Source organism: Aurantimonas sp. E1-2-R+4 (assembly GCF_036549515.1).
Taxonomy (GTDB): Bacteria; Pseudomonadota; Alphaproteobacteria; order Rhizobiales; family Rhizobiaceae; genus Aurantimonas; species Aurantimonas coralicida_A.
In genome coordinates this window covers 1-57671 of the sequence record NZ_JAZHLK010000002.1, presented here as the reverse complement: position 1 = coordinate 57671, position 57671 = coordinate 1, and the positions used below count along the sequence as shown (strand labels likewise).

The 57671-nt window shown below is 63.7% G+C and carries 52 protein-coding genes and 1 tRNA gene (1 of these 53 running past the window's edge); 32 read left to right on the top strand and 21 right to left on the bottom strand.

The window, feature by feature from the left end:
• From VQ045_RS01675 to VQ045_RS01635, 9 genes are all read right to left on the bottom strand, one after another.
• Positions 1–170, bottom strand: partial view of a hypothetical protein gene (locus VQ045_RS01675; protein ID WP_331828947.1) — the beginning only. 970 nt of this gene lie to the left of the window's left edge; the window shows 170 of its 1140 coding nt (coding positions 1–170); it begins with the start codon at positions 168–170; its stop codon lies beyond the left edge, outside the window.
• Positions 161–517 (bottom strand): NADH-quinone oxidoreductase subunit A, encoded by a 357-nt coding sequence (locus VQ045_RS01670; RefSeq protein WP_327622867.1) that lies wholly within the window; start codon positions 515–517, stop codon positions 161–163. Before VQ045_RS01670 ends, VQ045_RS01675 begins: the two co-directional genes overlap by 10 nt.
• A 95-nt stretch (positions 518–612) precedes the next feature.
• Complete coding sequence (locus tag VQ045_RS01665) at positions 613–741, bottom strand: hypothetical protein (protein ID WP_327622866.1); 129 nt, start codon at positions 739–741, stop codon at positions 613–615.
• Positions 738–1964 carry a formate dehydrogenase subunit gamma gene (locus VQ045_RS01660; RefSeq protein ID WP_331828946.1) on the bottom strand — a complete coding sequence of 409 codons (1227 nt, stop codon included), beginning with the start codon at positions 1962–1964 and terminating at the stop codon, positions 738–740. Before VQ045_RS01660 ends, VQ045_RS01665 begins: the two co-directional genes overlap by 4 nt.
• A gap of 21 nt (positions 1965–1985) precedes the next feature.
• The gene (gene fdh3B / locus VQ045_RS01655) at positions 1986–2582 is read right to left on the bottom strand and encodes a formate dehydrogenase FDH3 subunit beta (RefSeq protein WP_327645742.1); all 597 of its coding nucleotides are present in this window, start codon (positions 2580–2582) and stop codon (positions 1986–1988) included.
• Positions 2583–2592: 10 nt separating this feature from the next.
• Entirely contained in the window at positions 2593–5730 is a 3138-nt protein-coding gene (locus VQ045_RS01650) for a formate dehydrogenase subunit alpha (protein WP_442879817.1), read from the bottom strand.
• A gap of 24 nt (positions 5731–5754) precedes the next feature.
• Positions 5755–5970, bottom strand: coding sequence for a hypothetical protein (locus VQ045_RS01645; protein WP_331828945.1), 216 nt, complete (start codon positions 5968–5970; stop codon positions 5755–5757).
• A 234-nt stretch (positions 5971–6204) separates the two neighbouring features.
• Positions 6205–6279, bottom strand: a tRNA-Val gene (locus VQ045_RS01640).
• Positions 6280–6371: 92 nt separating this feature from the next.
• Positions 6372–7058: an HAD-IA family hydrolase gene (locus VQ045_RS01635; protein WP_331828944.1), complete on the bottom strand. Its 687-nt coding sequence runs from the start codon at positions 7056–7058 to the stop codon at positions 6372–6374.
• 170 nt (positions 7059–7228) lie between these two features.
• On the opposite strand from VQ045_RS01635, the gene rpiA reads away from it, so the two are divergent.
• The 8 genes from rpiA to VQ045_RS01595 all read left to right on the top strand — a co-directional run bounded on the left by rpiA (position 7229) and on the right by VQ045_RS01595 (position 14388).
• Entirely contained in the window at positions 7229–7924 is a 696-nt protein-coding gene (gene rpiA, locus VQ045_RS01630; RefSeq protein WP_331828943.1) for a ribose-5-phosphate isomerase RpiA, read from the top strand.
• Between the two features lie 120 nt (positions 7925–8044).
• Positions 8045–8599, top strand: coding sequence for a DUF2059 domain-containing protein (locus VQ045_RS01625; RefSeq protein ID WP_331828942.1), 555 nt, complete (start codon positions 8045–8047; stop codon positions 8597–8599).
• A gap of 186 nt (positions 8600–8785) precedes the next feature.
• Positions 8786–10186: a glutathione-disulfide reductase gene (gor, locus tag VQ045_RS01620; RefSeq protein ID WP_327645731.1), complete on the top strand. Its 1401-nt coding sequence runs from the start codon at positions 8786–8788 to the stop codon at positions 10184–10186.
• Between the two features lie 31 nt (positions 10187–10217).
• Positions 10218–10853 (top strand): gamma-glutamylcyclotransferase family protein, encoded by a 636-nt coding sequence (locus tag VQ045_RS01615; RefSeq protein WP_327645729.1) that lies wholly within the window; start codon positions 10218–10220, stop codon positions 10851–10853.
• 151 nt (positions 10854–11004) lie between these two features.
• Positions 11005–12390, top strand: a complete 1386-nt coding sequence (locus VQ045_RS01610; RefSeq protein WP_331828941.1) for a class II 3-deoxy-7-phosphoheptulonate synthase — start codon at positions 11005–11007, stop codon at positions 12388–12390.
• A 34-nt stretch (positions 12391–12424) separates the two neighbouring features.
• Positions 12425–12856 carry a GFA family protein gene (locus tag VQ045_RS01605; protein ID WP_331828940.1) on the top strand — a complete coding sequence of 144 codons (432 nt, stop codon included), beginning with the start codon at positions 12425–12427 and terminating at the stop codon, positions 12854–12856.
• 97 nt (positions 12857–12953) lie between these two features.
• Complete coding sequence (locus VQ045_RS01600; protein WP_331828939.1) at positions 12954–13751, top strand: DODA-type extradiol aromatic ring-opening family dioxygenase; 798 nt, start codon at positions 12954–12956, stop codon at positions 13749–13751.
• Between the two features lie 46 nt (positions 13752–13797).
• On the top strand, positions 13798–14388 hold the full coding sequence (locus tag VQ045_RS01595) for a hemerythrin domain-containing protein (RefSeq protein ID WP_327622853.1): 591 nt from the start codon (positions 13798–13800) through the stop codon (positions 14386–14388).
• 43 nt (positions 14389–14431) lie between these two features.
• On the opposite strand, the gene VQ045_RS01590 is transcribed toward VQ045_RS01595, so the two are convergent.
• Positions 14432–15076, bottom strand: a complete 645-nt coding sequence (locus VQ045_RS01590) for a DedA family protein (protein WP_331828938.1) — start codon at positions 15074–15076, stop codon at positions 14432–14434.
• A 370-nt stretch (positions 15077–15446) separates the two neighbouring features.
• Positions 15447–16031 (bottom strand): DUF1003 domain-containing protein, encoded by a 585-nt coding sequence (locus tag VQ045_RS01585; protein WP_331828937.1) that lies wholly within the window; start codon positions 16029–16031, stop codon positions 15447–15449.
• Positions 16032–16115: 84 nt separating this feature from the next.
• Here VQ045_RS01585 and VQ045_RS01580 point away from each other — a divergent pair, with 84 nt between their 5' ends.
• From VQ045_RS01580 to gltX, 5 genes are all read left to right on the top strand, one after another.
• A complete protein-coding gene (locus VQ045_RS01580) occupies positions 16116–17837 on the top strand; it encodes an NAD+ synthase (RefSeq protein ID WP_331828936.1) in 1722 nt (573 codons plus the stop codon).
• Between the two features lies 1 nt (position 17838).
• Positions 17839–18138: a hypothetical protein gene (locus VQ045_RS01575; RefSeq protein ID WP_331828935.1), complete on the top strand. Its 300-nt coding sequence runs from the start codon at positions 17839–17841 to the stop codon at positions 18136–18138.
• Positions 18139–18141: 3 nt separating this feature from the next.
• Positions 18142–18570, top strand: a complete 429-nt coding sequence (locus tag VQ045_RS01570) for a GNAT family N-acetyltransferase (RefSeq protein ID WP_331828934.1) — start codon at positions 18142–18144, stop codon at positions 18568–18570.
• Between the two features lie 99 nt (positions 18571–18669).
• Positions 18670–19911, top strand: coding sequence for an MFS transporter (locus VQ045_RS01565; RefSeq protein ID WP_331828933.1), 1242 nt, complete (start codon positions 18670–18672; stop codon positions 19909–19911).
• Positions 19908–21281 carry a glutamate--tRNA ligase gene (gene gltX, locus VQ045_RS01560; RefSeq protein WP_331828932.1) on the top strand — a complete coding sequence of 458 codons (1374 nt, stop codon included), beginning with the start codon at positions 19908–19910 and terminating at the stop codon, positions 21279–21281. Before VQ045_RS01565 ends, gltX begins: the two co-directional genes overlap by 4 nt.
• Before the next feature lie 25 nt (positions 21282–21306).
• Here gltX and VQ045_RS01555 read toward each other — a convergent pair whose 3' ends face one another.
• Entirely contained in the window at positions 21307–23613 is a 2307-nt protein-coding gene (locus VQ045_RS01555; RefSeq protein WP_331828931.1) for an NADP-dependent malic enzyme, read from the bottom strand.
• Between the two features lie 224 nt (positions 23614–23837).
• On the opposite strand from VQ045_RS01555, the gene VQ045_RS01550 reads away from it, so the two are divergent.
• A complete protein-coding gene (locus tag VQ045_RS01550) occupies positions 23838–24662 on the top strand; it encodes a UDP-2,3-diacylglucosamine diphosphatase (RefSeq protein WP_331828930.1) in 825 nt (274 codons plus the stop codon).
• A gap of 1 nt (position 24663) precedes the next feature.
• Positions 24664–25701 carry a glycosyltransferase family 4 protein gene (locus VQ045_RS01545; RefSeq protein WP_331828929.1) on the top strand — a complete coding sequence of 346 codons (1038 nt, stop codon included), beginning with the start codon at positions 24664–24666 and terminating at the stop codon, positions 25699–25701.
• Positions 25702–25733: 32 nt separating this feature from the next.
• Here the strand turns inward: VQ045_RS01545 and dgcA are convergent, their stop codons facing one another.
• Positions 25734–26714, bottom strand: coding sequence for an N-acetyl-D-Glu racemase DgcA (gene dgcA / locus VQ045_RS01540; RefSeq protein ID WP_331828928.1), 981 nt, complete (start codon positions 26712–26714; stop codon positions 25734–25736).
• Between the two features lie 178 nt (positions 26715–26892).
• Here dgcA and VQ045_RS01535 point away from each other — a divergent pair, with 178 nt between their 5' ends.
• The 4 genes from VQ045_RS01535 (at position 26893) to VQ045_RS01520 (ending at position 31819) form a co-directional block, all read left to right on the top strand.
• Positions 26893–28080 carry an ABC transporter permease gene (locus tag VQ045_RS01535; protein WP_331828927.1) on the top strand — a complete coding sequence of 396 codons (1188 nt, stop codon included), beginning with the start codon at positions 26893–26895 and terminating at the stop codon, positions 28078–28080.
• Between the two features lies 1 nt (position 28081).
• Positions 28082–28906: an ABC transporter ATP-binding protein gene (locus VQ045_RS01530; protein WP_331828926.1), complete on the top strand. Its 825-nt coding sequence runs from the start codon at positions 28082–28084 to the stop codon at positions 28904–28906.
• Positions 28906–31143: an MlaD family protein gene (locus tag VQ045_RS01525; protein ID WP_331828925.1), complete on the top strand. Its 2238-nt coding sequence runs from the start codon at positions 28906–28908 to the stop codon at positions 31141–31143. Before VQ045_RS01530 ends, VQ045_RS01525 begins: the two co-directional genes overlap by 1 nt.
• Before the next feature lie 97 nt (positions 31144–31240).
• Positions 31241–31819, top strand: a complete 579-nt coding sequence (locus VQ045_RS01520) for an ABC-type transport auxiliary lipoprotein family protein (protein ID WP_331828924.1) — start codon at positions 31241–31243, stop codon at positions 31817–31819.
• A 328-nt stretch (positions 31820–32147) separates the two neighbouring features.
• Here VQ045_RS01520 and VQ045_RS01515 read toward each other — a convergent pair whose 3' ends face one another.
• Together VQ045_RS01515 and VQ045_RS01510 are read right to left on the bottom strand one after the other, a co-directional pair.
• Positions 32148–32312 carry a hypothetical protein gene (locus VQ045_RS01515; RefSeq protein ID WP_331828923.1) on the bottom strand — a complete coding sequence of 55 codons (165 nt, stop codon included), beginning with the start codon at positions 32310–32312 and terminating at the stop codon, positions 32148–32150.
• Positions 32313–32421: 109 nt separating this feature from the next.
• Positions 32422–32847 carry a PaaI family thioesterase gene (locus VQ045_RS01510; protein ID WP_331828922.1) on the bottom strand — a complete coding sequence of 142 codons (426 nt, stop codon included), beginning with the start codon at positions 32845–32847 and terminating at the stop codon, positions 32422–32424.
• A gap of 297 nt (positions 32848–33144) precedes the next feature.
• Here VQ045_RS01510 and VQ045_RS01505 point away from each other — a divergent pair, with 297 nt between their 5' ends.
• The 9 genes from VQ045_RS01505 to VQ045_RS01465 all read left to right on the top strand — a co-directional run bounded on the left by VQ045_RS01505 (position 33145) and on the right by VQ045_RS01465 (position 44938).
• The gene (locus tag VQ045_RS01505; protein WP_331828921.1) at positions 33145–34143 is read left to right on the top strand and encodes a Bug family tripartite tricarboxylate transporter substrate binding protein; all 999 of its coding nucleotides are present in this window, start codon (positions 33145–33147) and stop codon (positions 34141–34143) included.
• Between the two features lie 139 nt (positions 34144–34282).
• The gene (locus VQ045_RS01500) at positions 34283–34819 is read left to right on the top strand and encodes a tripartite tricarboxylate transporter TctB family protein (RefSeq protein WP_327624632.1); all 537 of its coding nucleotides are present in this window, start codon (positions 34283–34285) and stop codon (positions 34817–34819) included.
• 9 nt (positions 34820–34828) lie between these two features.
• Complete coding sequence (locus VQ045_RS01495; protein ID WP_327624631.1) at positions 34829–36358, top strand: tripartite tricarboxylate transporter permease; 1530 nt, start codon at positions 34829–34831, stop codon at positions 36356–36358.
• Between the two features lie 110 nt (positions 36359–36468).
• Positions 36469–37221 carry an SDR family NAD(P)-dependent oxidoreductase gene (locus VQ045_RS01490; protein WP_331828920.1) on the top strand — a complete coding sequence of 251 codons (753 nt, stop codon included), beginning with the start codon at positions 36469–36471 and terminating at the stop codon, positions 37219–37221.
• Between the two features lie 103 nt (positions 37222–37324).
• A complete protein-coding gene (locus VQ045_RS01485; protein ID WP_331828919.1) occupies positions 37325–38698 on the top strand; it encodes an MmgE/PrpD family protein in 1374 nt (457 codons plus the stop codon).
• A gap of 249 nt (positions 38699–38947) precedes the next feature.
• Positions 38948–39766, top strand: a complete 819-nt coding sequence (locus VQ045_RS01480) for a TrmB family transcriptional regulator (RefSeq protein WP_331828918.1) — start codon at positions 38948–38950, stop codon at positions 39764–39766.
• Between the two features lie 289 nt (positions 39767–40055).
• Entirely contained in the window at positions 40056–41135 is a 1080-nt protein-coding gene (locus VQ045_RS01475) for a mandelate racemase/muconate lactonizing enzyme family protein (RefSeq protein WP_331828917.1), read from the top strand.
• Between the two features lie 46 nt (positions 41136–41181).
• Positions 41182–42714 carry an acyl-CoA carboxylase subunit beta gene (locus VQ045_RS01470; protein WP_331828916.1) on the top strand — a complete coding sequence of 511 codons (1533 nt, stop codon included), beginning with the start codon at positions 41182–41184 and terminating at the stop codon, positions 42712–42714.
• A gap of 13 nt (positions 42715–42727) precedes the next feature.
• Positions 42728–44938, top strand: coding sequence for an acetate--CoA ligase family protein (locus tag VQ045_RS01465; RefSeq protein ID WP_331828915.1), 2211 nt, complete (start codon positions 42728–42730; stop codon positions 44936–44938).
• A 76-nt stretch (positions 44939–45014) separates the two neighbouring features.
• Here the strand turns inward: VQ045_RS01465 and VQ045_RS01460 are convergent, their stop codons facing one another.
• Both VQ045_RS01460 and VQ045_RS01455 read right to left on the bottom strand, forming a co-directional pair.
• Positions 45015–46385 (bottom strand): acetyl-CoA carboxylase biotin carboxylase subunit, encoded by a 1371-nt coding sequence (locus VQ045_RS01460; RefSeq protein WP_327624624.1) that lies wholly within the window; start codon positions 46383–46385, stop codon positions 45015–45017.
• Between the two features lie 2 nt (positions 46386–46387).
• A complete protein-coding gene (locus VQ045_RS01455) occupies positions 46388–46609 on the bottom strand; it encodes an acetyl-CoA carboxylase biotin carboxyl carrier protein subunit (RefSeq protein ID WP_327624623.1) in 222 nt (73 codons plus the stop codon).
• Positions 46610–46979: 370 nt separating this feature from the next.
• On the opposite strand from VQ045_RS01455, the gene VQ045_RS01450 reads away from it, so the two are divergent.
• The 4 genes from VQ045_RS01450 to VQ045_RS01435 all read left to right on the top strand — a co-directional run bounded on the left by VQ045_RS01450 (position 46980) and on the right by VQ045_RS01435 (position 52875).
• A complete protein-coding gene (locus VQ045_RS01450; RefSeq protein WP_331828914.1) occupies positions 46980–49007 on the top strand; it encodes a LysM peptidoglycan-binding domain-containing protein in 2028 nt (675 codons plus the stop codon).
• Positions 49008–49246: 239 nt separating this feature from the next.
• Positions 49247–51139 (top strand): ABCB family ABC transporter ATP-binding protein/permease, encoded by a 1893-nt coding sequence (locus VQ045_RS01445; protein ID WP_331828913.1) that lies wholly within the window; start codon positions 49247–49249, stop codon positions 51137–51139.
• A gap of 195 nt (positions 51140–51334) precedes the next feature.
• Positions 51335–52033, top strand: a complete 699-nt coding sequence (locus tag VQ045_RS01440; RefSeq protein ID WP_331828912.1) for a phosphatidylserine decarboxylase — start codon at positions 51335–51337, stop codon at positions 52031–52033.
• A gap of 5 nt (positions 52034–52038) precedes the next feature.
• Positions 52039–52875, top strand: a complete 837-nt coding sequence (locus VQ045_RS01435; RefSeq protein ID WP_327624641.1) for a CDP-alcohol phosphatidyltransferase family protein — start codon at positions 52039–52041, stop codon at positions 52873–52875.
• On the opposite strand, the gene VQ045_RS01430 is transcribed toward VQ045_RS01435, so the two are convergent.
• The 4 genes from VQ045_RS01430 to radA form a co-directional block, all read right to left on the bottom strand.
• Positions 52857–53597: an SDR family NAD(P)-dependent oxidoreductase gene (locus VQ045_RS01430; RefSeq protein ID WP_327624618.1), complete on the bottom strand. Its 741-nt coding sequence runs from the start codon at positions 53595–53597 to the stop codon at positions 52857–52859. The genes VQ045_RS01435 and VQ045_RS01430 overlap by 19 nt on opposite strands.
• Positions 53598–53732: 135 nt before the next feature.
• Complete coding sequence (gene purF / locus VQ045_RS01425) at positions 53733–55184, bottom strand: amidophosphoribosyltransferase (protein WP_331828911.1); 1452 nt, start codon at positions 55182–55184, stop codon at positions 53733–53735.
• Between the two features lie 120 nt (positions 55185–55304).
• Positions 55305–55919: a CvpA family protein gene (locus VQ045_RS01420; RefSeq protein ID WP_327624616.1), complete on the bottom strand. Its 615-nt coding sequence runs from the start codon at positions 55917–55919 to the stop codon at positions 55305–55307.
• Positions 55920–56038: 119 nt separating this feature from the next.
• The gene (radA, locus tag VQ045_RS01415) at positions 56039–57427 is read right to left on the bottom strand and encodes a DNA repair protein RadA (protein ID WP_331828910.1); all 1389 of its coding nucleotides are present in this window, start codon (positions 57425–57427) and stop codon (positions 56039–56041) included.
• Positions 57428–57671: the final 244 nt, after the last annotated feature.

Sequence of the window (57671 nt, the reverse complement as noted above, 5' to 3'; positions counted from 1 at the left end):
CGTACCGGCCCCGCGACAAGCAGAATTCGGGCATGGCAGACGCTGTTTGTTCGAGTGATCCGGCTGTCGAGAAAAAGGTCGTCAGCCGCGGCGCGCATCCCGGCGCCGACAGCCGCGAAAACAGGGACGGGTGCCGCGCCCGCGAGGCGGCGAAGCAAGGCTATTGCCACCGGAAGATGCCCTCCCGCCACCCATAGACGATCCCGACGGAGAGGATGGCGAGGAACATCCCCATTTCTATCATCGCCTTGCCGCCCTCTTCGACGAAGACGACGGCCCAAGGATACATGAACATCATCTCCATCTCGAAGGCGACGAAGAGCAGCGTCATTGGGTAGTAGCGGACATGGTAGCGCTGCCAGGCATGGGTGTCCGGCGTCCCGCCGCCAAGAAACGGCGTCTTCTGGGGTTCGGTCAGGGAGGCGGCAAAACCGGAGGGCGCGAACCGGACCACAGCGGCGATCGATGCCGCGAAAAATGCAATGACAAGGGCGCCAGCCAAGCCTTCCAAAGCCATGTCCTTTTCGTGTCGGTCGCCTCTCTTGACCTGTGCAGTTCTCGGCGATCGTCAACCCGATCAGCAAAACCTTTCAGTCAGATCCAAGTCCTTGATCAGCGTTCCTCGTCGAGATGAACGGAGGGGCTTTCCACCGCGCTCGACTGTTCGGCGAGGGGAAACACGCCGATCGTCAGCGCCGCCAAGGCGGCCATGAGCACGACCCCAATGATGAATGCTTTCATGGTCCGCGCTCTCCCGGAGCGGCCTCGGCGGAGGAGGGCTCCTGCGTCCCGACCTCGCCCGTCATCTGGCAATACCAGATGCTGTGATGCTCCTTGGCCCAGTTGCGGTCCACCCATCCTGACCACATCGCCGCGAACGCCCCCTCCATCCCGATCGTGCCGATATAGATATGCCCGAAGATGAGCCCGATCATCAAAAGAGCGATGATCGCGTGCGAAAGCTGCGCCGTCTGCATCCCGCCATATCCGAACAGCAGAAACGGATACATGAGCAGGAGGCCCGACGCGAGCAGCGTGAAGCCGCCGAGGGTCACGCCCCAGAAGACGATCTTCTGACCGGCGTTGAACTTGCGGGCCGGTGGGTTCTTGCCGTCATCGCGAAGCATGCCGCCGCCGCGCTTGAGCCACTCCCAGTCTAGCCGTGTCGGAATGTTATGGAACAGCCAAAACACCACCATCATCGTCACGCCGATGACGAAAGGAACCGCGGATGCCATGTGGAGCCAGGCGCTGCCCCAGGCGAGATCGCCCAAGGCTGATTCGCCGATCAGCGGCAGCAACAGCGGCTTGCCATAGAGGATTACGAGACCGGTCAGCGCCATGACAACGAAGGCGGATGATGTCATCCAGTGATTGGCGCGCTCGGTCGCCGAGAAACGCTTGATCGTCGTGCCGGCTTTTCCTTCGGCTATCCTAACCCGGCCCCGAACGAAGAGAAACAGGCCGAGCGCGGCAAGTACGCCGAAGATGACCCAACTGCCGCCGTACCTCACCTGATCGTTGTGCAGGCTGCGCCAGGTGCGCCCGCCGGGCTGCTCGAAGGAGGCGGCGTTCTCGTAGGGCAGGGAGGATATGCCCTGGATGCGTCGCGCCTCGGGCAGGATAGGCGCTTCCTTTTCTCCGATCGTCAGCCATGAGGAGGTCAGTTGCCGAGGTGCGGCCACGCCGTCGCGGAACACGAGATTGGCGCGTCCTCCACCGTCCGTGTCCACACTCACGCCGCGGGTCTGGCCAGCTTCAACGCGGTCCCCGAGCAGATTGGATCGCCCGATCAGGGCCTCGGCGGCAACAACGGGGCTTGCCTCGCCCCCGCCAGACGCCCCCGCCACCGACACCTCGGGCTGCACGAGATTTTCGCTCATGAAGCTGAGAACGACCACCACACCGAGGAGGAGGCCGGCGAGCAGCGCAACGAGACCGCCCGCTATCCGTGCTGCTGACATGTCCTGTTCTCCTTTTCGCGATCAGGCCGCATCGCTGGCGTGGTAGGCGGTCGTCCAGCCCCACGCTCCCGAGCCATAGCCACGGTGTTCGGTCCGCTCCCGGTAGATGTCGGAGATGACGTCGCCGTCGCCGGCGAGCAGAGCGCGGGTCGAGCAGACCTCGGCGCAAAGCGGCAGCTTGCCTTCGGCGATCCGGTTGCGACCGTATTTTTCGAACTCGGCCTGGGAGCCAGTCTCCTCGGGACCGCCGGCGCAATAGGTGCATTTGTCCATCTTGCCGCGGGAGCCGAAATTGGTGTCGCGCGGATATTGCGGCGCTCCGAACGGGCAGGCGTAGTAGCAGTAGCCGCAGCCGATGCAGGTGTCCTTGTCGTGCAGGACGATGCCGATGTCGTTCTGATAGAGCGTGGAGACCGGACAGACCGCGATGCAGGGCGCGTCGGTGCAGTGCATGCAGGAGATCGCGATCGACTTCTCGCCGGGATTGCCGTCATTGATCGTGACGACCCGTCGGCGCACCATTCCCCACGGCACCTCGTTCTCGTTCTTGCACGCGGTCGCGCAGGCATTGCATTCGATGCAGCGGTCCGAGTCACACAGAAATTTCATCCGAGCCATCTGCTACTCCTCAAGCGGGTTCGAGCCGGCACAGCGACGCCTTCGATTCCTGCATGAAGGTCACGACGTCGTAGCCGTAGGTCATGGCGGTATTTGCGGCTTCGCCGGTGACATAGGGAACCGTCCCGGACGGATAGCGGTCGGTAATGCTCTCTCCCATCCACATGCCCGCGAAATGGAAGGGCAGAAAGACCGTGCCCTCGTCCACTCGGTTGGTGACCAGCGCGGCGACCCGGATGCGGGCGCCTTCGGGCGTCGCGACCCAGACCTGGCCGCCGTCCGAGACGCCGACCCGCGCCGCGTCCGCCTGATTGATCTCGGCGAACATGTCCTGCTGGAATTCGGCAAGCCACTTGTTCGCCCGCGTTTCGTCGCCGCCGCCCTCGAATTCCACGAGGCGCCCGCTCGTCAGCACCAGCGGGAACTCCCGGCTGTAGTCGTTTTTCTGGATCGACCAATAGGCCGTCGGCAGCCGAAAATCGGTGCGGTCCTCGTAGGTCCTGTATTTCGGGATGAGGTCGCGGCGCGGCGTATACAGCGGCTCCCGGTGGACGGGAATCGCGTCGGGGAAATTCCACACGATCGCCCGCGCCTTGCCGTTGCCGAAGGGAGCCAGGCCATTGGCGATCGCCACCCGCTGAAGCCCGCCGGACAGATCGGTCTTCCAGTTGATGCGCAGGATCTTGTCGCGCAGCGGCTCCGTCTTCGAAAGATCCTGCTTGTCATTTGCGCCGGCCTGCTTCTTCGAGCCCGTGTCGCCCTTCTCTTTTTTCTTATGAGCGAGATAGGCGGCAATCGCCTGCTGAGCCTTGTCGGACATATCGGGAAACTGCTGGCGCACAGCCCGCGCTTCGGCCGCGGGGTCCACGTCCGATTGTTTCGGCTCTTCCATCTGGCTCAGCATTTGCCGGGCATCGGCGTCGCTCGTCTCCAGAAGCGAAGGATGGTAGTCGCCCATTGCTGTGGCGACGATGACGAGCTGCTCGCGCGGCGTGAGCTGGCCGAGGTAGCCTAGCTGCTCCAGGACAGCCACGGTCATTTCAGGATAGCCGTCTTGGATCGGCGACCCCTTAGGATAGCTGTCCTCGGCGAGAAGGTTCTGGCCGTCGTGCTCGACGCCCCACCGCGCCCGGAACGGCAGCCCGCCCTCCGCAATGGTCTTCGATTGGTCATAGAGGATGGGCGTGCCCGGATGCTTCATTTCCGGCGTGCCCCAGCACGGCCACGGAAGGCCGTAATATTCGCCCTTCACCGGCCCGCTCATGCCCATCAGCGTCGTGGGATGGAAAAGATGCTGGTATTGCATATGCAGTTTCAACCGCTCCGGGCTCTGCCCGCTATAGCCGACAGACCACATGCCGCGGTTGATTTCGCGAAGGATGTCTTCCGCCACTGGCACGCCGTCCTCGACGCCGATGTGCTTCAGCAACTGCTCGGCGAAGCCGAGCTTTTCCGCGAACAGCCGTGCGATCTCATAGTCGGTCTTCGCTTCGAACATTGGCTCAACGACCTTCTCGCGCCACTGCAGCGAGCGGTTCGAGTTGGTGACCGAACCGGCGCATTCCATCGTCGTGGCGGCGGGCAGAAGATAGACGCCGTCGGTCCGCTCACCCATTACCGCCGAGGCGGTTGGCACTGGATCGACGATCACCAGAAGATCGAGCTTCTCCAGGCCTTTTTTCAGATCGGGCCCGCGGGTCTGGGAGTTCGGCGCGTGACCCCAAAAGATCATGGCACTAAGGGGGTGCGGCTGCTCGATGTTGTCGGCTGGCTCGAGCACGCCGTCAAACCAGCGCGAGACGGGCATGCCCTTCTGTTCCATCAGCTCCTTGGAAGCGAAGCGGTCCCGCAGCCATTCGTAGTCGAGGTCCCAGACCCGGGTCCAATGTTTCCATGCGTCCTCGCTGAGGCCGTAATAGCCGGGCAGATCGTCGCAGGCGACGCCGAGGTCGGTTGCGCCCTGGACGTTGTCGTGCCCGCGAAAAATGTTCGCGCCCCCGCCGGGCTTGCCGATATTGCCGAGAGCCAACTGGAAGATCGAGGCAGCGCGCGTCTTGCTGCTGCCGATCGTCGACTGGGTCAGCCCCATGCACCAGACCAGGGTTCCCGGACGGTTCTGCGCGACGATCTCCGCCACGCGCCTGATCTGATCCTCCGGAATTCCGGTGATGTTGGTCACGACATCGAGGGGATAGTTCGCCACCTCCTTGCGAATGTCGTCGAAGCCAAAAACCCTCTGTTGAATATACTCGGAGTCCTCCCATCCTTGCTCCAGGATGTAGTTCAGCACTCCCCACAGAAACGCGACATCGGTTCCCGGGCGGATGCGCACATACTCGTCGGCATGCGCGGCAGTCCGGGTGAAGCGGGGGTCGACGACGATGAATTTGGCGCCGTTCTCCTTGGCCCGCAGCAGGTGCTGCATGGAGACCGGATGCGCCTCCGCAGGGTTGCCGCCGAGAAGGAAGATCGATTTTGAATTGTGGATGTCGTTGAAGGTGTTGGTCATGGCGCCGTAGCCGTAGGTATTGGCGACGCCGGCGACCGTGGTCGAGTGACAGATACGGGCCTGATGATCGGTGTTGTTCGAGCCCCATAGGGCGGCGAACTTGCGGTGCAGATAGGCCATCTCATTGGAAAACTTGGCTGACCCGAGCCAGTAGACCGAATCCGGTCCCTTCATCTCCCGAATTTCGAGCAATCGGTCGCCGATCTCGTCGATCGCCTGTTCCCAACTGACCCGGACCCACTTGCCGTTTTCCAGCTTGGTCGGATATTTCAGCCTCCGCTCGCCGATCGCGAGTTCGCGAGTGGCGGCGCCTTTCGCACAGTGCGTACCGAGGTTGATGGGGCTTTCGAAGGCCGGTTCCTGTCCGATCCAGACGCCGTTCTGGACCTCCGCCCAGATGGAGCAGCCTACCGAGCAAAACGGACAAATGGTTTTCTTGACCTGCGTATCCGCGGGGCCGCGGGCGACTTTTTCAGTTTGCGCACGGACCATGCCGCTTCCCATCGCGCTGGCTCCGGCAAGGCCCGCGACGGCCAGCCCCGAATTGCGCAGAAAGCTGCGGCGGGAAACCGTTCCGGCGTCGGACCGGAGCGGGAAATGGCGGAGGACATTCGGGGTGGGCGTTTTTTTCCGTAGCAAGGCAACGATCCCTGTCTTGATGTCTCAGAAGCGGGAAAGCTCGTAGAAGCGACGGATATGGGCGTTCTCCCGATATCCTTCTTCGCCCCCGTCGCTAAGGGTCTCCTCCGCACCCGCGTCGGCGCCGACAACGAGCGCGCCCACTACCAAGCCGCTCCCGGAAACTCCGCGCAAAAAGGCGCGGCGGCTTCGCGACACGGTCGCGGCGCCGCGCTTACGATTGTCCGGAAGATTGTCCATCGTAACCTCCACTATGACCCACTCGGTCCGTGCGGAGATACCGCTCCGGATTCGCATGTCTAGATTAGCGTTATGTAATGTCCGCGCTTTACGCCGACATGCCGCGATTTGTGCGATGTTTGCGGTCAATTCGCGGGCCGGTCGGCGATGCAAAGGCGCCTGAAACGGTGGGGCACCGGGGTAGGGAAGCCAATGTTGGTCGGCAGCTACGCCAATCCAAGTCACTGAAATGAATGGTGGGCGCGACAGGGATTGAACCTGTGACCCCCTCGGTGTGAACGAGGTGCTCTCCCGCTGAGCTACGCGCCCTGCCTGGGCGACCGTGGCCGCCGGGAAGGTGCGGCGATATAGAGCCGTCGGGTCGTGCTCGTCAACATCCCGGAGGGGGACGGCGCCAGGATTCAGCTTACGTGAGTCGGCGAGCCGATCAGACGGCCGGCGAGCGCTGCGTCCAGGTGCGCGTAATCGTCGAGAATGAAGCTTGCCCGGGCGCGGGCCTTCGCGTCCGGCGCGTAGCCGAAATCCACAAGGATCGACGGGATGCCAGCGGCAGCGGCTGCGTCGATATCGGTCGACGTGTCGCCGATCATGATCGACGTGTCGCAGCGTCCGCCGGCCCGTTCGATCGTTCCGGTCAGGTGCGAGGGGTCGGGCTTACGCCGGGGAAAAGTATCGGACCCGCAAATCGCCGCGAAACGGTCGGCGAGGGCGATTTCGGACAAGAGCAACTGCGCGAGGCGCTCGTATTTGTTGGTACAGATGGCGAGCCTGAAGCCGGCTTCCACCAGCCGGTCCATCGCTGCGACGGCGCCGGGAAACGGTGCCGAGGTGACGGCGATGTTCGCCTCGTAATGCACCAGGAACCGGGCGGTCTGCTCCTTCAGTTCCTCATCAGAAAGAGGACGACCGTCGCGTCGATAGGCTTCGTGCAGCATGATGCGGGCGCCGTGTCCGGCATAGGGTCGGACCATGTCGAGGGGCATCGCCGGCATCCGGGCGGCCGCAAGGCAGTGGTTGAGGCTCGCGGCGAGATCCGGCGCGGTATCGACCAGCGTTCCGTCGAGATCGAAGACAGCGACTTTCGCCATGAATGAATGACTCCTCATGCCCTTCCGGTCGCAACGTTTCCATCGTCGGCCACGCGGACCCTTCGCCTGACGCGCTCCGGCGGTCAACTGGCTGCGCGGGGTCCGGTTGATCGACAGCCGAGTCGATAAAGGCTAGAGGAGCCACCTGATCAAGGAGGAACCCAGGGCTGATGACGGAACCGGCGAAACTGAAGGCCATGGCGGGCGAGGCGGCTCTCGGCTATGTCGAGGATGGCATGCGGCTGGGTATCGGCACGGGATCGACGGCCGAGGCCTTCGTTCGGGTTCTTGCCGATCGCGTGCATGCCGGACTTGACGTGATCGGCGTCACGACATCGGACCGCACGGAAGCGCTCTGCCGTGAACTCGGTGTGCCGACCGCAACTTTGGAGACCGTGCCGCAACTCGATCTGACCATCGACGGCGCCGATGAAGTCGACGGCCGGTTGCGGCTCATCAAGGGCGGCGGCGGGGCACTGTTGCGCGAGAAGATCGTTGCGGCCGCCTCCGATCGGATGCTGGTGATCGCCGACGCTTCCAAGAAAGTCGAAACCCTTGGCGCCTTTCCGCTGCCGATCGAAATCAACGGCTTCGGAATGATGGCAACCTATCTCGCCATCCAGAAGGCCGCGGCCAGCCTCGGGCTCGAGGGCGACATGATCCTTCGGAGACGCGGCGCGGATCCCTTCATCACGGACAGCGGGCATTTGATTCTCGACGCATCTTTTGGCCGCATTCCCGATCCAGAAGCGCTCTCACAGGCGCTGCACCAGGTTCCTGGTGTCGTCGAGCACGGCCTCTTCATCGGTTTGGCGAGCGAGGCGATCCTTGCGTCCGAACGCGGGATCGAGACCCTGACCGCGTAAGCCGTCTCGCCATGCGGCCGGCGGCCGCCCTTGCCAGAACGGGCTGAAATCCAATACTCAAGCGCCAGACGCGGCAGCCGGATCGGCGCGCGAGAGAAATCGAACGGAGACATAGGTTTCATGATCTTCAGCGAATTGATGCGCCGGACCCACCTGATGGTCGCGGCTGTGATCTTGATGCTGCCGGCAACGGCGCTTGCACAGGACATCTCGGACTCGCACCTCGCCGCCGCCCGCGCAACGCTTGAGGCCATTGCCGCGACGGACCAGTTCGACAATATCCTTCTCAACGCCGCGACGCAGATCAAGTCTGAATTGATCGGCAATAATCCCGACCGCCAAACCGAGATATCCGACATGGTGGACGAAAGGGCACTGGCGCTCGCGCCGCGGCGCGGCGATCTCGAGAACGAGGTCGCGCGCGTCTATGCCAAGCTGTTCACCGAGGAGGAATTGCAGCAGATCGCTCAGTTCTACAACTCGGAAGCCGGCAAGAAGCTGTTGGCGCAAGGGCCTGCGGCGACACGCGAAATGGTCGGCGCCGCCGAGGTCTGGAGCAATGGCATCGTGCGGGATCTGCGCGAGAGCGCGATCGAGGGCATACGCCAGATCGCCCCGACGGCGAATGCGGCTCCGGCCGCAGCGGGTGCGGATGCTGCGACCCCGGCCCAGTAATAGAGAGCCGCGCCCTTCGAGGGCTTCACGAAAACGGCAACGGGCCGATGATGCGAAAAGGGTGGTCATTTGGCCGCCCTTTTTGCTAACGGCAATGCAGGACCGGCGCCGCGGCCGACCGAATCTTTTCTCGCGCCGGCTGGTGACGCTCGATCCGGCGATGGTTGCAACAGACGGAATTCACGCGTGACCCAGACATCATATGACTACGACCTCTTCGTCATTGGCGGTGGCTCGGGCGGCGTTCGCGCCGCGCGCCTTGCCGCCCAGATGGGACATCGGGTGGCCGTCGCCGAATATGACGATCTCGGTGGAACCTGCGTCAATCGCGGCTGCGTGCCAAAGAAGCTGATGGTCTATGCTGGCGAATACGCCGAACATTTCGAAGACGCCGCCGGCTATGGCTGGACGATTGGCGAGACTTCTTTCGACTGGAACGTGCTGAAGCGGAACCGCGATGCCGAGGTTCGCCGCCTCAATGGCATCTACCAGGCCAACCTGGAAAAGGCCGGCGTTGAAATTCTCCGCGACACTGCGGTGTTCGACGATGCCCACACGATTCGCCTGGTCAATGCGGATCGTACGGTCACCGCCGACAAGGTGTTGATCGCCGTCGGCGGTTACCCCAATCCGCATGATGCGCTGGAGGGGCACGAACTCTGCATCACTTCGGATGCGGCCTTCGATCTTGCCGAATTGCCGAAGAAGATCATCATTGCCGGCGGCGGCTATATCGCCATCGAGTTCGCCTGCATTTTTAACGCCCTCGGCGTTGAGGTCACGGTGCTCTACCGGGGGCTGGAAATTCTGCAGCACTTCGACATGGATGTGCGCCGCCTGTTGCACGCCGAGCTTGAAAACAAGGGCATCAAGATCATCACCAAGACGGTCTTCGAAAAGGTGGAGCGCAATGACGACGGCGGGCTTCGCGCCACCTTGTCGGATGGCGCCTGCTGGGAGGGCGACCAGATCATGCTAGCTCTCGGACGTCTACCGAGCACGGAGAAGCTCGGCCTCGACAAGGCGGGCGTGCAAATGGATAGAAAAGGCTGCGTCCTTGTCGATGAGCACCTGAAGACCAGCGCCGACAATGTCTATGCACTCGGCGACGTGATCGGCCGGGTTCCGTTGACGCCGGTGGCGATCCACGAGGCGATGTGCTTCATCGAGACCGTCTTCAAGGGCAATCCGACGAAGCCGGACTACGTCAACATCCCCACCGCCGTCTTTTCGCATCCGCAGATCGCGACGGTCGGCATGTCGGAAGACGAGGCCGAAAAGAACCTCGAGAATTTCGACGTCTACAAGACGATCTTCCGACCGATGCGGAACATCCTGGCCGGCCGGCCCGACCGGATGCTCATCAAGCTCCTCGTGAACGCGGACGACGACACCGTGGTCGGGGCCCATATTCTGGGGCCGGAGGCAGGCGAAACGGCGCAGTTGATCGGCATCGCCATCAAGGCATGTGTGAAGAAGGCCCAGTTCGACGCGACCATGGCCGTGCATCCGACTGCGGCCGAGGAACTGGTGACGATGTACGAGCCGACCTACCGGGTCCGCAAGGGCGAAAAGGTCGCCGCCTGATCCGCCGCGATGACCCGGTAGAGCCGTTTCAATGGACATCCACGACGATCATCCGGACCTTCCGCGCCTCGCAGCCGAGGGGCGTATCGTCGCCTATTTTGGCTATGGGTCATTGGTCAACCGGCGCACCTTGCGCACCAAGTTTCTCGGCATTCGCCGTGCCCGCGTCGAGGGCTGGCGGAGGTTCTGGCTACCGCGCGAGCCGAGCGCCGCGATGGCGCTGCTATCGGTCCATCCATCCGACATCCATGCGGTCGAAGGCGTGGTGGTCTACGATCTCGCCGACCATCTGCCGTCGGTGGACGAACGCGAAGCCGGCTACAGTCGCCGTATCGTCGATCTCGCTCGCCTTCAAATCGAGGCGCCGCCGGTCGCCGGCGTGCCGCTCTATATATACGAGGCGCATCGCGGCGCGGCCGATGCCAGTGATATGCAGGCGGCCATCCTGCAGAGCTATCTCGACGCGGTGATGCAAGGGTTCCATACGCTCTACGGTGCGGCCGGACTGCGGCGTTTCGTCAATGAGACACATGGCTTCGAGACAGCCGTTCTGCGCGATCGGGCCGAGCCGCGTTATCCGCGTGCGGTCAGTCTGGACCGGCATGAGGCGGATCTTTTTGACCGCCTCGTGGTCGATCGCGGCGCGCGCTTCGTCGATCCGGATTGAAGCCACCGCGAGACTGGCGCCGTGCAAAGGATGACAAAGCGGCGTAGAAATGTTTAAACGCCGCCGGCGTGTCGAGGCGAGCGAGCCTGACAGCCGCGATTTCGGATCACGACGAGACAAGAGACGACCGGGAGATGCCCGGTCAGGAGACATGGTTATGGCGAAGGACTGGACACCATCGAGCTGGCGCTCAATGCCCATCGAGCAGGTGCCGGACTATCCGGACCCGATGGCGCTGGCCGAAACCGAAAAGCGTCTGGCGAGCTTTCCGCCGCTGGTTTTTGCAGGTGAGGCCCGCAAGCTGACACGCGCCCTCGGTGAGGTTGCCGAAGGTCGGGCCTTCCTGCTGCAGGGCGGCGACTGCGCCGAGAGCTTCGCCGAACATGGCGCCGATAACATCCGCGATTTCTTCCGCGCCTTCCTGCAGATGGCGGTGGTGCTGACGTTTGCCGCGTCGCAGCCGGTGGTCAAGATCGGACGCATCGGCGGCCAGTTCGCCAAGCCGCGCTCTTCCGGCAGCGAGACCAAGGACGGCAAGACGCTTCCCTCCTATCGCGGCGACATCATCAACGGCATCGAGTTCGACGAGGCCTCGCGCATACCGAACCCGGAGCGGCAGGTGATGGCCTACCGCCAGTCGGCCGCGACGATGAACCTGCTCAGAGCCTTTGCGCAGGGTGGCTATGCCAACCTCGACAATGTCCACCAGTGGATGCTCGGCTTCGTTGCCGGCAGCCCCGAGGCGGAGCGTTATCGCCAGCTCGCGGACCGGATCTCCGAGACGATGAACTTCATGCGGGCGATCGGCATCGACGCGGAGAACCATCCCTCGCTGCGCGAGACCGATTTCTTCACCAGCCATGAAGCGCTGCTGCTTGGCTATGAAGAGGCGTTCACGCGCGTCGATTCGACCTCCGGCGACTGGTACGCGACGTCCGGCCACATGATCTGGATCGGCGACCGCACCCGCCAGGAAGATCATGCGCATGTCGAATATTGCCGCGGGATCAAGAACCCCGTCGGCCTGAAATGCGGCCCCTCGATGGAAGCCGATGGATTGCTGCGGCTGATCGACAAGCTGAATCCGGAGAACAAGGCAGGCCGGCTGACGCTGATCACGCGTTTCGGTCATGAGAAGGTCGAGGCGCATCTGCCGAAGCTGATCCGCGCTGTCGAAAAAGAGGGACGCAAGGTGGTCTGGTCATGCGATCCGATGCACGGCAACACCATCACGCTCAACCATTACAAGACGCGGCCGTTCGACCGGATTCTCGCCGAGGTGCAAGGGTTCTTCGACGTCCACCGGGCCGAGGGAACCCATGCCGGCGGCATCCATATCGAGATGACCGGCAAGGACGTGACCGAATGCACCGGCGGCGCGCGGCCGGTTTTGGCCGAGGATCTGTCGGAGCGCTACCACACCCATTGCGATCCGCGACTGAATGCCAATCAGGCGCTGGAACTCGCCTTCTTGGTCGCCGAGCTTCTCAAGAAGGATCAGGCCGCTAACGCGCCAAAGCAGGCGGCGAATTTCTAACGCACAGCCGGAGACTGGGGCTCAGGGGTTGGTGATGCCGACGGATGAGACCATTCGCACCGGACGCTGTCTCTGTGGCGGCGTCCGGTTCGAGACCCGGGGACCGGTCAGACCGGTCATCTTCTGCCATTGCGATCAATGCCGCCGGCAATCCGGTCTGCATTATGCCGCGACGAGCGTCGCCGACGACCATCTGTCGGTCACCGGCGAGACGCTCGCCTGGTACCGGTCGTCGCCGGACGCGCGGCGCGGCTTTTGTTCTACCTGCGGCACGCTGCTGTTCTGGAAGCACGACGGCCTCGACCAGACATCGATCCTGGCCGGAGCATTCGACCAGCCGAGTGGCCTCGTCCCGTCGCATCATATCTACACGGCCAGCAAGGCCGACTTCTACGACATCGGCGACGGGCTCGAGCAGTTTCCCGAACGCGATGGCCGAACGGTGGTCGGCTCCAAGAGTAGGTGAGGGAACCGCAAACGGTAAACGCTGCGTCGGCTTCGAAGTGGCTGACGTTGCCGTCGAACCGGCGTTAGCTTCGAGGTGAATCAACGGAGTTTGCGTGATGTCGTCTTTTCCCAGCCTGTTCATTTCCCATGGATCGCCTGATATCGCGATTGCCGAGACCGAGGCGACGCGGTTTCTGCGCACCCTGGCCGCGGACCTGCCGCGCCCCAGAGCGATCGTCGTCGCCAGTGCCCATTTCGAAGCGGAAAACAAGGTCCTCGTGTCAGGCGACGAACGGCCGGAGACGATTTACGATTTCGGCGGTTTCGATCGGCGCCTCTATGAGATGCGCTATGCGGCCCCGGGCGATCCGGCGCTCGCCAGTCGCATCGTAAAGGCACTCACGGATGATGGCTTCGTGGCGGAGGCCGCGACCGGACGCGGCTTCGATCACGGCACCTGGGTGCCGCTGATCCTCGCTTATCCGGATGCGGATATCCCCGTCGTGCAAGTCTCGGTCGATCCGACGCACGGACCCGCGCATCACCTCGCGCTCGGAGCGGCGCTGGAGCCGCTTCGTGATGAGGACATTCTGATCATCGGGTCGGGCTCGTTCACCCACAATCTGCGCGAGGCGTTCGCGCGCATGCAGCAAAGCGAGCGGCAGGCCGAAACGCCGGCCTGGGTTGCCGATTTCGCCGACTGGATGAGCGAGCGCGTCGTCGCAGGCGACCGCGAGGCCCTTACCGATTATCGGGCGAGGGCACCTTTTGCGGTTGAGAATCATCCGACCGACGAACATCTGATGCCGCTATACGTGGCGATCGGTGCGGGTGGAGCGGATGCGACCGCCAGGAAGCTGCATGGCAGCCGCGATTTCGGCGTGCTCTCCATGGAGGCCTTTGCCTTCGCCTGAGGAGACTACGGCAAAGCGGAAGGGAATGGGGGCAATCGCCTGTCCGATGGACCAGAGTGTTTTCGATCTCGATACCCGCACCGGACTGCCGGCGGATTTGCGCGACTTGCTGGATCGCTATCCACGCGAGATATGGACGGGGCATCAAAATCTCGGCGCAACGGCGCGCTTCTGGCTGCAGCGGCACGACATGTTCCGCGAGCTTGGCGCCGCTCTTCAAGGGGCGTTGTCCCAGCAGCGCGAGGGCACGGTCGCGATGGGCCCCTTTCGGCAGTGGTTCGCGCCGCGGCTGCAGTTCTTCCTCACCCAGCTGGAAGACCACCACGGGATCGAGGATCAGCATTATTTTCCGGTGTTTCAGCGCGCGGAACACAAGCTCGCTCACGGATTCGAATTGCTCGAGGCCGATCACGATGTGATTCACCAGGACCTTCTGGCCACGGCCGAGACGGCCAATCGTTTCCTGGCGATTGAGATCGGCCCCGGCGGGCCCCGTGACGACGCGCGCAGGGCCTCAGACGCTTATGCCGATGCCAGCGAGCGGTTGTTGAACCGCCTGGTGCGGCATCTCGCCGACGAGGAGGATCTGATCATTCCTCTGATTCTCGACCGTGGAGAGGCCGCGATCGGGATTTGAGCGGACGGAAAGCGTCGAACCAAGCTGCGGTGATCGAACCCGATTATCGCAGGTCGGGATCGGTGGGACGACGCTTCGAGCCGGGCGCCAATCGCTCACCGCGCCGGTTCCGCGCGCGTCGCATGAAAACCGGACCCCACTGGCGCCATGCGAACCAGCCGGCAAGCGCCACCGCGATGACGATCAGCACGATTCCGACGCCACGTTCCATTACTTGGAGATGTGCGAAGACAGAGCCGATCGAATAGCCGAAGACGTAGCCGACCGTCGTGAAGATGCCGGCCCAGAGCGCCGCGCCGAACAGGTTGAGCAGGACGAAGCGCGTGATCGAGATCCGCGACAGGCCGAGGGCGATGAGACCTGGCATTCGTAAGCCGTAGATATACCGATTCACGATGACGAAATAGGCCTGGTAGCGCTCGACCAATTCGAGCGCCTTGGCGAATTTCCGCCGGCTGCGCCACCGCGCCACCCAACGGTGATTCGATGAAAAACGAGCGAACAAGAAGACCGAGAGATCGCCGACGAAAGAACCGGCGAAGGCCAGCGCGATCATCATCTCGAACGGATAGGATCCGCGATAGGCCAGAAAGCCGCCGATGATCGCGAAGACCTCGCCCTCCAAGAAGGTTCCGGCCAGGACGATGATCGGTCCGAACTGTCCGATGAGGCTCAGGATTTCGTACACAGCGGCTCCGCGCGTCAGGAGTGCGACGGCCTAGGCGCGATCGACCATCCCGTCGCAGTTCGACGTGGCGCGCTTGTCGCAGAGTTTTACGGCGCAAGAAAGTGGCTTTCGGGGGAAGGCGGCATTCTCAATCCCCAGCTTCGCTCCTACGCCTCCGCCGCTTCACGAAAAATCCGCCCAAATGCCCCGCCGTCAGTACCAGCGCGATACCCGCCAGCACAAAACCTTGGTGCCGCGCGAACAGGCGCCGCAGAACCGTTTCGGCCGCGAGGCCGAAAGTCCATCCCAACGAGACGAATAGCCCGGTCCAAACTGCCGCCGACAGGGCATTGAGCATACAGAACAAGGGCAACCCGATGGACGATGCCGCTCAAGTCGGCGGGCTCCCGAGAGTGCTGTTCGAAACGCTGCTGCCTGCGCCTTCCAACCGGGCCAGCCGGTCGGTGATGCGAACCAGCGTCTCGGCGATCTGCTTCAGCTCGGCATCGCGTATCGCGTCGAATTTTTCATGCAGTGCGAGAATTTTGATCTCCGCCTTGAGGTTCACTTCGTAATCGTGGCTCGCATCCAGCCGGTCGCGCGCAGCCGCCCGGTTCTGCGACATCATGATGATCGGCGCCTGAATGGCAGCGAGCATGGACAGGATCAGGTTGAGGAAGATGAACGGATAGGGGTCGAAGGATTGGCGCGTCAGAAGCACTGTGTTGACGATGACCCACAGCACCAGGAAACCCAGGAAGCTGAGGATAAAGCTCCAGGAACCTCCTATTTCGGCGATGCGGTCGGACAGCCGCTCGCCGACAGTCGACTGCGCCTTGAAATGGGCGTTGACATCGCGGGCGATGGTCGTGCCCTGTCTCGCGCTTTCCAGAATCCGCCGTTCGATGGGCAGCAACAGGTCGGCTGACCGGCCGAACCATCGCGTGGCCGCATTGCGGTGATTGCTGATCGGCATGGCTCTCCTCCTTGGCGAGTTTGGGACGAACGGGCTCGCGCCCTCCGACGCGGCTTGTTATGAGGCCGGTTGACGGTTTCGGATATGCCATTCGTCCGTTTGCATGATTTCGCAAGGGAGCCGGGCAAGGCCGTGAAAGCTATCGACGACCATTTGAAGCTGGCCATCGCCCAGTTGAACCCCACCGTTGGCGATGTGGCGGGCAATCTCGCGATGGCCCGCAATGCCAGGGCCGCGGCGGCGGCCGAGGGCGCCGACCTGATCCTTTTCACAGAGCTCTTCATTGCCGGCTATCCGCCCGAGGATCTCGTACTCAAGCCGGCTTTCATCGAAGCCTGTTTGGAAGCAGTCGAGGCTCTGGCGAGAGATACGGCGGATGGCGGCCCCGGCGTGGTGATCGGGTGTCCGCTGCGCACCGGGGAGGGGCTGTTCAACGCCGTGGCCGTCCTCGATCAAGGTCGCGTCGTCACATGGCGCTCCAAGGTGGATCTGCCGAACTATGGCGAATTTGACGAAAAGCGGGTGTTTCAGGCTGGCGAGATGCCGGGCCCGGTGAATTTTCGTGGCCTCAGACTCGGCATTCCGGTCTGCGAGGACATCTGGGGCGATCTCGGCGTCGGCGAGACGCTGGCCGAATCGGGCGCCGAGATCCTGTTGGTGCCGAATGGTTCGCCGTTTTATCGCGGCAAGATGGATGTGCGGCACCAGGTGGCGCTGCGCCAGGTGATCGAGACCGACCTTCCGCTGGTCTATGCCAACCAGGTCGGCGGACAGGACGATCTCGTCTTCGACGGCGGTTCCTTCGCCTTCAATGGCGACCGGAGCCTGGCCTTCCAGCTGCCACGGCTGGAATCCGGCGTTTACCTCACCGAATGGCAGAGAGGAGCCACGGGTTGGGCTTGCCAGAACGGCGAGACGGCTGCGATGCCGGATGCGGACGAGGCGGTATGGCGCGCCTGTGTCTTGGGATTGCGCGACTATGTCGACAAGAACGGCTTCAAATCCGTCGTTCTGGGTCTGTCCGGCGGTATCGATTCGGCGATCGTCGCGGCGCTCGCCGTCGATGCGCTGGGCGCGGAGCGCGTCCACTGTGTCATGCTGCCCTATCGCTACACGGCCGAGACCAGCCTGGAGGATGCGGCGGCCTGTGCCGAGGCGCTCGGCGTGCGCTACGACATCGTGCCGATCGCCGATCCCGTCGAGGGATTCACCAGCGCATTGGCCGAGATGTTCGCCGGCCGGCCAGCCGACATCACCGAGGAAAATCTGCAAAGCCGGACGCGCGGAACCATCCTGATGGCGATCTCCAACAAGTTCGGCTCGATGGTCGTCACAACCGGCAACAAGAGCGAGATGAGCGTCGGCTACGCCACGCTCTACGGCGACATGAATGGCGGCTTCAATCCGATCAAGGATCTCTACAAGACCGAGGTGTTTCGCCTGGCGCGCTGGCGCAACGCGAACCGGCCGAAAGAATGCCTGGGGCCGGACGGCATCGTGATTCCCGAGCGAATTATCGACAAGCCGCCGTCGGCGGAGCTGCGCGAGGATCAGAAGGACGAGGATTCGCTGCCGCCCTACGAGGTCCTCGATGCGATCCTTCAGCATCTCGTCGAGCATGATGGCGGCGTCGACGAGCTGGTCGAGCGCGGCTTCGACCGGGACACCGTGCGGCATATCGAGCGGCTTCTCTACATCGCCGAGTACAAGCGCCGGCAATCGGCGCCGGGGGTGAAGGTGACGCGCAAGAATTTCGGTCGCGACCGGCGCTATCCGATCACCAATCGCTTCCGGGATGGTGCGTGAGATGTTCGAAATCCCGCCGCTCGATACCGTCGCAATCGCCACGCTTGCCGTCGGAGCGCTGTTCCTGCTGCGCTATTTCCTGGCGATGCGGCGGATATGGAAAGTGACTGGGCACCGGCCGAGCTTCCAGTTCGGCGATTATTTTCGGGCGATGAAGCGCCATGCGTTCGGGGCGGAGTTGGAACCCGAGCGGCGCTACGCCGCGCGGCAGCTCATTTTCGGCGTCGTCTTCATCGCGGCCGGGTTGCTGCTCTTCGGCTGGCTGCTGGCCACCGGCTCGCCCGTCGGCTTGGCTGCCTGATCGATGTTGGGAACCGAGCAGTCTAACGACCGCCAGGACGACGAGATTTCCTTCGAACACGGGCGGGTCGACGTCGACAAGCTTCACAGGTTTCTGTCAGAAACCTGCTGGGCGGAAGGTCGCACGCTCGCGACCGTCCAAGTGTCGCTGACTCATTCGCTGGTGGTCAGTGCCCATCGCGATGGCGAGATGATCGGGTTCGCGCGCGCCTCCAGTGACTGCGCGGTGTTCGCCCATATCATGGACGTTGTGGTCTGGCCCGAGCACCGAGGGCGGGAACTTGGGCGGCGACTCGTCGCCGCGCTGCTGGCTCATCCCGAGCTTGCGACGGTGACCCATTGGTATCTGAGGACCCGCGACGCGCATGGCCTTTATGCCGGGCTGGGGTTCGAGGCGGTGGACGACGGCTACAACATGCGCTTGGTAAAATAGCAGCCCGTCTTCGCCGTTTGTGCCAGCTGCGTGCGATGATAAGGCAGACGATCAACATTTGCGGCAGGGGCCGCACCGGCCATGCCGTTCGGACCATCCATGACCTTCCTCTCCTTCATCGGCCGCAATGGGCGCTGGCTCGGCGGCGGTTTCCTGCTCTGCTTCTTTTCGTCCTTCGGCCAGACATTCTTCATCGCGCTGTCGAATGGCGAGATCCGCCGCGAGTTTGACCTCACCAATGGCGAATTCGGCCTGATCTACATGATGGCGACGCTCGGCAGCGCGGCGACGCTGCCGTTTCTCGGCCGCCTCCTCGACAGGTTTCGGACCTGGCATGTGGCGGCGGGCACGATCACCGGTCTCGCCGTGGCCACTCTGGTGCTGTCGTGGTCGACCTCGGTGCCGCTTCTGCTCCTTTCGATCTACCTGTTGCGCCTGTTCGGACAGGGGATGATGAGCCAGACGGCCTTCACCGCCACCGGCCGGTGGTTCGTGGCCAATCGCGGCCGGGCGATATCGCTCGTCACCCCCGGCTTCCAGGCCGGCGAAGCGCTGTTGCCGCTTCTCTTCGTGATGAGCGCGGGAGTGCTCGGCTGGAGGGGCGCATGGGTGGCAAGCGCGATCGTCTTGCTGCTCGTGGCGCTGCCGGCCATCACGCTGCTGACCAATCGTGAGCGCGATCCGCTGTCGCTGGAGCCGGCCGGCGCGCCGCAATCGGATGTGCCCGACTGGACCGTCGCACAGGTTCTCCGGAGCCCGACCTTCTATCTTCTCGCGATGGGCGTCGTGGCGCCGTCCTTCATCGGCACGACGTTGTTCTTCCACCAGGTCTATCTGACCGAATTGCGCGGCTGGCCGCTGGAGCTGTTCGCCTCCGGCTTTGCGGTGATGTCGGCGACGACGGTGGTGTTCGCGCTCGTCTGCGGCTGGCTGATCGACCGCTTCTCTGCCGTGCGGCTGCTGCCGTTCTTCTTGATCCCGATGACCTTCGCCACCTTGGTCGCCGCCAATTTTACCGCCGAGGCCTCGATCTTCGTCTTCATGATGTTTCTCGGCATCTCCAACGGTTTCGCGGCGACGCTCTTCGGCGCCTTGTGGCCCGAGATCTATGGCGTGCGCCATCTCGGCGCGGTTCGCTCGCTGGTCCTCGCGGTCATGGTGTTCGGAAGCGCCCTCGGGCCGGGGCTGAGCGGCATCCTGATGGATCTCGGCGTTCCTTATCCACTCCTGATCAATCTCATGGCGGTCTTTTGTGCGGCGATCACGCTGGTTCTGACCGGCGTCTCTCGCCGGCTCCGCCGATTGCCAGAGACGTCCGGGTTCAGTAGGGCAGAGCGATGACCGTCATCGTTCGTTTCGCCCCGTCGCCCACCGGGCACCTCCATATCGGCAATCTGCGCACCGCGCTGTTCAACTGGCTGTTCGCCGAGAAGAATAGCGGACGTTTCGTCCTGCGCTTTGACGACACTGATGCAGAGCGGTCGCGCCGGGAATTCGCCGACATGATCGAGACCGATCTCGCCTGGATCGGGATCGCGCCGCATGCGGTCATCCGTCAGTCGGAACGGCTCGACCATTATGCCGCCGCGGCCGCGCGGCTGAAGCAGGCCGGGCTTCTCTATCCCTGCTACGAGACCCCGGACGAGTTGGACCGCAAGCGCAAACGCCTGGCGGCGCGCAATCTGCCGCCGGTCTACGGCCGCGAGGCGTTGCGACTGTCGAACGCGGAGAAGCAGGTCTTCGAGGCGGAGGGGCGTCGTCCGCACTGGCGGTTCCTGCTTCCGAACTTCGCCTCCGATCCGCACGCGCCGCAGCGCACCGACATCCACTGGGACGACCTCATTCGCGGCCCGCAGACGGTCGATCTCGGCTCGTTGTCCGACCCCGTCCTGATGCGCGGGGACGGCAGCTATCTCTACACGCTTCCCTCGATCGTCGACGACGGCGAAACGGGTGTCACCCATGTCATTCGCGGCGACGATCACGTCACCAACACTGGCGTCCAGATCGCCATCTTCCGTGCACTCGGCCTCGATGCGCCGGTCTTCGGTCACCACAATCTGTTGACCGCGATCGGCGGTGAGGGGCTATCGAAACGCACCGGCGCCCTGTCGCTCAAGTCGTTGCGCGAATCCGGCTGCGAGCCGATGGCCGTCGCCTCGCTGGCGGTTCTGGTCGGTCTGTCCGGTTCGATCGAGCCGATGTCGGATCTCGCCGCCTTGGCCGAACGTTTGCGCTTCGAGGATGTCTCGCCATCCGCCTCGAAATTCGATCCCGGCGAACTCGACCGGCTGAATGGCGAGATCGTCCATGCGCTGCCTTACGCGGGGGTCGCCGAACGGCTCGCGGCCATGGGCGTGCCGGACGAGCGGGGCGAAATGTTCTGGCAGGCCGTGCGCGGCAATTGCGCGAAGCTGGCCGATGCCGCCGAATGGGCGCGCATTGTTTTCGGCGATTTGGCGGACAAGCCGGACCTGTCCGGCGACGACCAAGCCTTTGTCGAAGCCGCACGGGAGCTTTTGCCGGAAGGCGCCTTCGGTCCCGAGACCTGGCGCGCATGGACGGGCCGGGTGAAAGAAGCGACAGGACGCAAGGGCAAGCCGCTGTTCATGCCGTTGCGGCTGGCGCTGACCGGCCTGGACCATGGGCCTGAACTGGCCGCGCTGCTGCCACTTATCGGCAGGGAAAGAACCATCGCCCGCCTTTCCTGATCGGCCGTTCCCGAGTGCGTGGTCCTCAGCCGCCGCGCTGCACCGCCTCGGCCGTGGCGATCGCCGCCATGTTGACGATACCGCGCGAGGTGACGGACGGCGTCAGGACGTGGGCGGGCGAGGCGGCGCCGAGCAGGATCGGCCCGACATGCAGCGAATCGGTCATCGTCTTCACGACGTTGAGGGTGATGTTTGCCGCGTCGAGACTGGGGAAGATCAGCAGGTTGGCTTCGCCCTTCAGGGTCGACTCGGGCATGATGCGCTGACGCGTCGCCTCGCTGAGCGCCGCGTCGCCGTGCATTTCGCCGTCGACTTCGATGTCCGGTGCCAGCCGCCGCAAGATCGCAACGGCCTCGCGCATTTTCCGCGTCGACTCAGTGTCGTCCGAGCCGAAATTCGAATGGGAAACGAGAGCTCCCTTCGGATCGATGCCGAAGCGCCGGATTTCCGCCGCCGCGAGCATCGTCATCTCCGCCAGATCCTCTGCTGACGGATCGCGCTGGACATAGGTATCGACGAAGAACTTCGTGCCCATCTGGGAGATGAGGATGCTCATCGCCGCGAATTTCCTGACGCCGTCTACGACGCCGAGGACCTGGCTGATGTCGCGGACGTGGTGCGGAAACCGGCCCTCCAGGCCGCAGAGCAGCGCATCGGCCTCGCCACGCGAGACGGCGACTGCGCCGATCACGGTCGTATTGGTGCGCACGATCGTGCGGGCGGTATCCGGATTGACGCCCTTGCGACCGACCTTGCCGAAATAATGATCGACATAGTCGCGGTAGCGCGGATCGTCTTCCGGATTGACCACCTCGAAATCCTCGCCCGGCCTGATGCGCAGCCCATAGCGCTCGAGGCGCGATGCGATCACGCTCGGTCGCCCGATCAGGATCGGCGCGCAGAGCTTTTCCTCGAGCAGGACCTGCGCGGCCCGCAGCACCCGCTCGTCCTCGCCATCGGAAAAGATCACCCGCTTGCCCGAATCCCTGGCGATCCGGAAGATCGGCTTCATGATCAGGCCGGAGCGGAAGACGAAGCGGTTCAGCCGGTCGACATAGGCCGGCATGTCGGTGATGGGCCGCGTGGCGACGCCGTCGGCCTCGGCGGCCTTGGCTACGGCCGGAGCGATCTTCAGGATCAGCCGGGGATCGAACGGCGCCGGGATCAGATAGTCGGGGCCGAACACCGGCGTATCCGAGCCGTAGGCCTTGGCGGCCACTTCCGAAACTTCCTCGCGCGCCAGCGCCGCGATCGCGTCGACGGCGGCGGTCTTCATGCCTTCGGTGATGGCGGTCGCCCCGCAGTCGAGCGCGCCGCGGAAAATATAGGGAAAGCAGAGGACGTTGTTGACCTGATTGGGGAAATCCGACCGTCCGGTACAGATCATCGCGTCGGGCCGGACCTCTCTGGCGAGGCTTGGCATGATCTCCGGCGTCGGATTGGCGAGCGCCATGATCATCGGCTTGGCGGCCATCGTCTTCAGGTAGTCCGGCTTGAGCACACCGCCAGCCGAAAGGCCGAGGAAGACGTCGGCGCCCTCGATGACCTCCTCCAGCGTGCGCTTGTCGGTCTTCTTGGCGTAGACCGCCATCCAGCGGTCCATGCGCTTTTCGCGCCCCTCGTAGACGACCCCCTCGATGTCGGTGCAGGTGATGTTTTCGCGCCTGGCGCCGAGTTCGACCAAGAGGTTGAGGCAGGCGATCGCCGCCGCACCGGCGCCGGAGGTGACGATCTTCGCGTCTTCCAGCTTCTTGCCGGCGAGCATCAAGCCGTTGCGGATCGCGGCGGCGACGATGATCGCCGTGCCGTGCTGATCGTCATGAAAGACCGGGATACCCATGCGCTCGCGCAGCCGCGCCTCGACCTCGAAGCACTCGGGTGCCTTGATGTCTTCCAGATTGATACCGCCGAAGGTCGGCTCCAACGCCGCCACGACATCGCAGATATGGTCGATTTCCCTGGCATCGATCTCGATGTCGAAGACGTCGATGTCGGCGAATTTCTTGAACAGAACCGCCTTGCCTTCCATCACCGGCTTGGAGGCGAGGGGGCCGATATCGCCGAGCCCGAGCACGGCGGTGCCGTTGGAGACCACGGCGACGAGGTTGGCGCGGCCGGTATAGACAGCGGCGAGCGAAGGATCGCGCTCGATCTCGCGGCAGGGGGCGGCGACGCCGGGCGAATAGGCGAGAGCGAGATCGCGCTGGTTGCCAAGCGGTTTCGTCGCCTGGATCGCCAGTTTTCCGTGCTTGGGATAGCGATGATAGAACAGCGCCTGCTCGTCGAGATCGCCGGTCGCCGCCCGCTCGGCGCCGGATTCGGTTTCGGACATGATCTTCTCTCCCTCACAGCCGCCGGACGGTCCCCGGCTCGATCTCGATCTTGCCCGACCGATGCTTCTTCTACCCGATCGCCCGCGCCCCGCAACCGGCCGATGGCGGCTGGCCGTGCGCGCGGGCAGACGCTAGCGGGGTGCCCGTCACATGGATGCAATCAGAATCGGTCATTCCCGACGCAGGCAGACGGGGTATCCTACGCATGCACGGGACGGCAACCATGCACCAGCTGACTACGACACGTCATTTTCGGACGCTGTTTCTATCGGATGTCCATCTCGGCTCGAAGGCGGCGCAGGCCGAGATGCTGGTCGACTTCCTTCGGGTCCACGACGCGGAAAAGATCTACCTCGTCGGCGACATCGTCGACGGATGGCGCCTGAAGCGCTCCTGGCATTGGCCCCAGTCGCACAACGACGTCGTGCAGAAACTCCTGCGCAAGGCGCGCAAGGGGGCGACGATCGTCTATATCCCCGGCAATCACGACGAGATCCTGCGTGATTTTCCCGGTCAGCATTTCGGCGGCGTCGAGGTCAAGCTGACGGACATCCATACAATGGCTGACGGGCGCCAATTTCTCGTGATCCATGGTGACGAGTTTGATGTCGTCGTCCGTAACGCTCGTGTTCTCGCCTATCTTGGCGACTGGGCGTATGATGCCGCGATCGCCATTAATGTCGTATTCAACGTCGTCCGCCGCCGGTTGGGCTTCCCCTATTGGTCGATCTCGTCATGGGCGAAGCTCAAGGTGAAGAACGCCGTCAACTTCATCGGCGCTTTCGAGAGCGCGCTCGCCGAAGAGGCGAAGCGGAACGGCTGCGACGGCGTCATCTGCGGTCATATCCACTATGCGCAGATCGTCCGACACGGCGACATCGAATACGTCAACACGGGCGATTGGGTCGAAAGCTGCACGGCTCTCGCCGAACGCCACGACGGTTCTCTCGAACTGATCCGCTGGAGCGAAACAATGTCGGAGGAAGCGCCTGCTCGGCCCCCCGTCGACGTTCGTGCGTCGCCGCGTCGACCGGTGGAGGCTGCTTGAGATGCGCCGAATTCTGATCGCGACCGATGCCTGGCATCCGCAAGTCAACGGCGTGGTCCGCACCCTTGCCAACCTCATCGACCAGCTCCGCGAGCGCGGAATCGAAGTCCGCGTCGTCACTCCGCTCGACTTTCGCACCGTTGCCTGTCCGACTTACCCGGAAATTCGGCTGGCAATTGCCTCCGCCGATCGCTTGGCGGCAGCGATACGCGAATTCGACCCGACGGCGATCCATATCGCCACCGAGGGGCCGATCGGGCTTGCCGCTCGGCGCGCGGCGCTCCGTCTCGGGCGGTCCTTCACCACCAGCTTTCACACCCGTTTCCCGGAGTATCTACGCCAGCGCGCGCCCGTCCCCGAGGCGCTGACCTATGCCTGGCTTCGCCGGTTTCACGCTCCGGCTGCGGCCTGCCTCGTGCCCACCCAATCGATGCGCCGAAATCTGGCCGAGTTCGGCTTCGGCAACCTCGTCACCTGGACGCGCGGCGTCGATCGGCGGCTCTTTCGCCCCGTTCACCCCGTCGAGCTCAATTTGCCAAAGCCGGTCTTCCTCACGGTGTCGCGTGTCGCACCGGAGAAGAACCTTACGGCGTTTCTGGATATCGATTTGCCGGGCTCCAAGCTCGTGGTCGGCGATGGGCCGATGTTGAGCGAATTGGCGCTGCGTTACCCGGACGTGCATTTCGCCGGGACGCAGTCGGGCGATACCTTGGCGCGCTATTATGCCGCCGCCGATGTCTTCGTGTTTCCTTCGATGACCGACACCTTCGGGATAGTCCTCATCGAGGCGCTCGCTTGCGGGATTCCGCTCGCCGCCTTTCCGGAGCCGGGACCGCTCGACGTGATCGGATCGTCAAAGGCTGGGCATATGTCCGATGATTTGCGGGAAGCCTGTCTCGCTGCTCTGTCGCTTGATCCTCAGGACGCGCTGGATCGCTCGCGGGCCTATAGCTGGGACGCCTGCGCGGACATTTTTCTGAAGGCGGTGGCGGGTGCGTTCGAGCCCTCGGTGGAGCAGGCGTTTCGTCTGGCGGTCTGAGCCGGGGAGGATGTCCGCATCCCGGCGACACCTTATCCCCACAGCGCCGGGCGCGGCGGCGAGACGCTCGATCGCGAATAGGTGAGGCCGCCCGGTCGGTCTTTGGCAAGCAGCAGTGGACCGTCGAGATCCACGAATTCGGCGGCCTGCGCCAGGAGAACCGCCGGCGCCATCGCCAACGACGTCCCGACCATGCAGCCGACCATGACGCCGAAGCCGAGGTCGTGGGCCTGTTCGACCAGCCGGATCGCCTCGGTCAGCCCCCCGGTCTTGTCGAGCTTGACGTTGACGTAGTCATAGCGTCCCCGCAGCGATTGAAGATCATCCGCGGTATGGACCGACTCGTCGGCGCAGATCGGGACCGGATGCGGCATGTCGGCCAGGATGTGGTCCTTGCCGGCGGGAAGCGGTTGTTCGATCAGCACGGCTCCCGCGGCGGCGGCGACCAGCATGTGCTCGCGAATATTCGCTTCGTTCCAGCCTTCGTTCGCGTCGAGGATCAGCCGCGAGTTTCGGGCCGCCGCATGGACGGCCCGGATCCGTACGGCGTCGGAGTCCGTACCGACCTTGATCTTCAGCAACGGCCGATTCGCCGCCCGCGCGGCGGCAGCCATGTCGCCAGCGTCGCCCAGCCCGATCGTATAGGCTGTTTCGATCGGTCGCGGCGTTTGGCCGCAGACGAGGCTCGCGACGGTGCGGCCGTTGGATTTCGCTTCGAGATCCCAAAGCGCGCAGTCAAGAGCGTTGCGGGCCGCGCCGGCCGGCAGCAACGTGGCGCGGCGGTCGCGCGAACCGCCCGCCTCGATCGCCGTGCGCACGGTTTCGATCTGCTCGCGCACGCTGTCGATGCTCTCGCCGTAGCGCTGATACGGTACGCATTCGCCGCGGCCACGGCCGTATTCGTCGGCGATCTCGCAGGTAACGACGACCGCCTCGCTCTTGGATCCGCGCGCAATGCGGAATTCCGTTGCCAGCGGGAAGTGTTCGACTGTGACCGAAAGACTACGCGGCATCGGCAAATTCCCTCGCAACCGCCGGTCAGGCGGACATTTCATGACAAGTTGTGAATAGACGCTTAATGTTAAGACACTGTAGGGAATCGCGCGAACGCCGCGCCCGAATTGGACGGCGGCGGATAGGTTCCTTGCACCCGGTTAGGGTCGCCTCCGAGGAAGGTCACGACGGACACCAATGCTTGAAGGTTCCACGGCCCAGTCGACCGGCGCGTCCGGCCGGCGGCGCACGGTTCAACCTGCTCTCGAAGGCGAGAAACGGGATGGTGCGCTCGTGCTTCGAGCGTCCGGCGACTGGCTGGCCCGAACCGTCGGTTCCCTCGAACAAACGGTCGATGACACGGCCGGTGCCGACCTCGGCCGCAGCGTCGTCGTGGATTGCGCCGGGGTCGAGCGGATCGACACGGCCGGCGCGTTCGTCCTGGAGAAAATGACCCGCGACATTGCCGCGAGCGATCGCGACGTGCGGATCGAGGGGGTCGAGGCGCGGGACGAAGCGCTTTTTGCCGCTGTGCGCCAAGCAATGGATCGCGAGCGCCCGCAACCGGCGAAACAGCGCGCCAATCGCCTGGTGAAGGTACTCGCCGGAACCGGCGGCGGCGTCATCGCCATGAAGGACGAGATTGTCTTCGCTCTCAATATCATTGGCGGGTCGATCTTCGGTGCCAGTCGGCGCCTGACCGGCAAGACCCAGTTCCGCCCGGCGGCGATCTTCAATCAGTTGGACCAGATGGGCGTGAAGGCGGTGCCGATCATCGTCTTGATGAGTTTTCTCATCGGCGGCATCATCGCCCAGCAGGGGGCCTTCCAGCTTCGCCGCTTCGGTGGCGAGGTCTACGCCGTGAATCTGGCGGGCATCCTGGTGCTGCGCGAGATCGGCGTGCTGCTCACCGCGATCATGATCGCCGGCCGGTCGGGCAGCGCGATCACCGCCGAGATCGGCTCGATGAAGATGCGCGAAGAGGTCGATGCGCTGCACGTCATCGGCCTCAATCCGATCAGCGTCCTGATCTTCCCGCGCCTGGTGGCGTTGACGATCGCGCTGCCGCTCCTGACGTTTGTTTCCAATCTCGCTGCCTTGCTGGGAGCGATGCTGACGCTGCGAATGTATTCCGGCATCAGCTTCGCCAACTTCCTGCAGGGGCTGCAGCAATCCATCGACCTCTTCACCATTTTCGCCGGGCTGATCAAGGCACCCTTCATGGCGATCATCATCGGACTCGTCGCTTCGGCCGAGGGCCTGAAGGTCGGCGGCAGCGCCGAAAGCCTCGGCCTCCATGTGACCGCCGCGGTTGTCAAATCCATTTTCCTCGTCATCCTCCTAGATGGCATTTTTGCGATCTTCTATGCGTCCATCGGCCTCTGACATGTCCCTGACCAATGGCCGCGCGGCGGCAGACGACGAGATCATCATCCGCGCCCGCGACGTGACGGTTCGTTTCGGCGAGAAGACGATTCTGGACAATCTGTCGCTCGACGTTCGCCGCGGAGAGATTTTGGGCTTTGTGGGCCCGTCCGGGGCGGGAAAGTCCGTGCTGCTGCGCACAATTCTCGGCCTCAACCAGAAGCAGGGCGGCACCATCGAGATATTTGGGATCGACTACGAGACGGCCAGCGACGCGGAACGGCTCGCGGTGGAGCGGCGCTGGGGTGTCCTGTTCCAGCATGGCGCACTGTTTTCTTCGCTGACGGTTCTGGAAAACATCGAAGTGCCTATGCGCGAGTATCTCGACCTGTCGCCGACCTTGATGCACGAACTCGCGCGCCTGAAGATCGATCTCGTCGGGCTTGCCCCCGACGCCGCCGACAAATTTCCTTCCGAGCTGTCGGGCGGAATGATCAAGCGTGCCGCGCTTGCCCGCGCGCTGGCGCTCGATCCGGACATCGTCTTCCTGGATGAGCCGACCTCCGGCCTCGACCCGATCGGCGCGGCCGATTTCGATCAGCTGATCATGACCCTGCGCGATACGCTCGGCCTCAGCGTCTACATGGTCACCCACGACCTCGACAGCCTCTTTCAAGCTTGCGACCGTATCGCCGTGCTCGGCGATCGCAAGGTGCTCGTCGAAGGGCCGTTATCGAAAATGCTCGATTTCGACCATCCGTGGGTGAACTCGTACTTCCACGGCAAGCGGGCGCGCACCATCGCAGCGCCGGATCATGCCGCCAGTCTCGTCGAGGGAGCCAGGTAATGGAAACCAAAGCCAACTACGTTCGCGTCGGTATTTTTACGCTGGTGGTTCTCGCGCTGTCCTTCGGCTTTGTCTATTGGTCGGTGTTCTCCTCATCGGGGGATTCCCGCGTGCCGCTGCTGGTTCGGATCGAAGGCTCGGTCACCGGGCTTCAGCAGGGCAGTCAGGTGTTGTTCAACGGACTGCCGGTCGGCAGCGTCAAGGCGCTGCGCATCGACCCGAACAATCCGCGCGTCGTGATCGCGACGACCGAAGTCGACCCAAGTCTGCCGGTCAAGGAATCGACGGAAGCCAACATCGGCTTCCAGGGCCTGACCGGTTTCGCCTTCATCGAGCTCAAGGGCGGCGTGGCCGAGGAGCCCGGTCTCATCCAGCAGGCTATCGAACAGGGCACCGTGCCCATCATCAAGGCAAACCCGTCCGACGTGACCGATATCCTAGCAACTGCGCGTGATATTGCCGAACGGGCCAACAACATCCTCGGTCAGTTCGAGGGCCTCGTCGGCGACGTCGGCCCCGCAGTGGAATCGACCGCGGACGACATCGCCAAGACCGCCAAGCATGTCGAGGTCTTCACCGCCAGCCTGGCCGACAATTCCGACGACATCGACAACTTTCTCAAAAGTCTGAGCGATCTCTCCAAGACCGCCAACACGGTCGCCGAAGGGTTGCCGGACGCGATCTCGAAGGTGCGCGGCATTCTGGCGGCAGTCGACCCGACGGCGGTCAGCACGGTGGTCGACAATGTCGCGGCGATGTCGGATAATCTGCGCGCGCAATCGGAGAACATTGGCAGCGTCGTCGATTCCGTCCGGACCGCCGCCGAAAGCGTCGGCGCGGTTGGCGAGGCGATCGGCCGCAACACGGACGGAATCGATCGTTTCCTGACCAATCTCGGTCCGATTTCGGACACGGCGGCGAAGGTCGCGGAAAAGCTGGACACCACGCTGCAATCGGCCAACACGGTCATTGCCGCGGTCGATCCGAAGCAGATTGCGACGACGCTCGAGGGCATCACCTCGGCCGCGACCAATGTCTCCTCGCTGGCCGAAACCATCGGCGCCCAGAAGGAGGCGATCAATTCGGCGATTACCGGGGCGTCCAATGCCGCTCGCAATGTCGATCGCATCACCACGACCATCGCCGAGCGTAGCGAGGATGTCGACAAATTCATCGCCAATCTCGGGCCGATCTCCGAGACCGCCACCCGCGTCGCCGAGCGGCTCGACACGACGCTGCAATCGGCTAACGGCGTGATCGCCGCGGTCGATCCGAAGCAAATCGCGACAACGCTCGACGGCATCACCTCGGCCGCGACCAACGTCTCCTCGCTGGCCGAAAGCATCGGCACCCAGAAGGAAGCGATCAATTCGGCGATCTCCGGCGCGGCGAAGGCGGCGCAGAACGTCAACCAGATCACCACGACGATCGCCCAGCGCAGCGGCGACATCGACCGATTCATCGGCAGTCTCGGTTCGATCTCCGAGGATGTCAGCCAGGCCAGCGCGCGGTTGAACGAGGCGGTCACCTCGGCCAACGATCTGGTCAAATCGATCGATTCAGCCACGGTCAACCAGGCGATCGGCGACGTGCGGACGATCACCTCGGCATTGAGCGGCAAGACCGAGGAGATCCAATCGATCATCGACGGCGTCGACAAGACGGTGCGGACGCTGGACACGACCCTGACCGGATTTACCGAGACCAGAACCCAGGTCGACACGCTGATCGCCAGCATCGACCCGGGCAAGGTCAACCGCGCCGTGGAGAACGTCTCGGCGGCCACCGACAACGTGGCGCGCGCGGCCGATTCGATTGCAGGCGTCGCGAACTCGGTCGGCGAGCGCAAGGATGACATCAATGGCATCATTACCAATGTCGAACTGACGTCCCAGCGCCTGCGGACCGCCTCTGAGCGGGTCGACAGTCTGATCAGTTCGGTCGACGATACGTTCAAGGGCGCCGATGACGGCACCAGCCTCGGCAGCGACATCGCCACGACGCTGCGAGCCATCCGCGAAACGGCGCTATCGATCCGGTCACAGGTAGCGCCGATCTCGGCGAATCTGCAGCGCTTCTCGGGTCAGGGTCTGCGCGAGTTCCAGACGCTGGTGCGCGACGTGACCCGATCGGTCAACCGGATCGAGGGAGCCGTGAACGACTTCTCGAACAATCCGAGCCGGCTGATCTATGGCGGCGACGAAGTGAAGCAGTTTGACGGCCGCAAGCGCCGGTAGAATGGCGGGCGAAACGACGGCCTCGTTGACAGCTTCGGTTGTGGATGCGAGCAACCGCGCGTGCGGCGAGCGGGACGGGGAACAGAAAATGCGGGCAATGTGCAAACCGGTACTGATCGCGCTTCTCACGCTCGGGCTGTCGGCCTGCGTGACGTCCGCTCCCCCAGACACGTTCGAAATCTCCGCGCCACCGCTCGTGCCGAATGTCGCCGGAAGGACGCGGGCGCAGATCCTGATTCCGGAGCCGACGGCGATCAAGACGCTGGACAGCGAGAAGATCGTCGTCAAGCCGACGCCCTATTCAGTCGAGTATCTGGCCAACAGCCAGTGGAGCGACCGGCTGCCGCGCATGGTGCAGCTCCGCCTATTGCAGGCATTCGAGAACAGCGGACGCGTCGGCGCCGTGGGCGTGCCGGGGCAGGGGCTCGCGATTGACTATCAGCTGGTCATGGAAGTGCGGAAGTTCGAGATCAACGCCGCGAGCGCGGCCCGGGCAACGATCGAGATTTCGGTGAAGGCGCTGAACGACCGGAACGGCAGTGTGGTCCGCACCCGGGTTTTCGGCACGGAGGTGCCGGTGGCGGGCGCCACGAACGCCGATTATGTGGCCGCTCTCGACCGTGCCTTCGACAAGATCTCAGGCGAGATCGTCGGTTGGACCCTGGCGCTGATCTGAGGATGATCACCCGGATGCTCTGGCACCGGATCAATGCAGCGCGTCTGCTGACGCGGGGCACCGCACGAGCTTCTGGATGTTTGACGATCACGACGTCCGCGCTGATCGCCAGAAGACGCCTTGCGGATGATGTCTGTTCGGACCGGCGTATGCTGATCTGGCTTCGGGAACGCAAAAGACGCGGAAGCTTTTACAGCTACCGCGTCTGAAGACGCTAACATGCCGCTGAAACGACGAGGGTTCTGGCATGCCGCTGAAACGACGAGGGTTCTGGCGGCCTGACTGTCAGCCTGTGCCGTAAGCTAGAGACTTCGTCTCTGGCGAGACGTCAGCGGTACATCCCGTTGAAGATGCTCTCGTCGAGACCGAGCGTGCGAAGCGCACGTTCCGGAGGCCGGCGGCCAGCTTCCATGGCAGCGGCGACAGAACGGGCAGCCCGAAATTCATCGAACATCGTTCCGAGGGTATTGGCGAATTTTCTTGCTTGGCTCATGACTTCAACTCCGACGACTTATCCTTGCTGGATATACGCTGTTTGCAGTGCAGCAGAAGATGTGGAAGCGGATGACAGCCATGCAGAAATGAGGGGGCTGGAGGGGGCGTCAGTCGATGCCGAGCATCTTCCAGATCCCTTTGGCGGATGCGACAGGCCGCTTGCCGACGAACGCCGTCCCGGTCGCGAATGTGACCGAGCGCGTGCGCCTGTCGATCTGACAGCGTGCTTCGACGAATTCACCGATCTGAACGGCGTCGAGAAAATGCATGTCCAGTTGGACCGTGGCTTGGGGGCGGCCACCGCTGGCCTCGAACACGGCCATGCCGATCGCGCGGTCGAGGAGGGTGGCCAGCATGCCGCCCTGCACGACACCGCGCCGATTGTGATGCTTCGGCTCGGCAATGAATCCAAGGGACAGAACGTCGCCGTCCCGTCGCTGCCAAACCGGCCCGACGCATCCAATGAAACCTGTGTCCTCGATCTGTTCCCAGCCGTTTGCGGCGGGGTCGAACGCCGTCTCGCGTGAATCCATGATGCTGCTCCGATCGCTGCGCGTCTTCTTGCCCGTCGGCGCCGATTGAATCGGCTGGTCCGCGGATGTCGGTTCGATAATATCCGACCGACTGGCAGGAGACGAGACTTCCCACCGCAGTGGTGGTGACCCGCCAAGTCAGGTAATCCAGAGTGTCGCAGAGAGTGGTTGCCAAAGCTGCAACTCATGTTACGGTGCTCGTCAGCCGCCGCGTTGCCAGGACGTTTCCTGCCGGGCGCCGGTCAAAAAAATAAGGCGAACAATCGCCAAGCAGCATCCTGGGAGGAGGAAAACACCATGAAATCGCAAAGGGCATCCCAAAACTATCGGATATTGTCCTGCCGCATGGCCGGCGCGCTGGTCGCCGGCATGATGGTCGCCGTTCCGTCGGCTGTCGTGGCGCAGGACGCGTTCCCCTCGGAGCAGATCGAGATCATCTCGCATGCGTCTCCGGGCGGGGGCACGGACCAGACCATCCGGATGTGGATCGACGCGGCATCGAAGAGCCTGGGGCAGGACCTGGTCGTCGTCTACAAGCAGGGTGGCGCGGCCAGGGTGGCGCACGAATATCTGGCGTCACGCCCGGCGGATGGCTACACGCTCATGGCCACGACCGAGACCCATCTTTACACCATGGCGCGCGGTATGTCGCCGCTCGGCATCGACGACGTGAAAGGTGTGGCGCGTGCCATGCAGGATCCGTCGGTGATCGTCGTTCGCGGCGACAGCGATATCAAGGATTACGACGGTCTGATCGCTGCCTCCAAGGAGAAGGCGCTCAATTGGGGTGTGGCGCAGGTCGGCGGAACCGAGCATATCGGCATCAGTCGATGGGCCGACCAGGCCGGTGTCGAGTATCGCGTCGTGCCCTTCGGCAGCGGCGGCGAAATGATCACGGCTCTACGCTCCGGAGCGATCGACGCGACCCTTGCCAATGTCAGCGAGGCACTCGGGCCGATCTCGGATGGCGATCTACGGGCCATCGTGGCCCTTTCGGACGAGCCGATCGCGGATCTGCCGGATGTCCCGACGGCGGCGTCCAAAGGCCACAACGTGTCGGTGAACACGACACGGGGCTACGTTGTGCGGGCGGACACGCCGCCGGAAAAGGTGGCGGTCCTGGAGGCAGCGCTTCTGGAGGCGATGGGCGGCGAACAGTTCACCACCTATCTCAAGAACTCGGGTCTCGACCCGGCCACCAGCGTCGCCGGGAGCGAGGCTTGGGACGCGCAACTTAAAAAGGCCTACGCCGAAGCAGCAGAAGCCATCGAGAAGCTGGGGCTGGAGAAAAAGTAAGCTTCAAGTCCGGCCAGAGCGGGATGAAGGATACGGGCATTCGTCCTCTGTCCCCATCCCGTTCTCCCTCCGTCGAACGATCAGGTCGACAAAACCGGTTCGCCGTTTTCGATCGAATGCTGATCCAATGGGGCTTTCGTTGACCCAGGACAACCAACCAGCGCTCGCGGAGCGCGCGGAACAGTCACCACCCTCTGGCTTGGATCGCTCGGACCTCGTTGTGTCCGCCGTCCTCATCGTGATGTGCGCTTTTCTCTACTGGGACACGACGCGCTGGCCCGCCGTTCCGGCATCGCTTGCGCAAAACGCCCCGCCCACGGTTTTTCCACGCCTGTTGATCGGCTCGATCGTCGTCATGGCCCTCGCGCTCCCGTTCGAACGGGTGATCAAGCGACGGTCCGGTGCAGAGTTGGATATTGGCGGCGAAGACAGGCCCAAGCCCGTGGTCTTTCTCACCGCCGCACTCATGACCCTGGCGGTCTATTTCATGCCCGTATTGGGGATCTTTCCAGTGATGGTCGCGGCAACCGCCCTGCTTCCGCTGTTGTGGGGAGAAAGACGCTACGGTCTGATTGCGGCATTCGCGATCGGGCTGCCGATCGCCGTCGCGGTTCTGTTCGCGTTAGGCCTCAAGGTGAACCTCGCTTTCGGCCTCACCGGCGCGCTGTTCCGTTAGGAGACGATCATGGATGTCGATGCGATCCTGACGGGCATGTCCCTCATCCTCACGCCCATGAGCCTCCTGCTGATTTTCGTCTCGGTCGTGCTGGGCGTTCTTGTCGGGGCTTTGCCGGGCTTGAGCTCCAGCATGGCTGTGGCGCTGCTTCTGCCCTTCACCATCGGCATGGATCCGATCCTGGCGATTTCCATGATGGCGGCGCTCTACGTCGCCGGGACGTTCGGCGGCTCCATTACCGCGATCCTCATCAATACGCCCGGCGCGCCGCCCGCGGTCGCCACGTCCTTCGACGGCTACCCGATGGCGCAACGCGGCGAGGCGGGACGGGCCCTCGGCATGGCGGCGGTCGCAAGCGTCCTCGGGGGTCTGTTCAGCCTGGTCATCTTCATCCTGTTCACGCCGCTGCTTGCCCGTATCGCGCTCAGCTTCCGGCCTCAGGAATATTTCGCCCTCACGCTGTTCGGATTGTCGATGCTGGCCGCGATCAGCGGCAAGTCGTCGTTGCGAAACCTGATCGCGGGGGGGCTGGGCGTTCTGACGAGCACGGTCGGCATCGCGCTGGTTAGCGGGATCGAGCGTTTCACCTTCGGTTTTCCCGTTCTCTATGAGGGAATCAACTTCGTACCGGTGCTTATCGGCATCTTCGCGATCAGCGAGCTTTTGAACCAGTCGCAAGCCAGCGACAAAGTGATGAAGCGCATCAAGTCCCTGGCTCTGAAATTGCCGAGCCGCGAGGATTTCCGTCGTTGCCGGATGACGATCCTGCGCTCGTCCATCATCGGCACCGTAATCGGTGTTCTGCCGGCCGAAGGCACGACGGTCGCCGCAATCATGGGCTACAACGAAGCCAAGCGCTGGTCCAAGAACAAGGAAGAGTTCGGCAAGGGCGCAATCGAGGGTATCGCGGGGCCGGAAGCGGCGAATAACGCCGGCACCGGCGGCGCCATGGTCCCGACGCTCGCGCTCGGCATCCCCGGTAGCGGGACGACGGCGATCATTCTCGCGGCACTCATGATGCACGGTCTGAGGCCGGGACCCTTTCTCATGACCGAAACGCCCGAGTTTATTTATGCGATCTTCACCGCTATGTTCCTCGCCAACATCCTGTTCCTGATCGTGGGGCTGGGTGGTGTAAAGCTGTTTTCCCTGATCACGCTGGTCCCCCGTACGTTCCTTTGGCCCGCAGTGTTCGTCTTCGCCCTGATCGGCTCGTATTCGTTTCGCCAGGCGCCGGTGGACGTATGGGTGATGCTCATCTCAGGCGTCATCGGCTTCTTCGCCTTGCGTAAGGGATTCGGTCCGGCGCCATTCGTGATGGGCCTGGTGCTCGGCGGTTTGCTGGAAAAATCCTGGTCGCAGTCGATGATCATCTTCGACAGCAATTGGCTACGGTTTTTCGATAGCCCGATCTGTCTGTTTTTCTACGCGCTCACGCTTCTGAGCCTTGGCGGCCCGTTGTTGGCCTCCGGCCTGCGCCGCAGCCTGCAAGGACCGATGCGCCGCGCGTTTCCATTCAAATCGAACCTGGAGGAGTAGGCGGTGGGCCCGGCCGGCCGGAAGCGGCTGGTTTGGCCGGTTCAGGCTGATCCGCCTCCGTGTCCGCCACCCAGTCAGTGCCGTGCGTGTCGTTTCAAAGGAGAATTTCGATGGGTTATCAGGATACACGCGAACTGGAGGGCTGTGTCGTCATCGTGACGGGAAGTGCCCGGAACATCGGACGCTGTATCGTGCTGGAATTGGCGGATGCCGGTGCCGCCGTGGTCATCCACACGAGGACCGATCTCGATGCCGCCCGCTCCGTCGAGCGGGAAATCGTCGACAGCGGTGGACAGGCCATGACGCATGCGGCGGACGTCGGGGACCCGGAGCAGGTTCGCGGTCTGGTCGATGCGGCGCTCGCGAAATTCGGACGGATCGATATTCTCGTCAACAATGCCGCCTCGCGCGGTGACGCGCCTTTGGAGAACATCGCGTTCGAGGATTGGCGCAAGGTTCACAGCAGCATTCTCGACGGCGCCTTCCTTTGCAGCCAGGCTTGTGCCCCGCATCTTTCGGCCAACGGGCGTGGCGCGATCATCAACATCGGCGGGGTCGCGGGCCAGGCGGCCGTCGGCGGCAGGGCGCATGTGGTCGCCGCCAAGGCCGGCATCGCAGGCCTGACACGGGCCCTTGCCGCCGAACTTGCCGACAGCGACATCACCGTCAATTGCATCTCACCGGGCTATATCGACACCAAGCGGGATCATGTTCCGCCGCATTTCCGGGACCGGCCGGTCCCGTTGAAGCGACCGGGCAAGCCGGAGGAGATCGCAGCGGCCGTGCGCTTCATGTGTGGCCCCAATGCCCGATACATCACCGGGCAGACGCTGGGGGTCAACGGCGGCTGGTACATGAATTGAACGAGAACTCGCTCGGGGTGGGCCTGTCCGCGAGGCAGGACGAAGGGAGGGCGCCGCAGGCAGGGGCAGTGTCGCGGGCCGTAAGGTGAGGGGGAGCGGGGTAATGGGTGCGGGTTCGAACGAAATAGGCGCGGTGATGCGGACGGTGAGCGCCCATGTCGCGGCGGCGCTGCAGACAGAAATTCCCCGCGACGTTGCGGCGAAGGGCAAGCACCATCTGCTGGATACCCTGGCGGCGATGATCTCGGGCTCCCGATTGCGACCGGGGGAGATGGCCACAGCCTATGCGCGGGAGCAGGGCGGGGCGCCCGAGGCGTGCGTCATCGGCAGTAACATCGTGACCTCGGCGGTCAACGCCGCGCTGGCGAACGGCATGCTCGCACACGCCGATGAGACGGACGATTCCCACGAACCATCCTTCAGTCATCCAGGCTGCGCGGTCGTGCCGGCAGCGCTGGCGATGGCCGAGCGGCATGGGCGGAGCGGCGCCGATCTGGTGCGCGCTGTCGTGCTCGGCTACGACATCGGCGCGCGGTTCACGCTGGCCCTCGACCCGCGCGACTTCTACGCGCGCGGTTTCAGCAGCCATGCCTTTGCCGGGCTTTTCGGCGCATCCGCTGCTGCCTTCGCGCTCGCGGGGCTCGATGCTGACGCCGTGCGGCAGGGTTTTTCCTTCACGGCCCAGCAGGCTTCCGGCCTCGCCACCTGGGTGCGCGATGAGGAACATGTGGAGAAGGCCTTCGATTTCGCCGGCATGCCGGCCCGCAACGCGGTCGCCTCCGCGACGATGATGACAGCGGGGTTCACCGGTGTCGCCGACGTTTTTTCGGGCGACCGCAATGTCTTCGCCACGTTTGCGCCGGCTCCCGACATCGCGGTGATGAGCAGAGAGCTTGGCCGCAATTACGAGATCATGCGCGCCAATATCAAGAAATGGTCGGTCGGCTCGCCGATCCAGGCCGCCCTTGACGCGATCGAGCATCTCATGGCGCAAGAGGATCTCACCGCCGGTCAGGTCGAAACGATCCTCGTGCGCCTGCCGGACAGCGAGGCGCATATCGTCGATGGACGCGCGATGCCGGACGTCAACCTCCAGCATCTCGTTGCCGTACTGCTGGTTCGCGGCGGTCTCGATTTCAAAGGCGCCCACGACTACGCGCTGATGGAGGATGCGTCGGTGCGGGCGATGCGCGAGCGTATTCGCCTCGTCGCGGATGCCGAACTCGGCGCGGCGGTCCCACGCCGTCAGGCCATCGTCGAGGTGGCGACACGGGACGGGCGTCGGCTTCGCCGGCGCACCCACGCGGTCCGTGGGACAGCCGACAACCCGATGGACACCGTCGAAATCGAGGCCAAGGCGTTCGACCTTGCCAAGGATGTTTTCGACGAACAAAAGGCGCACGCATTCGTCGAGCGTATCGGGGAGATCGAAACCGTGGCGGATGTGCGTGAGCTCCGGCCGTTGCTGCAACCGTGAGGCTGTCGGCGGTCAGGCGTTCGAGGCGTCCGGTCTGTCACTGCGGTTGACGAACTGACTGGGGGGCTGGCGCCAAGCACCATCGTTGGCGCAAGACGGTTGTGTTTCGTCGCCCGAGTGGTGTCTATCGCGTCCACGTCGAGACAGAACACGGGCGGCGGCGTAAGAGCCCGAAAACAGGATGGTGAGGTTTCGTTGGTTGGAAAGATCGCTCCCTCGGACTCTGCGGCTAGCGAGTTCCTGGCGGATTTGAAACGTCTCGGGTTCACCGAGTACGAAGCGCGTATCTATGTCCAGCTGCTGCGCCAGAGTCCGTCCACCGCCTATGAGATTTCCAAGAGCACCGGCGTGCCGCGGCCGAACGCCTACAGCGCGCTGGAGGCTTTGAGCCAGCGAGCGGCGGTTCTGCCGGTCAGCGAAAATCCGGTTCGCTATGTGGCGGCGGACCCGCAGACCTTCTTGAATTCGGTGTCCCGCCAGACCAGCGCCTTGTGCAAGGATCTGGGCGCCAAGCTGTCTGATCTGGCGCCCGCGACCAACGACCAATATGTCTGGATGTTATGGGGCGAGGAAGCCGCACATGACAAGATCGACGCGCTGATCAATGGCAGCCAGCATGCGCTCCTGATCAAGGCCGCGTCCGACATCCTGCGGCGCCACAAGGACGCACTCCGAATGGCGGCGGAACGCGGCGTCGAGATGCTGATCGTCCTGTTCGGGACCGACGCGGAGGAGTTCCGTTTCAGTGATAAATGCCGTGTCTACCTGCACGAGGCCAATGGTGTGCGCATGGGCACGACGGACAATCTGTTCACGATCGCGGCCGACCACGAGGAAATGGTGACGGCCGCCGTCGTCGGCGAGGTGATCGCCGCGCATACGCGGAACAAGCCGGTGGTCAATATGGCGGAATCGCTCGTCCGGCATGACTTCTACATGGCGGAAATTTTTGTGCGGCTCGGCGATCAGATCGATGCGGAATTCGGCCAGCATCTTCGCGATCTCCGGCTCGCCTGCTTCACGCCGGAGCAGATCGCCTCGTTTAAGCAACGGACCGGTCTGAGCTAACCCTGCCCCCTGATCCCTTTTCGCAATCCGTGTCGGCTCATCCGCACGAGATCAGCGTGCCATATTGAAGCCCGGCCGCATCCATCGGCCATGGATCGGATCGCCGCAACACCGTCCCGACCGCGATTCCCGGCTGCCTTGGAGCACCGACGGGTGCAGCGCATTGCAATCGTTGCATCGAAGTAGTAGTCATAGCAACTACGTAAACGCCCACGGTTTGCATCGCTTCTGAGGCCTTACGGGAGAAGGCCCAAGTGACTATGACCGGTGGATGCGGGGGAGGTACGCCATGGCGAAAATTCAACGGGCGACGCTGCGGCGGCTCGGTCTGCCGCTGATCCGTCCTTATCGGCTCTCCTATCGCACGTTCGAATCCTTCGAGCCGTTCCTGGTGGAGGTCGAGGATGACGATGGGCGCTCCGGTTTCGCCGATGGCCACATATCCCCGGGTTCCAGCGCTGAAACGCGGGACGGCGGCTGGGCTTTTCTGTGCGAAAGCTTGCAGGCAGCGATCGGAGTCGAAACGGCGGCGGCCAAGGCATCGGTGCTCGACCGGTTCGCCACAAGCAAGGTTGCTGCGACGGCCTTTGCGACGGCGATCGAGGTGCTTGAGGCCAATCCCCTGCTCGATTTGCCGGACGCGACGATCCTGCCGCTGCTCACGCCTCTCAACGCGCTTGAGCCTGCGGCGATCGCCGAGGAAATCGAAGCCTGGCTGGCGCAGGGATTCGGAACCTTCAAGGTCAAGGTCGGCAAGGATGTTGATGCCGATCTTAAGCGCGTCGCGGTCATTCAAGAAGCGACGCGGGGACGGGCGACGCTGCGGCTCGACGCCAATCGCGCCTACAGCCGAGAAGACGGTGAGCGTTTCGCGTCCCGGCTGGACCCTGAGGGCATCGAGCTCTTCGAGCAGCCTTGCGACGCCGACGATTGGGACGCCAATGCCGCGGTTGCCGCGGTATCGCGCGTGCCGCTGATGCTGGACGAGCCGATCTGCACGCTGGCCGACATCGATCGCGCCGCCACGATCACGGGCGTCGGCTACTGCAAGCTCAAGCTCAAGCGGTTCGGCGGCCTCGACCGTCTGAAGCAAGGCTTGGACGCGGTGCGACAGAACGGCATGGAGCCTGTGCTCGGCGACGGTCTGGGAAGCGAGATTCAGGGGTGGCTGGAGGCTTGCGTCGCTAGGACGACGATCCGCAATGCCGGCGAGTTCAACGGGTTCTTGAAACCCCGGGATCGCCTGTTCGTCGAGCCGATGCCCTTTCAGGACGGAGCCATTCGGCTTCCAGCCGGCTATCGCCCCCGCCTGGATCGCGACGCGGTCGAACGGTTCACCCTGGAGCGGCGCGACTTCCAATCGCCCTAGAGCGGCGCGACTTCGAATAGAACTCAGCGAGAAGGCGAGAAGACGCATGGCGCATGAAACGATTTTGGCCGAACTCGATCGGCGCCGCGAGGCCGCGCGTGCCATGGGCGGCGAGGCGAAACTCGCCAAGCGGCGCGAGAGGGGGCAGCTGAACGCGGGGGAGCGTCTCGACGCACTCGTCGACAAGGACAGCTTCCTGGAGGTCGGCCTGCTCGGCCAGTCGGTTTTCGAGGCCGATGCCGCCGCCACGCCGCGCGACGGCAAGATAACCGGTTTCGGTCGCATCGACGGCCGCGACGTCGGCGTCGTCGTCAACGACTTCACCACCAAGGGTGCCTCGACCAGCGCCACCAATTCCAAGAAGATCGGTTATATCCGCAAGACCTGCACCGAGAAGGGCATGCCCTTCATCCATGTCGGCGAGTCGACCGGCGCGCGCCTGCCCGACGCCATGGGCTCCAAGGGCATGGGCGCGATGCTCGGCAATGACACCAGCCAGTTTCGGCGGATGCGCGATACGCCGTGGGTCGCGGCTGCCCTCGACACCTCCTTCGGATCATCGGCCTGGCTGTGCTGCTGTTCCGACTTCGCCGTCATGAAGAAGGGCTCGATCATGTCCGTGTCCAGCCCCCGGCTGGTCTCGATGGCGATCGGCGAGAAGGTAGATCTGGAGGAACTCGGCGGCTGGCGTCTTCACGCCGATCAGACGGGGCTCATCGACCACTTCGTGGATACGGACGAGGAGGCGATGGCCGCCATACGCCGGTTCCTCTCCTACATGCCGAGCCACAATGCCATCCTGCCGCCCGAGAGGACGATCTCCGAAGGCTCCGGCGCGGAGCAGGACCGGATTTTGGACCTGCTGCCCGAGAAGCGCACGCAGGTCTACAACATCAAGAAGATCATCGAGGTGATCGTCGACAGGGATTCGTTCCTCGAGATCAAACCGCGTTTCGGCAAGTCCGCCGTCGTCGGGCTCGCCCGCCTCGCCGGCAAGGTCACCGGCATTATCGCCAACAACCCGCATGTCGGCGGCGGCGCCCTGTCGGCCGAGGCATGCCGCAAGATCATCGATTTCACCGTGTTGTGCGACAGCTTCAACATTCAGATCGTGCGCATGCTCGATACGCCCGGATTCGTCGTGGGGACCGATGCCGAACGCCGGGGAGCGCCCGGGCACATCATGAATTTCATGAACGCGACCTGCCTCACGACCGTGCCCCAGATCACCGTGATCTGTCGCAAGGCCTACGGCCGCGCTTATGTCGCCATGGGCGGCGGGGCGCACAACAGCGCGATGGTGGCCTGGCCTACCGCCGAGGTCAGCTTCATGGACCCGGTCTTCGCCACCAGCATCGTGCACAATCTGCAAGCCGGGCAGGAGGGGTTCGAGGCCGCGCTGGCCGAGATCCAGAAGGATCTCGAAATATGGGACATGGCGCGCATTTTCTCGGCACATGACGTCATCAAACCCCAGGAAACGCGCGATTTTCTCATCCGCATGTTCGACATCCAGACGCGGCGCCGCTCCGGTGGCGTCGGCGAGCATTTGATGCGTGCCTGGCCGACCAGCTACTGACGGAGCGATTGCGATGACCATTCAGGAGCCGCTTGGCCGGGACATCATTGCCGCGGCGCGCGCGCGCGGCCGGCGATCACTCGACGAAGCCGCCGGCAAGGAATTACTCGCGCGTTACGGGGTGCGTTCGCCCCGCTCCGCGCTGGCCCGCGACGCCGCCGATGCCGAAGCCAGGGCGAGGGGGATGCGCGCGCCCTTCGTCGTCAAGGTCGTGTCGCCGGACATCCTCCACAAATCGGATGCCGGGGGGGTCGCGCTCGGGCTGGACGGTGCCGACGCAGTTCGGGCCGCCGTCGAGGCGATGGCGCTGAGGCCGGTGATTGCCGCCGCGACGATCGACGGCTGGCTGGTCGAGGAGATGATTCCGCCGGGCCGCGAGATCGTCATCGGCGGCATTCAAGACCCACAATTCGGACCGATGCTGATGGTCGGCCTTGGCGGTATCTTCGTCGAGGTTCTGAAGGACGTGGCGTTCCGGCTATGTCCGATCGATGCGGCCGACGCCCGCGCCATGCTCCGCGAACTGAGGGGCTTTGCCCTGCTTGGTGACATCCGGGGCGAAGCGGCGGTCGACGAGGAGGCTTTGGTCCAGGCGATGGTGAGGATCGGCGGTTCGGGCGGCCTGCTGATGACGCTCGGCGACGATGTCGCCGAACTCGATCTCAATCCCGTCATCGTTTCGGCCTCGGGGCTGATGGCGGCCGATGCCCGTGTCATTCTCACCGAGCGGGAGAACCGGCCCGTCTCGAAACCTGAGAAGGCGGAATCCGGCGATCCGCTGATCGAATTCAAACCGTTGTTCGAGCCAAGAACCGTCGCGGTCCTCGGTGCCTCCTCCAAGGACGTCGCGCTAGCCAATACCTTCATCCGCCGGTTGAAGGATTTCGGCTTTTCCGGCGCCATCTACCCGATCCATCCTTCGGCGGAAGAGATCGAGGGGCTGAAGGCCTACCCGTCGCTCGGCGAGACACCGGAGGGGGTCGACTACGCCTATGTCGCCGTCGGCGCGGGCCGAATTCCCGATGTGCTCGCGGCCGCCAGGGGGCGCTGTCGTATCGCCCAGGTGATTTCGTCGGGCTTCGGTGAAGTCGCCGAGGGCAGGGCGCTTCAGGCAGATCTCGTGGCGGGCGCCAAAGCCGGCGGCGTGCGTGTCCTGGGGCCGAATTGTCTAGGCACCTATTCGCCGCGCGGCGGCCTCACGTTTCCGAGCGACGCGCCGCGCGAACTGGGGCGCATCGGTGTCGTCTCCCAGTCGGGCGGTTTGTCGACCGACATCATCAAGCGGGGCCAATGGCGCGGCTTGCGCTTCAGCGGTCTGGTGACCATCGGCAACAGCGCCGACGTCGAGCCGCATGAGCTCGTCGCGTATTATCTCGCGGACGAACAGACAAAGGCGATCGGTGTCTATATCGAAGACATCAAGCGGGGCAGGGCCTTCTTCGACCTGCTTCGCTCCGCCCAGCCGACAAAGCCAGTGGTGATCTTGAGGGGCGGACGCTCCGCACAGGGGCGCCTCGCAGCCGCGTCGCATACCGGCGCCCTCGCTGGCGACGGGAAGGCGTGGGAGGCGCTTGCCGCGCAACTGCCGGTCGCGCTCGTCGACACGGTGGACGAATTCATCGACGTCCTGCTGGCCCTGCAGCATCTCGATCTTCGGCCGGAAAAGCCGACGAGGAACGTCGCGCTGTTCGGCAATGGCGGCGGCTCCAGCGTGCTGGGCACGGACATCTTCGCCAGCATGGGGCTCGATGTCGCGCCGTTCGGCGACGCGGCGCGCGTACCGCTGGAGGCGCTGGGATTGCCGCCGGGCACCAGCGTCGTCAATCCGATCGACACGCCGGTGCGAACCCTGCAGGAAAAGGACGGTTGGGTGGCGGGTGAAATTCTCGACATCGTCTACCGTCATGCAAAGCCCGACGTCGTGGCGATGCATTTGAACCTTGCCGCCTTCGTCGGTCGGGGGGCAATCGATCCGGTCGGCAATTTGTTCAAGGTGATCGAGGAGACACAGGCGACGTGGCCGGGCATCGCGCATTTCGCGCTGGCGCTGCGCACGGATGGTTCGCCCGAACTCGATGAAAGCCGACGCCATTACCGGGAGAAGGCGCGCAAGATCGGCGTTCCGGTCTTCGACGAAATTCCGGCAATGGCCCGCGCCCTCGCCACGGTCGCGCATCTGGAGCGACAATTTCGGTCACGCCGCACGCCCTCGCCGCTCGGGTGACGTGGCGACCGGCACCATGGCCCACGGCACCATAGCCCAGGCAACCGCTATGGCGTCGGATCTTGCCGTGGCTGGATCACGCCGCCAGGATTGCCTTGGCGTGCTCATCGAGAAAGCCGGTATACAAATCGCCCGCGCGGAACGCGTCGTTGCGAAGGCACCCGATCAGAAAATCCCGATTGGTGCGAAGCCCCTCGATCGGCCAGTTTCGTAAAGCCTGCTCGGCGCGCTCACAGGCTTGCCGGCGGTCGCCGCCATGGGCGATCAGCTTGGCTATCAGCGGATCGTAAAACGGCGTCATCACGTCGCCTTCGCGGTAGCCGCTGTCGACCCGCACATGTTCGGTTTCGGCAGGTGGCCGGAAAACGGTCAAGGGGCCAGGCGCCGGCATGAACATCTTCGCCGGATTTTCGGCATAGAGCCGGCATTCGATGGCGTGTCCACAAGACCGAATGCTCTCCTGGTCCGCGCCGGTGAACCGACCGCGGGCAAAGTCGATCTGCATGGCGACGAGGTCGACGCCGGCCACCATTTCCGTCACCGGATGCTCGACCTGAATGCGTGTGTTCATCTCGAGGAAGAAGAACTCGAAGCTGGTGGCGTCGACGATGAATTCGACCGTTCCGGCGCCGCCATAGCGGGTGTGAGCGCAAAGCGACACGGCCGCCTCGCCCATGCGCCGGCGCACGGCCCCGGGAAGGCCGGGCGCGGGACTTTCCTCGATGACCTTTTGAAACCGCCGCTGGACGGAACAATCCCGCTCGAAGAGATGGATCGCCTCGCCATTGCCGAAACCGAAAACCTGGATTTCGATGTGACGCGCACGGGGAACGAACCGCTCGAGAAAGATCGCTCCGTTGCCAAAGGATTTCTCCGCCATCGACTGGGTGGCGGTAACGGTCGACGCGAGTTGGGATTCCTCGTCCACCCGGCGCATCCCGATGCCGCCGCCGCCGCCGACCGCCTTGACCAGCAGAGGATAACCGACGTCTCGCCCGGCTGCTTCGAGACCGTCGGTGTCGCCCACACCGTATGTCCGGCTGCCCGGCACGACGGGAACGCCGGCAGACTGCGCAATCTCGCGGGCGCGTTGTTTGTCACCCATTCGCCGAATGATGTCGGCGGTCGGGCCGATCCAGTGCAGCCCCTCGGCCGTCACAAGGTCGGCGAACGCGGCATTCTCCGCGAGAAAGCCGTACCCCGGATGGATCGCGTCGGCGCCGACCTGGCGCGCGGCTTCGAGAATCTTCTTGGCGTCCAGATAGCTTTCGCGGGGTGAGGATGGCCCGATGGCGACCGCCTCGTCCGCCGCTGCGACGTGAAGGCTCGCTGCGTCGGCCTCCGAATACACGGCAACCGTCGAGAGGCCGAGCGCTCGAGCGCTGCGGAAAACACGACAGGCGATCTCGCCCCGGTTCGCGACGAGAACCTTGTTGATCGCGCCCATGGTCAGGCCTCGATGCGGGCCACAACCGTCCCTTCGGTGACGGTCTCGCCTTCGGCGGTGAGAATTTCGACCAGGCGGCCATCCTCGGGCGCTGTGATCGGGATCTCCATCTTCATCGATTCCAGGATCATGATCGGGTCATCCTCATTGAGGTCCTGGCCGATCTCGGCGACGATCTTCCAGAGATTGCCGGTAATTTCCGTCTTGACGTCAATGATGGTCATCGCCGCTAAAGCCCTCCCGTTCGATGTCGCGCCTTGCGAAAGGCCACGTTACAGGAATGCCAGATAGTTGTTGCGAACGCAACGCCGAATCGGGGAGGGCATGCGGTGGAGCAGCCGTCCCCGGCTTGCCCAACGCGGGCAAAGTCGCGACCAGTTCGTTGAAGGAGAGAGCGGTTTTCCGGCGATTGCGGGAACTGACGGGCTTCGCCTCCCTTCATGAGTGTTCGCAAGGGGTTGCGCCGTTCGATGCGGCGGAGCTGTCTGCCGCAAGGCGCGACCTTGTGAGCCGGGCGGTGCTTCGATAAAGGTCGTGTAACATCTCTCGAATTCTTCGATCCGGCGACGTTGAACCGGCGAAGATGGTGCGATCATGCAGCGAAAAGCCCTCGGAATCGTTTTCCTGTGCCTGGTTCTCCTTGTCGCGATCGTGCTCGGATACTGGGACATGCTGAGCAGCGAGAAATTGCGCATCGCGCAAACGGAGGATTTGCCGGCTTCCGAGGACGTCGCGACGCGGCAGGACAGCGCGTCGGTCTCGCAATCCGATCCGAATCGACCATCGACCAGTGATGCCGGCGAGACGGAAACGGCCAACGCGCGCGCGACATCGTCTGAGCAATCTCCAGCGCCGGACGAAGCGGCGCGGATCGTGCCAGATCCGACCGATACTGCGCCGCGCCCGGAAGTTTCTGCAAAGGTCGAAGCCGCCGACGCGACGACTGCGGAGAAGCAGCCCGCATCGCCGTTGGAATCCGCGAGTTCAGTTCCTCCGACAGAAGGCGAAGCGACAGCCGGCGATCGACCGCTATTTGACCTTCTGCGCGTCGAGCCGGATGGTTCGACCCTCATTGCCGGACGATCCGCGCCAGGAAGCCGGGTCACGCTGCACGCGGGCGCGACGGTGGTCGGTGAGGACACCGCCAATGAAGCGGGCGAGTTCGTCATCGTCCTGCCTGAGCCGCTGACGCCGGGTGAGCACGCGATTTCGCTCACCGCGATAACGCCCGAGGGCACGGCCACCGGATCACGTGAGACCGCAATCGTCAGCGTGCCGCAGCCGGGACGGGGAGAAGACGTGCTCGCGATGGTGGAAGCGCCTGACGAGGCGTCGCGACTGATGACAATCCCGGCCTCGCCATCGGGGCAAGTAGCCGGATCGGATGGCCCGGGCGTCGGAACGGGGGCTGCCGGCAGATCCGCGACAGCGATTTCGCAAGACGAGGCTCCGACATCCGCCCCTGCTGCCGGATCGGAAAAGCCGATCGATACGGACGCCGCGTTCCTGTCGAATACGAGTCAGGCGGGTGAGAAGGACAAGGCACCGGAGCCGGCGACGTCGCCGAGGTTGCGGATCGAAGCCGTCGAAGTCGAGGGTGAGCAGATTTTCGTTGCGGGGTCCGCGGACGCGGGCACATCGGTCCGCATCTATCTCGACAACGTCCTGGTGGCGGAGAACAGGGCGACCGCCGACAATCGATTTCTGGTGACTGCCGAGCGTCCGGTCGCGGTTGGCGACCACCTCGTGCGGGCCGATCAGGTGACGGTCGACGGGAATGTGACGGCGCGGGCGGAGGTGCCCTTCACGCGGCCCGAGGGGCAGGCTGTCGCGGCGATCGCGCCGCCCCCTGCCAACGGTGCGGCGGCGGTCAGTCCGTCTCCAGGCGTGGCAATGGCCGACCGGTCGGAGGCTGAAACACGAATCGCCGCAGCTTCGGCGCCGGTCGTGGACAGCGATTCGGTGGAAGGCCGCACTGCCGAGCCGAAAAAAGCGGCGGCCGAGATACCGGAACGCAGTCCGCCGCCGGATACAAAGGCGGCAGGCTCTTTCCAGGGCGATGCGACCCCGCCGACGGACCGACCCTCGGTGACCCCACCGGTTCAAATCGTCGAACCGCGTTCGCAGACGGGTCTCAAGACACCTGAAATTGGACGGGAGGGTGCGGGCGCCGAAGCCTCGGCAGCGCCCGACGCGACCGACACGGCATCGTCACCGCCATTGATGGCGTCGCGCACCGAAACCAAGCTCTCCGCGCCAACGATATCACTCCAGCCGGGGTCCGGTACTGTTGGCGAGAGGCCAGCGTCGACAATCTTGCAGGAGCAGCGCTCCGTCGTCGCGACCGAAAGCGAGGTGAGCGCCGCGGCACTCGATGTTCCGATCAACCGCCAAGCCCCCCTTGCGACGGCGACCGGGCGGGTGATCATCCGCAAAGGCGACACGTTGTGGAGAATCTCCCGCGACACCTACGGACGGGGCAGCCGCTACACCGTGATCTACTTCGCCAACGGCAATCGCATTCGCAACCCGGACCTGATCTATCCAGGACAGGTCTTCCGATTGCCTGCGGCGCAAGACGACGCGCGGGAAGCGGACGCCGAGCCGGCACAACGCAATTAGGCTGTTCCCGTCCGCTTGAATCGGGACGCCTTCGACCGATGTTCCCCCATGAAAGTGTTTTGCGCTTCGGCTATTCGTCCAGTTCGACGATGTAATCGCGGCCGACGTGGACGCATCGAATAGGGGCGCGGCGGCGGCTGCCTCGCTCTCGCCGGGGCCCTGACCGTCCCGAACCAACTTCAGAACGTCGACGGCGCGCCGGCTCCTCCCGTCGCGCCGCTTCGTTGGAAAGGACCATCTTGGCGCAAAAAGCCGGGAAACGAATATCGGGCGACAGCGGATCGACCCTGACGACGCTGGCCAATCTCTGGCCTTACATGTGGCCGTCGGACCGGCCGGATCTCAGGATGCGGGTCGCCTATGCGACTTTCTTCCTGGTACTGGCCAAGCTGCTTACGGTTCTGGTTCCGTATTTCTATAAATGGGCCACGGACGCGCTGGACGGGGCTGATTCGGCGCGCGCATGGCTGCCGCTGGCGCTGACCGGGGCTATCACGCTGGTGGTATCCTACAATGTCGCGCGTGTGTTCTCGGTCGGGCTGAACCAGCTTCGCGACGCGCTGTTCGCGCGGGTCGGCCAATATGCCGTGCGCCGGCTGGCCTATCGGACCTTCGTCCACATGCACCAGTTGTCGATGCGGTTTCATCTGGAGCGACGGACGGGCGGCCTGTCGCGCATCATTGAACGCGGCACCAAGGGCATCGAGTCGATCGTGCGGTTTACGATCCTCAACACGCTGCCGACCATCCTGGAATTCGCCCTCGTGGCGATCATCTTCGGCTTTGCCTACGGCGTCAGCTATCTGGCCGTCATCGCCACCACGGTGGGGCTCTACAGCTGGTTCACGATCAAGGCGAGCGACTGGCGGATCGGCATTCGCCGCGACATGAACGATTCCGACACCGACGCCAGCACCAAGGCGATCGACTCGCTGTTGAATTTCGAGACAGTCAAATATTTCGGCAACGAGTCCATGGAAGCGGAACGCTTCGACCGGGCGATGTCTCGCTATGAGATCGCAGCGACGCGGATCTGGACCTCGCTCGGCTGGCTGAATTTTGGTCAAGGGCTGATTTTCGGCGCCGGAATGGCCGTGGCAATGGTGATGTCGGCGCTTGAGGTGCGGGCAGGAACCCAGACGCTCGGCGATTTCGTCTTCATCAACGCGATGCTGATGCAGTTGTCGATTCCGCTCAACTTCATCGGCTTCATCTATCGTGAAATCCGCCAAGGGCTGACCGACATCGAGGCGATGTTCGATCTGCTCGACGTCGAGGCGGAGGTGAAGGATCCGGCCGATGCCCCGGCTCTGAAGGTCAGCGAAGGCGCGATCCGCTTCGAGGATGTGCGCTTCGGCTACGATCCGGCGCGCGTCATCCTGAAAGGCATTTCCTTCGACGTTCCGCCCGGCAAGTCGGTGGCGATCGTCGGCCCTTCCGGAGCCGGCAAATCGACCATCTCGCGGTTGCTTTTCCGGTTCTACGATATCCAGTCCGGCCGCATCCTGATCGATGGTCAGGATATCGCCCGCGTGCGGCAGGAATCGGTGCGCGCCGCGATCGGAATCGTGCCGCAGGACACGGTGCTGTTCAACGATACGATCACCTACAACATCCGCTATGGCCGCATCGGAGCGAGCGAAGAGGAAGTGCGCCGCGCTGCCGAACTCGCGCAGATTGCCGGGTTCATCCAGGAATTGCCGGATGGCTTCGATTCGATGGTCGGCGAGCGCGGGCTGAAATTGTCCGGGGGAGAGAAGCAGCGGGTGGCAATCGCCCGCACGATCCTCAAAGCCCCGCCGATCCTTGTGCTCGACGAGGCGACCTCGGCGCTCGATACGCACACCGAGCAGGAGATACAGGCGGCGCTCGACCTGGTGTCGAAGGAGCGCACGACGCTGACCATCGCGCATCGGCTCTCCACGATCATCGACGCCGACGAAATCATCGTCCTGAAATCGGGTGAGATCGTCGAACGCGGGTCACACCGCGAACTCCTTGAAGCGGCTGGACTCTACGCCGAGATGTGGGCGATGCAGCGTGAGGCGACGGAAGCCGAAGAAGCGCTTCGGCGGGCTCGCGAAGCGGACGAGTTCGGCGTCATCGAACGGCGCCGAACCGAAGAAGTCTAACGCCGACCACGCCGCATCGCCTTGCCGGCGGTCTGGTCGCGCCACATCTTTGGAGGCGCGCCCGAACTTCGAACGTCGGGTGACCGCCATCGCCGCCGATCGGCGGCGCTCGTCGCGTGCCTGCTTGCCTCAACTCTCGTCTATCCTTATCGCAAGCGGGACGTGCCGCAGGATCAGGAAGGAAGAAGACAGACCGTGGATATCATTGCCTCGATCCGAAACGCATTCGTACCCATTCATAAGGCAGGTTACCCGTTTATCGCTGCGTTCTTCGTGGTCGCCGTCGTGCTCGGCTTTCTATGGGAGCCGCTGTTCTGGATCGGCCTCATCCTGACGGCCTGGTGCGCTTATTTCTTTCGTGACCCCGAGCGTGTGACGCCGATCGCGGATCATCTGGCCGTCAGCCCGGCGGATGGCCGCGTGTCGCTCGTCGGCCATGTTGTCCCGCCGGCCGAACTCGATCTCGGCACCGATCCGATGCTACGCATCTCGGTGTTCATGAACGTCTTCAATTGTCATGTGAATCGGGCGCCGATGCGGGGCCGAATCCGGCACATTGCCTATCGCGAAGGCGAGTTCCGCAATGCCGAGCTGGACAAGGCGAGCGAGGTCAACGAGCGCAATTTGATGGTCATCGACGGGCCGAAGGGCGAGATCGGCGTGGTACAGATCGCCGGGCTCGTGGCACGGCGGATCATCTGCTGGGCCAAGGTCGAGGATCGAATCGAGGCGGGCGAGCGTTTTGGCCTGATCCGCTTTGGCTCACGTCTCGACATCTATCTGCCCGACGGTGCCCGGCCGCGCGTCGCGGAAGGACAGATCGCGATTGCGGGTGAAACCGTCATCGCCGAGTTCGGCGACAATTTGCCAACCTGGCCGTCGAGGCGCGACTGATGCCGATCGAATCTCCGTTTCCTCCGTTCGATCCGGGTAAGCCCGACGTGGAAGACGGCCCGGTACGCCGGCGCATTCCGTTCCGCCACATCGTCCCGAACCTCATCACCATCCTGTCGATCTGCGCCGGGATGACCGGCATCCGACTGGCTTTCGAGGGTCAGTTCGAGTTCGCCGTCGGCATGGTGCTCGGCGCGGCGTTCCTCGACGGGATCGACGGCCGCGTTGCGCGGCTATTGAAAGGCCAGAGCCGCTTCGGCGCGGAAATGGATTCGCTCGCCGACATCGTCAATTTCGGGGTCGCGCCGGGTCTCGTGTTGTACACTTATATGCTCAACGAGGCGGGGGCCTTCGGCTGGATCGCAGCGTTGCTCTATGCGAGCGCCTGCGCACTCAGGCTCGCCCGTTTCAACACCATGCTCGACGATCCGAAACGCCCAAAATGGCATTCGGCGTTCTTCGTCGGCGTACCGGCACCGGCCGGCGCGGGCTTGGCCCTGTTCCCGATGTATGTGGGCTTTTCCGGTCTTAATCTCGGATTCCCCGAGATCACCGCGACGATCGCGTCGGTCTATCTCGTGTTTATCGGCCTTCTGATGTCGAGCCGCCTGCCGACATGGTCGGGCAAGGGAGCAGGCATCCGGGTGCCGCGCGATTACGCCATCCCGATCATCCTGGGCTTCGTTCTCTACGTCGCCCTGTTGCTCAGCTTCTTCTGGGAGACGCTGACGCTGACCGCGATCGCCTACTTTATTTCGGTTGGCTTTTCGGTGCGAGCCTTCGGCAAGCGCGCGAAACGCGAAACCCGCTCGGCGGCCGCGGATCAGGCGGGGTCGCGGTAATCCAGGAAGCGGTTTTCGCGCACGTCGAAGAGCTTGCCGGTCTCGACCACGTCCGAGAAGGCGAGGGGCACGATCTTCGCCGCCACCTCGCGCGCGGTCGGCAGGGTCTTCGGGTCCTCGCCCGGCATCGCTTGCGCCCGCATGGCGGTGCGCGTCGCGCCCGGGTTGACCGAATTGACCCTTAGCGGCAGGTTCATCGTCTCGTTCGCCCAGGAGCGCACCATCGCCTCGCAGGCCGCCTTGGAGGCTGCGTAGAGCGACCAGAACGCCTTGGCCGAATGGGCGGCCCCGGACGACATCACAATGGCGCGTCCGGCCAGGGATTTGCGCAGCAACGGATCGACGGTGCGGATCAGTCGCCAGGTCGCGTTCACGTTGACCGTCATGGTCTTATCGAAGGTCTTCGCCTCGATGTGGCCGATCGGCGCAAGGACGCCGAGCAGCCCGGCATTGGCGACCAGGACGTCGAGTCGGCCCCAGCGCTCGTTGATGGCGCCACCGAGGCGGTCGATCCCGGCCATGTCGGTCAGATCAAGCGGGACGAGCGTCGCCGATCCGCCGGCCGATTTGATCTCATCGTCGAGTTCTTCGAGGCCGCCGACGGTACGCGCCAGCGCGATGACATGCGCGCCCTCGGCGGCGAGGCCCTTGGCGATGTGGTAGCCGATACCGCGTGAGGCCCCGGTGACCAGCGCGATCTTGTCTGTCAGCATTTGCGTCATATCAATTCGCCGGAAAGGCGCCATCCGTAGCTTTGAGCCCTGCCGGCAAAGGCTTGGGCGAACGGCTCAGGTCCTATGTTTCCCCACGGTACTGCCTCTCCGCGAAGATCGCGATATTCAAGGAGCGTTCCGTGTTCAGCCCGCACCACCCAGCAGCGAGAGCGGCCGGACATTTTCCGTGCCGTCCTGATCGGTCAGCGAGGTCGGATAGTCGCCGGTAAAGCAAGCATCGCAGAATTGCGGCGTCAGCTTGTTGCGGGAGGGCTCGTCGGTGGCGCGGTACAGCCCGTCGATCGACAGAAACGACAGCGAATCGACCTTGATGAAGTCGGCCATCTCCTCGATCGTCATGCGCGAGGCGAGCAGCTTGGCCTTTTCGGGCGTGTCGACACCGTAGAAGCAGCTGGCGCGGGTCGGCGGCGAGGCGATTCGCATGTGGACCTCGGTCGCGCCAGCCTCGCGCACCATCTGCACGATCTTCTGGCTGGTCGTGCCACGAACGATCGAATCGTCGACGAGGATGACGCGCTTGCCTTCGATCATCCGGCGGTTCGCATTGTGTTTCAGCTTCACGCCCATGTGGCGAATGGAGTCGGTCGGTTGGATGAAGGTTCGGCCGACATAATGGTTGCGTATGATCCCGAGCTCGAAGGGCAGACCGGCCTCCTGAGCATAACCGATCGCCGCGGGAACGCCGGAATCGGGAACCGGCACAACGATGTCGGCTTCCACATGGCTCTCACGCGCCAGTTCGCCGCCGATCTTCTTGCGAATCTCGTAGACGTTGCGGCCCTCCACGGTCGAATCCGGGCGGGCGAAATAGACATATTCGAAGATGCAGAACCGGGGGCGGCGCGCCTGGAATGGGAAGATGCTCTCGATTCCGTCCTCGCTGATCACGACGAGTTCGCCGGGCTCGATGTCGCGAACGAAGTCGGCGCCGATGATGTCGAGGGCGCAGGTCTCCGATGCGAGAATCGGCGATCCCTCGAGATCGCCGAGCACGAGCGGCCGAATCCCGAGAGGGTCGCGCACGCCGACCATCTTCTTCGACGAGAGCCCGACCAGCGAGAAAGCGCCTTCGAGCCGCGATAGGGCGTCGATCAGCTTTTCGACGAAATGCCGTGCTGCGCTCGTGGCCACGAGATGCAGGATGGTTTCGGTGTCGGAGGTCGAGGAAAAGATGGAGCCGCGGCGTTGCAACTCGCGCTGAATGGTCAGGGCGTTGGTGATGTTGCCGTTGTGGGCGACCGCGAAGCCGCCGGCAGACAATTCGGCGAAGAAGGGTTGGACGTTGCGCAAGCCGCCGCCGCCGGTGGTGGCGTAGCGGGTATGGCCGATCGCGGAGGTTCCCGGCAGACGCTCGAGAACGGCCTGCTTGGTGAAGGTATCGCCGATCAGACCGGCATGGCGCTCGACATGAAATTGTGAGCCGTCATAGGAAACGATCCCCGCCGCTTCCTGGCCGCGGTGCTGAAGCGCATGAAGGCCGAGCGTCACTACCGCAGCGGCATCGGTTCGTTTGAAAATACCGAAGACGCCGCACTCTTCGTGCAATTCGTCGTCGTCGAATGGCGTTTCGTCCATGAGATTATCCGCCGTTTGCCGATGTCTGTCGGCTTGTGATGAGGTCTTCACCATATAGGCCCGTATCGGGCGTGACGCGAGGGCTCGCTCGTCCTGCAATGGCAGTTCCGACCGCTGCGTCTAGTGTTGATCGGCCGGCGGTGCCTCGCCGGACTCCCCGATCGCGCCCTCGATGGACGCGGGCTCTTCCGGAGCGGGAGGCGTATCCGTGGCCGGCTCGCCGCTGGTGCCCTGGATCTTCTCGAGGATGATCTGCTCGGGGTTCTCCGGCAGCGCCGCAACCAATTGCTTGCCAAAATTGTCCAAATACGGCTTGGACCAGGCGTTGGCGACCCATTCCGGCTGGTTTTCCGGCGCCAGCCAATTGAAGAACAGCATGGCCACCACGACGAGAAGCAGACCGCGCACGGCGCCAAAGACGAAGCCGAGAACGCGGTCGAGCGCGCCGATGCGACTATCTATGATGAAGTCGGCGATCCGCAGCGTGATGTAGGACACGATGATCAGCGTGACGAGGAAGATCGCGGCTGCCGAGGCCGCCATCGCCACTGTGTCGGATGAGATGTACTCGGCGAAATAGGGCGTCAGCGGCTTGTAGAAGAGAAAGGCGGCAACCGCCGCCACCAGCCAGGAGATCACCGAAAGGATTTCGCGGGAGAAGCCGCGCACCATGGCAAGAAGCGCCGAAACCAGCATGAGTGCGAATAGGATCGCGTCGAGAAGAGTAACGGTCATGGATGATCGGTCCCGTGGACGTTCGGATCAGGCGCGGGTGGCAGATGCCAGTATGACATGCCTGCGAATGACGCCTTACCTCTTTGGTGTCCATTTTACACTAGGGGGCGGCGTGAAAATCAACCGTCGGATGGAAGACCGCCCGATGCGACCCGGCCGACGAGGTCGGGCAGGGTCTCCACTTCATGCGGCACCATCTCGCCCGATCGCGGCAGATCGGCGCTGGCCGCCGGCAAGACCGATTGCCGAAAACCGAGCTTTTCGGCTTCCTTGAGGCGCTGTCCCGCATGGGCGACGGGCCTCACCGCGCCGGAGAGAGAGACTTCGCCGAAATAGACGCAATCGGAGGGCAGGGCGGCGCCGCTGAGCGAGGACACGAGCGCTGCCGCAACCGCGAGGTCCGCCGCCGGTTCGGAAATCCGGAAGCCGCCGGCAACGTTGAGATAGACGTCATGCTGGCCGAGTCGCACACCGCAATGGGCTTCGAGCACCGCTAGGACCATGGCGAGTCGCGGCTGGTCCCAGCCGACGACCGCGCGACGGGGCGTCCCGAGCGCCGACGGCGCCACCAGGGCCTGGATCTCCACGAGGACCGGGCGGGTTCCTTCCATGCCGGCGAAAACCGCGGCGCCGGGCGCCTTTTCGTTGCGCTCGCCGAGAAACAGTTCCGACGGGTTGCGCACTTCCCGCAGGCCGATGTCGCTCATCTCGAAGACGCCGATCTCGTCGGTGGGTCCGAAGCGGTTCTTGACGGTGCGCAGGATGCGGTAGTGGTGGCCGCCTTCGCCCTCGAAGTAGAGGACGGCATCGACCATGTGCTCGACAACCCGGGGGCCGGCGATCTGGCCGTCTTTGGTGACGTGGCCGACGAGAATCACTGCCGCGCCGCTGGCCTTGGCATAGCGCACGAGCGCCTGCACGCCGGTGCGGACCTGCGTCACGGTTCCCGGCGCCGATTCGGCCATGTCGCTCCACAGCGTCTGGATCGAATCGATGATGACGAGGTCTGGCCGGCGGGATTCGGCAAGCGTCGCGAGGATGTCCTCGACATTGGTCTCGGCCATGAGCTGCACCGACGTATCGGCGGCTTTCAAGCGCTGGGCGCGAAGGCGCACCTGCGCCACAGCCTCTTCCCCGGAGACATAGACGACACTGTTGCCACCACGCGACAGCGCGGCGGCCGCCTGCATCAGCAGAGTCGATTTGCCGATGCCGGGATCGCCGCCGATGAGCAAAGCTGATCCACGCACGATGCCGCCGCCGGTCGCCCGGTCGAATTCGTCGATGCCGGAGACGATGCGCGGGGCTTCTTCCATCTCGCCCGAGAGCGGCAGAAGCGCCGATGGGCTGCCCTTGCGCCGGCCGCGTTGCGGTCCACCGCCGATCCCGCCGGACGTGTTTTCCTCGACGATGGTGTTCCACTCACCGCAGGCGTCGCATTTGCCCTGCCAGCGCGTGGTGACCGCGCCGCAGTTCTGGCATATGAAGCTGAGTTTGGGTTTGGCCATTGAAACCTTGGAAACGGGGCGGCGACTGGAACGAAACATAAACAAAACCCGCCCGACCGCAACTCCGAACGGCGACGCAAGACAGAGCCATGCGTGCGGCAATCGTGCGAGCGGGACCGCAGCCCGATGTTAGTGTCCGTTCCAAAAAGAGGTGAGTGATTTCAGCGAGTTGTGATTCTGTCGGATTGCTGAGATTCGACGGAGATCAAGATGCCCTGGACCGCAATCACCCGCCCGCACTATG

Coding starts and splice junctions, on each gene's coding strand:
- VQ045_RS01635 (WP_331828944.1), bottom strand. CDS start 7,058: ATGGCGAAAGTCGCTGTCTTCGATCTCGACGGAACGCTGGTCGATACC.
- dgcA (WP_331828928.1), bottom strand. CDS start 26,714: ATGCCGCGTAGTCTTTCGGTCACAGTCGAACACTTCCCGCTGGCAACG.
- VQ045_RS01580 (WP_331828936.1), top strand. CDS start 16,116: ATGCCATTCGTCCGTTTGCATGATTTCGCAAGGGAGCCGGGCAAGGCC.
- VQ045_RS01430 (WP_327624618.1), bottom strand. CDS start 53,597: ATGACGCAAATGCTGACAGACAAGATCGCGCTGGTCACCGGGGCCTCA.
- VQ045_RS01605 (WP_331828940.1), top strand. CDS start 12,425: ATGCCGACGGATGAGACCATTCGCACCGGACGCTGTCTCTGTGGCGGC.
- VQ045_RS01555 (WP_331828931.1), bottom strand. CDS start 23,613: ATGTCCGAAACCGAATCCGGCGCCGAGCGGGCGGCGACCGGCGATCTC.
- fdh3B (WP_327645742.1), bottom strand. CDS start 2,582: ATGGCTCGGATGAAATTTCTGTGTGACTCGGACCGCTGCATCGAATGC.
- VQ045_RS01420 (WP_327624616.1), bottom strand. CDS start 55,919: ATGACCGTTACTCTTCTCGACGCGATCCTATTCGCACTCATGCTGGTT.
- VQ045_RS01595 (WP_327622853.1), top strand. CDS start 13,798: ATGGACCAGAGTGTTTTCGATCTCGATACCCGCACCGGACTGCCGGCG.
- VQ045_RS01585 (WP_331828937.1), bottom strand. CDS start 16,031: ATGCCGATCAGCAATCACCGCAATGCGGCCACGCGATGGTTCGGCCGG.
- VQ045_RS01545 (WP_331828929.1), top strand. CDS start 24,664: ATGCGCCGAATTCTGATCGCGACCGATGCCTGGCATCCGCAAGTCAAC.
- VQ045_RS01485 (WP_331828919.1), top strand. CDS start 37,325: ATGGGTGCGGGTTCGAACGAAATAGGCGCGGTGATGCGGACGGTGAGC.
- VQ045_RS01615 (WP_327645729.1), top strand. CDS start 10,218: ATGGACATCCACGACGATCATCCGGACCTTCCGCGCCTCGCAGCCGAG.
- VQ045_RS01670 (WP_327622867.1), bottom strand. CDS start 517: ATGGCTTTGGAAGGCTTGGCTGGCGCCCTTGTCATTGCATTTTTCGCG.
- VQ045_RS01600 (WP_331828939.1), top strand. CDS start 12,954: ATGTCGTCTTTTCCCAGCCTGTTCATTTCCCATGGATCGCCTGATATC.
- rpiA (WP_331828943.1), top strand. CDS start 7,229: ATGACGGAACCGGCGAAACTGAAGGCCATGGCGGGCGAGGCGGCTCTC.
- VQ045_RS01525 (WP_331828925.1), top strand. CDS start 28,906: ATGGAAACCAAAGCCAACTACGTTCGCGTCGGTATTTTTACGCTGGTG.
- purF (WP_331828911.1), bottom strand. CDS start 55,184: ATGGACGAAACGCCATTCGACGACGACGAATTGCACGAAGAGTGCGGC.
- VQ045_RS01495 (WP_327624631.1), top strand. CDS start 34,829: ATGGATGTCGATGCGATCCTGACGGGCATGTCCCTCATCCTCACGCCC.
- VQ045_RS01645 (WP_331828945.1), bottom strand. CDS start 5,970: ATGGACAATCTTCCGGACAATCGTAAGCGCGGCGCCGCGACCGTGTCG.
- VQ045_RS01515 (WP_331828923.1), bottom strand. CDS start 32,312: ATGAGCCAAGCAAGAAAATTCGCCAATACCCTCGGAACGATGTTCGAT.
- VQ045_RS01475 (WP_331828917.1), top strand. CDS start 40,056: ATGGCGAAAATTCAACGGGCGACGCTGCGGCGGCTCGGTCTGCCGCTG.
- VQ045_RS01660 (WP_331828946.1), bottom strand. CDS start 1,964: ATGTCAGCAGCACGGATAGCGGGCGGTCTCGTTGCGCTGCTCGCCGGC.
- gltX (WP_331828932.1), top strand. CDS start 19,908: ATGACCGTCATCGTTCGTTTCGCCCCGTCGCCCACCGGGCACCTCCAT.
- VQ045_RS01470 (WP_331828916.1), top strand. CDS start 41,182: ATGGCGCATGAAACGATTTTGGCCGAACTCGATCGGCGCCGCGAGGCC.
- VQ045_RS01625 (WP_331828942.1), top strand. CDS start 8,045: ATGATCTTCAGCGAATTGATGCGCCGGACCCACCTGATGGTCGCGGCT.
- radA (WP_331828910.1), bottom strand. CDS start 57,427: ATGGCCAAACCCAAACTCAGCTTCATATGCCAGAACTGCGGCGCGGTC.
- VQ045_RS01570 (WP_331828934.1), top strand. CDS start 18,142: ATGTTGGGAACCGAGCAGTCTAACGACCGCCAGGACGACGAGATTTCC.
- VQ045_RS01450 (WP_331828914.1), top strand. CDS start 46,980: ATGCAGCGAAAAGCCCTCGGAATCGTTTTCCTGTGCCTGGTTCTCCTT.
- VQ045_RS01490 (WP_331828920.1), top strand. CDS start 36,469: ATGGGTTATCAGGATACACGCGAACTGGAGGGCTGTGTCGTCATCGTG.
- VQ045_RS01565 (WP_331828933.1), top strand. CDS start 18,670: ATGACCTTCCTCTCCTTCATCGGCCGCAATGGGCGCTGGCTCGGCGGC.
- VQ045_RS01550 (WP_331828930.1), top strand. CDS start 23,838: ATGCACCAGCTGACTACGACACGTCATTTTCGGACGCTGTTTCTATCG.
- VQ045_RS01465 (WP_331828915.1), top strand. CDS start 42,728: ATGACCATTCAGGAGCCGCTTGGCCGGGACATCATTGCCGCGGCGCGC.
- VQ045_RS01530 (WP_331828926.1), top strand. CDS start 28,082: ATGTCCCTGACCAATGGCCGCGCGGCGGCAGACGACGAGATCATCATC.
- VQ045_RS01460 (WP_327624624.1), bottom strand. CDS start 46,385: ATGGGCGCGATCAACAAGGTTCTCGTCGCGAACCGGGGCGAGATCGCC.
- VQ045_RS01510 (WP_331828922.1), bottom strand. CDS start 32,847: ATGGATTCACGCGAGACGGCGTTCGACCCCGCCGCAAACGGCTGGGAA.
- VQ045_RS01610 (WP_331828941.1), top strand. CDS start 11,005: ATGGTTATGGCGAAGGACTGGACACCATCGAGCTGGCGCTCAATGCCC.
- VQ045_RS01665 (WP_327622866.1), bottom strand. CDS start 741: ATGAAAGCATTCATCATTGGGGTCGTGCTCATGGCCGCCTTGGCGGCG.
- VQ045_RS01575 (WP_331828935.1), top strand. CDS start 17,839: ATGTTCGAAATCCCGCCGCTCGATACCGTCGCAATCGCCACGCTTGCC.
- VQ045_RS01505 (WP_331828921.1), top strand. CDS start 33,145: ATGAAATCGCAAAGGGCATCCCAAAACTATCGGATATTGTCCTGCCGC.
- VQ045_RS01455 (WP_327624623.1), bottom strand. CDS start 46,609: ATGACCATCATTGACGTCAAGACGGAAATTACCGGCAATCTCTGGAAG.
- VQ045_RS01535 (WP_331828927.1), top strand. CDS start 26,893: ATGCTTGAAGGTTCCACGGCCCAGTCGACCGGCGCGTCCGGCCGGCGG.
- VQ045_RS01520 (WP_331828924.1), top strand. CDS start 31,241: ATGTGCAAACCGGTACTGATCGCGCTTCTCACGCTCGGGCTGTCGGCC.